This window comes from Rhodococcus sp. IEGM 27, from assembly GCF_033142305.1.
In the GTDB taxonomy this organism is placed as follows: Bacteria; Actinomycetota; Actinomycetes; order Mycobacteriales; family Mycobacteriaceae; genus Rhodococcus_F; species Rhodococcus_F oxybenzonivorans.
The window spans coordinates 1-57671 of the sequence record NZ_JAWLSG010000016.1; the positions used below are offsets into that span (position 1 = coordinate 1).

General features: G+C 66.7%; 44 protein-coding genes. 21 read left to right on the plus strand and 23 right to left on the minus strand.

Annotation, left to right across the window (positions count from 1 at the left end; genetic code table 11):
• Nucleotides 1–6: 6 nt before the first annotated feature.
• Complete coding sequence (locus R4P95_RS30540) at nt 7–6171, plus strand: non-ribosomal peptide synthetase (protein WP_317840523.1); 6165 nt, start codon at nt 7–9, stop codon at nt 6169–6171.
• Here the strand turns inward: R4P95_RS30540 and R4P95_RS30545 are convergent.
• The 3 genes from R4P95_RS30545 to R4P95_RS30555 form a co-directional block, all read right to left on the minus strand.
• A complete protein-coding gene (locus tag R4P95_RS30545) occupies nt 6087–9098 on the minus strand; it encodes a non-ribosomal peptide synthetase (RefSeq protein WP_317747647.1) in 3012 nt (1003 codons plus the stop codon). The two genes, R4P95_RS30540 and R4P95_RS30545, sit on opposite strands and share 85 nt — an antisense overlap.
• Before the next feature lie 85 nt (nt 9099–9183).
• The gene (locus tag R4P95_RS30550; protein ID WP_317747646.1) at nt 9184–10014 is read right to left on the minus strand and encodes an SDR family oxidoreductase; all 831 of its coding nucleotides are present in this window, start codon (nt 10012–10014) and stop codon (nt 9184–9186) included.
• Entirely contained in the window at nt 10011–10724 is a 714-nt protein-coding gene (locus R4P95_RS30555; protein ID WP_317747645.1) for a thioesterase II family protein, read from the minus strand. The genes R4P95_RS30550 and R4P95_RS30555 overlap by 4 nt, the downstream gene beginning before the upstream one ends.
• A gap of 261 nt (nt 10725–10985) precedes the next feature.
• Here R4P95_RS30555 and R4P95_RS30560 point away from each other — a divergent pair, with 261 nt between their 5' ends.
• From R4P95_RS30560 to R4P95_RS30570, 3 genes are all read left to right on the plus strand, one after another.
• The gene (locus R4P95_RS30560; RefSeq protein WP_317747644.1) at nt 10986–13289 is read left to right on the plus strand and encodes a carbon starvation CstA family protein; all 2304 of its coding nucleotides are present in this window, start codon (nt 10986–10988) and stop codon (nt 13287–13289) included.
• Nucleotides 13279–13473 carry a YbdD/YjiX family protein gene (locus R4P95_RS30565; protein ID WP_317747643.1) on the plus strand — a complete coding sequence of 65 codons (195 nt, stop codon included), beginning with the start codon at nt 13279–13281 and terminating at the stop codon, nt 13471–13473. The genes R4P95_RS30560 and R4P95_RS30565 overlap by 11 nt, the downstream gene beginning before the upstream one ends.
• Before the next feature lie 133 nt (nt 13474–13606).
• On the plus strand, nt 13607–14848 hold the full coding sequence (locus tag R4P95_RS30570) for an AI-2E family transporter (protein WP_213576973.1): 1242 nt from the start codon (nt 13607–13609) through the stop codon (nt 14846–14848).
• Between the two features lie 7 nt (nt 14849–14855).
• Here R4P95_RS30570 and R4P95_RS30575 read toward each other — a convergent pair whose 3' ends face one another.
• Together R4P95_RS30575 and R4P95_RS30580 are read right to left on the minus strand one after the other, a co-directional pair.
• Nucleotides 14856–17837, minus strand: coding sequence for an SMC family ATPase (locus R4P95_RS30575; protein WP_317747642.1), 2982 nt, complete (start codon nt 17835–17837; stop codon nt 14856–14858).
• Nucleotides 17834–19018, minus strand: coding sequence for an exonuclease SbcCD subunit D (locus tag R4P95_RS30580; protein ID WP_317747641.1), 1185 nt, complete (start codon nt 19016–19018; stop codon nt 17834–17836). The genes R4P95_RS30575 and R4P95_RS30580 overlap by 4 nt, the downstream gene beginning before the upstream one ends.
• 196 nt (nt 19019–19214) lie before the next feature.
• On the opposite strand from R4P95_RS30580, the gene R4P95_RS30585 reads away from it, so the two are divergent.
• Nucleotides 19215–20090, plus strand: a complete 876-nt coding sequence (locus tag R4P95_RS30585) for a DUF6542 domain-containing protein (protein ID WP_213576970.1) — start codon at nt 19215–19217, stop codon at nt 20088–20090.
• A gap of 21 nt (nt 20091–20111) precedes the next feature.
• On the opposite strand, the gene R4P95_RS30590 is transcribed toward R4P95_RS30585, so the two are convergent.
• Nucleotides 20112–21119, minus strand: a complete 1008-nt coding sequence (locus R4P95_RS30590; RefSeq protein WP_109332216.1) for a 4-hydroxy-3-methylbut-2-enyl diphosphate reductase — start codon at nt 21117–21119, stop codon at nt 20112–20114.
• 142 nt (nt 21120–21261) lie between these two features.
• On the opposite strand from R4P95_RS30590, the gene R4P95_RS30595 reads away from it, so the two are divergent.
• From R4P95_RS30595 to R4P95_RS30605, 3 genes are read left to right on the plus strand one after another with little or no spacing between them, the layout of a single operon-like run.
• Nucleotides 21262–21882 carry a lipid droplet-associated protein gene (locus R4P95_RS30595; protein ID WP_213576969.1) on the plus strand — a complete coding sequence of 207 codons (621 nt, stop codon included), beginning with the start codon at nt 21262–21264 and terminating at the stop codon, nt 21880–21882.
• A complete protein-coding gene (gene xseA / locus R4P95_RS30600; protein ID WP_317747640.1) occupies nt 21879–23135 on the plus strand; it encodes an exodeoxyribonuclease VII large subunit in 1257 nt (418 codons plus the stop codon). Before R4P95_RS30595 ends, xseA begins: the two co-directional genes overlap by 4 nt.
• Before the next feature lie 3 nt (nt 23136–23138).
• Nucleotides 23139–23366 carry an exodeoxyribonuclease VII small subunit gene (locus tag R4P95_RS30605; protein ID WP_213576967.1) on the plus strand — a complete coding sequence of 76 codons (228 nt, stop codon included), beginning with the start codon at nt 23139–23141 and terminating at the stop codon, nt 23364–23366.
• Between the two features lie 14 nt (nt 23367–23380).
• On the opposite strand, the gene R4P95_RS30610 is transcribed toward R4P95_RS30605, so the two are convergent.
• Nucleotides 23381–23950, minus strand: coding sequence for a DUF4245 domain-containing protein (locus R4P95_RS30610; RefSeq protein WP_317747639.1), 570 nt, complete (start codon nt 23948–23950; stop codon nt 23381–23383).
• Between the two features lie 192 nt (nt 23951–24142).
• Here R4P95_RS30610 and glpX point away from each other — a divergent pair, with 192 nt between their 5' ends.
• A complete protein-coding gene (gene glpX, locus R4P95_RS30615) occupies nt 24143–25183 on the plus strand; it encodes a class II fructose-bisphosphatase (protein WP_109332220.1) in 1041 nt (346 codons plus the stop codon).
• A 92-nt stretch (nt 25184–25275) separates the two neighbouring features.
• Entirely contained in the window at nt 25276–26679 is a 1404-nt protein-coding gene (locus tag R4P95_RS30620; RefSeq protein ID WP_317747638.1) for a class II fumarate hydratase, read from the plus strand.
• Nucleotides 26680–26743: 64 nt separating this feature from the next.
• On the opposite strand, the gene R4P95_RS30625 is transcribed toward R4P95_RS30620, so the two are convergent.
• Nucleotides 26744–27601, minus strand: coding sequence for an acyl-ACP desaturase (locus R4P95_RS30625; protein ID WP_213576963.1), 858 nt, complete (start codon nt 27599–27601; stop codon nt 26744–26746).
• A gap of 166 nt (nt 27602–27767) precedes the next feature.
• Here R4P95_RS30625 and R4P95_RS30630 point away from each other — a divergent pair, with 166 nt between their 5' ends.
• Nucleotides 27768–29372 carry a serine hydrolase gene (locus R4P95_RS30630; RefSeq protein ID WP_317747637.1) on the plus strand — a complete coding sequence of 535 codons (1605 nt, stop codon included), beginning with the start codon at nt 27768–27770 and terminating at the stop codon, nt 29370–29372.
• A gap of 23 nt (nt 29373–29395) precedes the next feature.
• Complete coding sequence (locus R4P95_RS30635; RefSeq protein ID WP_317747636.1) at nt 29396–29827, plus strand: limonene-1,2-epoxide hydrolase family protein; 432 nt, start codon at nt 29396–29398, stop codon at nt 29825–29827.
• A 91-nt stretch (nt 29828–29918) separates the two neighbouring features.
• On the opposite strand, the gene R4P95_RS30640 is transcribed toward R4P95_RS30635, so the two are convergent.
• The 3 genes from R4P95_RS30640 to R4P95_RS30650 form a co-directional block, all read right to left on the minus strand.
• Entirely contained in the window at nt 29919–31286 is a 1368-nt protein-coding gene (locus R4P95_RS30640) for a PhoH family protein (protein WP_317747635.1), read from the minus strand.
• Nucleotides 31287–31600: 314 nt separating this feature from the next.
• Nucleotides 31601–32896 (minus strand): serine hydroxymethyltransferase, encoded by a 1296-nt coding sequence (gene glyA / locus R4P95_RS30645; RefSeq protein ID WP_213576961.1) that lies wholly within the window; start codon nt 32894–32896, stop codon nt 31601–31603.
• Nucleotides 32897–32976: 80 nt separating this feature from the next.
• Nucleotides 32977–34182, minus strand: a complete 1206-nt coding sequence (locus R4P95_RS30650; RefSeq protein WP_317747634.1) for a DUF885 domain-containing protein — start codon at nt 34180–34182, stop codon at nt 32977–32979.
• 169 nt (nt 34183–34351) lie between these two features.
• On the opposite strand from R4P95_RS30650, the gene coaA reads away from it, so the two are divergent.
• A complete protein-coding gene (coaA, locus tag R4P95_RS30655) occupies nt 34352–35284 on the plus strand; it encodes a type I pantothenate kinase (protein WP_213576959.1) in 933 nt (310 codons plus the stop codon).
• Between the two features lie 12 nt (nt 35285–35296).
• On the opposite strand, the gene R4P95_RS30660 is transcribed toward coaA, so the two are convergent.
• On the minus strand, nt 35297–36064 hold the full coding sequence (locus R4P95_RS30660; RefSeq protein ID WP_159925226.1) for an isoprenyl transferase: 768 nt from the start codon (nt 36062–36064) through the stop codon (nt 35297–35299).
• 161 nt (nt 36065–36225) lie between these two features.
• Here R4P95_RS30660 and trhA point away from each other — a divergent pair, with 161 nt between their 5' ends.
• On the plus strand, nt 36226–36897 hold the full coding sequence (gene trhA / locus R4P95_RS30665) for a PAQR family membrane homeostasis protein TrhA (RefSeq protein ID WP_317747633.1): 672 nt from the start codon (nt 36226–36228) through the stop codon (nt 36895–36897).
• Here trhA and R4P95_RS30670 read toward each other — a convergent pair whose 3' ends face one another.
• From R4P95_RS30670 to mca, 3 genes are read right to left on the minus strand one after another with little or no spacing between them, the layout of a single operon-like run.
• Nucleotides 36898–38913 carry a thioredoxin domain-containing protein gene (locus tag R4P95_RS30670; RefSeq protein ID WP_317747632.1) on the minus strand — a complete coding sequence of 672 codons (2016 nt, stop codon included), beginning with the start codon at nt 38911–38913 and terminating at the stop codon, nt 36898–36900. It lies immediately after the preceding gene.
• Between the two features lie 17 nt (nt 38914–38930).
• Nucleotides 38931–39248 (minus strand): hypothetical protein, encoded by a 318-nt coding sequence (locus tag R4P95_RS30675; protein ID WP_284708783.1) that lies wholly within the window; start codon nt 39246–39248, stop codon nt 38931–38933.
• On the minus strand, nt 39248–40126 hold the full coding sequence (mca, locus tag R4P95_RS30680) for a mycothiol conjugate amidase Mca (protein WP_109335268.1): 879 nt from the start codon (nt 40124–40126) through the stop codon (nt 39248–39250). The genes R4P95_RS30675 and mca overlap by 1 nt, the downstream gene beginning before the upstream one ends.
• 193 nt (nt 40127–40319) lie before the next feature.
• On the opposite strand from mca, the gene R4P95_RS30685 reads away from it, so the two are divergent.
• Together R4P95_RS30685 and greA are read left to right on the plus strand one after the other, a co-directional pair.
• Complete coding sequence (locus R4P95_RS30685; protein WP_109332242.1) at nt 40320–40745, plus strand: DUF4307 domain-containing protein; 426 nt, start codon at nt 40320–40322, stop codon at nt 40743–40745.
• 227 nt (nt 40746–40972) lie between these two features.
• Entirely contained in the window at nt 40973–41467 is a 495-nt protein-coding gene (gene greA, locus R4P95_RS30690; protein WP_005238978.1) for a transcription elongation factor GreA, read from the plus strand.
• Nucleotides 41468–41541: 74 nt separating this feature from the next.
• Here greA and R4P95_RS30695 read toward each other — a convergent pair whose 3' ends face one another.
• Nucleotides 41542–42906: a bifunctional lytic transglycosylase/C40 family peptidase gene (locus tag R4P95_RS30695; RefSeq protein ID WP_317747631.1), complete on the minus strand. Its 1365-nt coding sequence runs from the start codon at nt 42904–42906 to the stop codon at nt 41542–41544.
• A gap of 254 nt (nt 42907–43160) precedes the next feature.
• Between R4P95_RS30695 and R4P95_RS30700 the strand changes: the two genes are divergently transcribed.
• Both R4P95_RS30700 and R4P95_RS30705 read left to right on the plus strand, forming a co-directional pair.
• Entirely contained in the window at nt 43161–43352 is a 192-nt protein-coding gene (locus R4P95_RS30700; protein ID WP_109332244.1) for a hypothetical protein, read from the plus strand.
• A 22-nt stretch (nt 43353–43374) separates the two neighbouring features.
• Nucleotides 43375–44142 (plus strand): FAD:protein FMN transferase, encoded by a 768-nt coding sequence (locus R4P95_RS30705; RefSeq protein ID WP_317747630.1) that lies wholly within the window; start codon nt 43375–43377, stop codon nt 44140–44142.
• 8 nt (nt 44143–44150) lie between these two features.
• Here R4P95_RS30705 and ilvA read toward each other — a convergent pair whose 3' ends face one another.
• The 4 genes from ilvA to R4P95_RS30725 all read right to left on the minus strand — a co-directional run bounded on the left by ilvA (nt 44151) and on the right by R4P95_RS30725 (nt 48625).
• Complete coding sequence (gene ilvA, locus R4P95_RS30710; protein ID WP_317747629.1) at nt 44151–45383, minus strand: threonine ammonia-lyase; 1233 nt, start codon at nt 45381–45383, stop codon at nt 44151–44153.
• Nucleotides 45384–45455: 72 nt separating this feature from the next.
• Nucleotides 45456–46628, minus strand: a complete 1173-nt coding sequence (locus tag R4P95_RS30715) for a cystathionine gamma-synthase (RefSeq protein WP_109332247.1) — start codon at nt 46626–46628, stop codon at nt 45456–45458.
• 21 nt (nt 46629–46649) lie between these two features.
• Nucleotides 46650–47171 carry a hypothetical protein gene (locus R4P95_RS30720; protein ID WP_317747628.1) on the minus strand — a complete coding sequence of 174 codons (522 nt, stop codon included), beginning with the start codon at nt 47169–47171 and terminating at the stop codon, nt 46650–46652.
• Between the two features lie 68 nt (nt 47172–47239).
• On the minus strand, nt 47240–48625 hold the full coding sequence (locus R4P95_RS30725) for a cystathionine beta-synthase (RefSeq protein WP_109332248.1): 1386 nt from the start codon (nt 48623–48625) through the stop codon (nt 47240–47242).
• A 135-nt stretch (nt 48626–48760) separates the two neighbouring features.
• On the opposite strand from R4P95_RS30725, the gene R4P95_RS30730 reads away from it, so the two are divergent.
• Together R4P95_RS30730 and R4P95_RS30735 are read left to right on the plus strand one after the other, a co-directional pair.
• Complete coding sequence (locus tag R4P95_RS30730) at nt 48761–49783, plus strand: SGNH/GDSL hydrolase family protein (protein ID WP_317747627.1); 1023 nt, start codon at nt 48761–48763, stop codon at nt 49781–49783.
• 108 nt (nt 49784–49891) lie between these two features.
• The gene (locus R4P95_RS30735) at nt 49892–51109 is read left to right on the plus strand and encodes an acetyl-CoA C-acetyltransferase (protein ID WP_109332250.1); all 1218 of its coding nucleotides are present in this window, start codon (nt 49892–49894) and stop codon (nt 51107–51109) included.
• A 66-nt stretch (nt 51110–51175) separates the two neighbouring features.
• On the opposite strand, the gene R4P95_RS30740 is transcribed toward R4P95_RS30735, so the two are convergent.
• The 3 genes from R4P95_RS30740 to R4P95_RS30750 all read right to left on the minus strand — a co-directional run bounded on the left by R4P95_RS30740 (nt 51176) and on the right by R4P95_RS30750 (nt 54032).
• Nucleotides 51176–52030: a Bax inhibitor-1/YccA family membrane protein gene (locus R4P95_RS30740; protein WP_317747626.1), complete on the minus strand. Its 855-nt coding sequence runs from the start codon at nt 52028–52030 to the stop codon at nt 51176–51178.
• A 165-nt stretch (nt 52031–52195) separates the two neighbouring features.
• Nucleotides 52196–53323 (minus strand): class I SAM-dependent methyltransferase, encoded by a 1128-nt coding sequence (locus tag R4P95_RS30745; RefSeq protein ID WP_317747625.1) that lies wholly within the window; start codon nt 53321–53323, stop codon nt 52196–52198.
• 1 nt (nt 53324) lies between these two features.
• Complete coding sequence (locus tag R4P95_RS30750) at nt 53325–54032, minus strand: nitroreductase (RefSeq protein ID WP_213576949.1); 708 nt, start codon at nt 54030–54032, stop codon at nt 53325–53327.
• Between the two features lie 99 nt (nt 54033–54131).
• Between R4P95_RS30750 and R4P95_RS30755 the strand changes: the two genes are divergently transcribed.
• Nucleotides 54132–57629 carry a protein kinase domain-containing protein gene (locus R4P95_RS30755; RefSeq protein ID WP_317747650.1) on the plus strand — a complete coding sequence of 1166 codons (3498 nt, stop codon included), beginning with the start codon at nt 54132–54134 and terminating at the stop codon, nt 57627–57629.
• Nucleotides 57630–57671 lie beyond the last annotated feature (42 nt).

A 57671-nucleotide genomic window follows, 5' to 3' on the forward strand; every position in this document is an offset into this window, starting at 1 on the left:
CCCGACATCCACCGCGCCACCGGACCCGCCACCACCTTCGACACCCTCACCGTCTTCGAGTCCTACCCACTCGACACCGCCGCTCTCGACCCGCACGACAGCGACCTCGACATCACAGGTGTCCATACGATGGACACCACCCACTACCCTCTGGCGATCGCCGCCACCGCCGACACTCGCCTGCACCTGCGTGCCACCTACGACAGCGCCGCTTTCGACACCGCAGCGGTCGACACCCTGCTCGAGCGGGTGATCACCGTTCTCGTCGCCATGGCCGACACACCGGCTCTTCCGCTGTCCCGCCTGAGCGTCCTCACCCCCGAAGAGTCGGCAACGCTGGTGCCCGCCCGCGGTGAGGCCACCGAGCGGCCCCGCACCCTCGCCCACCTCATCACGGAAGCCGCTGCCCGTCATGGCAATTCCACCGCGGTGGTCGACGGCGACGTCCAGGTGACCTATCACGAACTCGATGAACGCTCCACCCAGCTCGCCCGCTTGCTCGTCGACCGGGGGGCCGGTCCGGAAACCGTTGTCGCGGTGGCGGTGCCGCGGTCAGTAGAGTCTGTGGTCGCCGTGTGGTCGGTAGTGAAGACCGGCGCCGCTTTCCTTCCCGTGGACCCCACCTACCCCCGCGCCCGCATCGACCACATGGTGTCCGACTCCGGTGTCACACTCGGCCTGACCGTCTCCGAGCACCTCGAAGCACTGCCCGGCACCGTTGCATGGACAAGTGTCGACGACGTACGCACGGACGGCGGCGCGCCTGCCACCGGTTCCGGCGTCGACCTGTCAGGTCCGGGCGTCGACACCCCGGCCTACCTCATTTACACCTCCGGGTCGACCGGTATCCCGAAAGGTGTCGTGCTCAGCCATCGTGGGATCTACGCGCTGGCAGACGAATTGCGCGAGCGCGCCGACGTGACGTCGCGATCGCGCGTCATGCACTTCTCGTCCCCGAGCTTCGACGCATCGATCCTCGAGTACCTGCTGACCTGGTCGGCGGGAGCCACGATGGTTCTGGTCCCCCCCACCGTGTACGGCGGCGAGGAGCTGAAGCGGCGGATGCTCGACGGCGGCGTGACCCATGCCTTCCTCACTCCCACCGCCCTGGCGTCGCTCGATCCGGCCGGATTCGACGGGCTCGAATGCATCCTTACCGGTGGCGAGGAATGCCCGACGGAGCTGGTCGCTCGCTGGGCGCCGAAACACCGCATGCTCAATGCGTACGGCCCGACCGAGGCGACGGTGGCCACCAACCTCACCCACGACCTGGTCCCGGGGGAGACGGTCCCGATCGGCGGCCCTGTTCGCGGCGTCACCGAGCTCGTGCTCGACACCCGGCTGCAACCGGTCCCGGTGGGCGCGCCCGGCGAGCTCTATGTTGCCGGCGGCGGGCTGGCACGTGGCTACTACGGGCGCCGCGGCCTCACCGCGACCCGGTTCGTGGCACACCCCTACGGCGGCGCGGGTGAGCGGCTGTACCGTACCGGTGACATCGTCCGGTGGCGCGACCACGGTCATACGCTGGAGTATCTGGGCCGCAGCGATTTCCAGGTGAAGGTCCGCGGTTTCCGCATCGAACTGGGTGAGATCGATGCGGTGCTGACCCGCCATCCCGCCGTCGCCTTCGCAGCCACGCTCGCTGACCAGTCGGCTTCGGGTGACACAGCCCTCACCGCCTACGTACTGCCCGCCGCCGATCAGGATTTCGAGGCACGGAGCCTCGTCGCGTTCCTTGCTCAGCGACTGCCCTCGCACATGGTTCCCGCAGCGATAGTGCCGATTGCCGAGATACCGCGCACCCCGACCGGCAAACTCGACCGCGACGCACTGCGGGCCTTGCGCGGTACTTCCGGACGGGACGGGCGTGACGGTACCGGGCGGACAGCCCCCACCACTCCGCTCGAAGACACGCTCACCCGGCTGCTCGCTGCGGTACTCGAGATGCCCAGTCTCGGGGTCGACGACAGCTTCTTCGAGTACGGCGGTAACTCCCTCAGTGCCACCCGGGCGGTGGCCCGCATCAACACGGTGCTGCACACCGACATCGGCGTCCGCGCACTGTTCGACGCCCCCACCCCTCGCGCGCTCGCCCGGGTGGTGGCCTCGGCGGAGAGCGGCACCACCGCCCGGCCTGCGCTGACTGCGGGTCCGCGGCCGCGGTGGATCCCCCTCTCCCCCGCCCAGAAACGCATGTGGTTCCTCAACCAATACGACACCACCTCACCCGCCTACAACATCCCCCTCACCCTCCACCTCACCGGACACCTCGACACCACCGCACTCGAACACGCCCTCACCGACCTCACCACCCGCCACGAAACCCTCCGCACCACCTACCCCCTCCACCACGGCCAACCCACCCAACACATCCACCCACCCACACCCCACCACCTCCCCACCACAACCACCACCGAATCCCAACTCCCCCAACACATCACCACCGACACCACCACCGGATTCGACGTCACCACCGACACCCCACTGCGCACCCACCTCTACCAACTCACCCCCCACCACCACATCCTCACCCTCGTCCTGCACCACATCAGCGCCGACGGCCACTCCCTCACCCCACTCCTCCGCGACCTCGTCACCGCCTACACCGCCCACACCCACCACCACACCCCCCACCTCACCCCCCTCACCATCCACTACGCCGACTACACCCTCTGGCAACACCAACTCCTCGGCACCACCGACGACCCCCACAGCCTCATCACCACCCAACTCCACTACTGGAAAAACACCCTCCACGCACTCCCCGACCTCCTCCCCCTCCCCACCGACCACCCACGACCACCACAACGCACCCTCCGCGGGGATCGCCTCGGGTTCCGCATCGATCCCGAACTGCATTCACAGCTGCGTTCGACGGCCCGCGCGAGCAATTCGACGCTCTTCATGACGTTGCACGCCGCCTTCGCCGCCCTGCTTGCCCGATCGACCGGCACCGAGGACATCGTCATCGGTACACCGATCGCGGGCCGCACCGAACCCGCCCTCGACGACCTTGTCGGGATGTTCGTCAATACGCTGGTACTGCGTACTCGGGTGACGGCCGCCGCATCGTTCGCCGAACTCCTCGCCGACGCCCGGGAAGTCGACCTCGGCGCCTTCATCCACGCCGATCTGCCGTTCGAGCAACTGGTCGAGGCCCTGGCTCCCGTCCGCTCCACCGCGCATTCCCCGCTGTTCCAGGTGTCCCTCGAATTCGACAGCAGCGCACCGCACGACCTCGAAATTCCCGGTGTCACTGTCCATCCCGCAGAGAGCACACCGGCGACGGCGAAGGTGGATCTCGAGTTGGTGGTCACCGAGGAACTCGACAGCGCGGGGGAGCCGGCGGGGATCACCGCCGGATTCACCTACGCCACGGACCTGTTCGAGCCGGCGACGATCCGGAATCTCGCGAACCGGTTCCTCCGTGTCCTCGAACAGATCGTCGCCGAACCTGCGGTCGTGGTCGGCGACATCCGACTCGGTGACGAGCAAGCACCCACCGCAGGACCGCGCGGGTGCACTCCTCAACTGTGGCCCGAGATCCTCTCCTCCGCCGCGCGGGCCCGTGGAGACGACGTGGCCGTGTCCTGCGCAGGCCGCCACCTCACCTACCGGGAACTCGACGAACAGTCGAACAGACTGGCGCGGTGGCTGGTGCATCGCGGAGCCGGGCCGGAAAGCTCTGTGATATCGGCCCTTCCGCGCTCGATCGAATCCGTGGTCGCTCTGTGGTCGGTGGCGAAGTCCGGGGCCGCCCTGGTGCCCGTCGACCCCACCTATCCCCCTGCGCGCATCTCCCACATGCTCGACGACTGCGGGGCGCGGCTCGGCATCACAGTGTCGGAGTTCCGGGCAAAGCTCCCCGATGAACTGTCGTGGCTGGTTCTCGACGAACCCGGATTCGACGACCGTCTGCGAGGTTTCCCGGCTGCCGCCGTGACCGACGCCGACCGCGCGGCGACGCTCCGCCTCGACCACCCCGCATATCTCATCTACACCTCCGGATCGACGGGCATCCCGAAGGGCGTCGTGCTCACCCACCGCGGTCTGGCCGATCTCGCCGAACAGGAACGGGCGCGGCTGAAGGTGACCGCCGAAGCGCGGGTGTCGCACCTGGCGTCCCCGAGCTTCGATGCGTCGATCTTCGAGATGATGATGGCGTTCTGCGCCGGTGCCCGCGTCATCATCGCGCCCCCGATGACCTACGGCGGGCCTGCGCTGGCCGAATTCTTCGTTCGGGAAGGGGTCACCCACGCCTTCATCACACCCACCGCGCTGGCCACCCTCGAACCCGGCGGACTCGGCACGGTGCGGGTCCTCACCGTCGCGGGCGAGTCGTGCCCCTCGGCCCTCGTCTCCCGCTGGGCCTCCGGCCGTCGGATGGTCAATGCGTACGGTCCCACCGAAACGACCATCATGTCGCACATGAGTGAGCCGTTGACTCCGGGCGACCCCGTCACCATCGGCCTGCCGACCCGCGGATTTGTTGCTGCTGTGCTGGACGACCGACTCCACCCCGTCCCTGCGGGCACTCCTGGCGAACTGTACCTCGCCGGTCCAGGACTCGCCCGTGGATACAACGCCCGGCCCGCGACGACGGCGCACCACTTCGTGGCCTGTCCCTTCACAGAAACCGGTGGCCGGATGTACCGCACCGGCGACCTGGTGCGTGCACATTCCGACGGCACGCTGGAGCATCTGGGACGCACCGACTTCCAGATCAAGGTCCGAGGCTTCCGGATCGAACCGGGCGAGATCGACACCGCGCTCAGCACTCACCCCGACGTCTCCTTCGCTGCAACTGTCAGCAGACCGGGTCCGGGCGGCACCCCCGTCGTCGTCACCTACATACAGTCCGATACCGGATCGGACGATCCGGAGGCACTGACCTCATACCTGTCCACACTGCTGCCCGCGCACATGATTCCCGCCGCCATCGTTTCGCTCGACCACATTCCGCTCACACCCGCCGGGAAACTGGATCGAAGCGCGCTGCCGGAGCCGGCGTTCCGTCCGGAATCCATCCGGTCCCGCAGTCCTCGAACCGCCACCGAACGCGTCGTTCTCGACGCTTTCGTGGAGGCACTCGCACCGGACAGCGGTGACACCGACGCCGGACGGATCGGTGTGGACGACAACTTCTTTGCTCTGGGCGGCACCTCGTTGACCGCGATCGGCGTGGTCACCTCCTTGGAGAAGCGGCTAGGACGCACGGTGCCTCTGCAGGCGTTGTTCCTCGATCCGACGACGGCAGGGCTGGCCGCGCGGCTCGATGCAGAATCGGAGGCTATCGGCGAGGCCGACACCGTCGACGCGGCACTACGTGTGCTCGTTCCGCTCCGACCGAGCGGATCTCTGCCACCTCTGTTCTGTGTGCATGCCGGGATCGGGCTGGCCTGGGCATACACCTCTCTCGTGCGCCACCTCTCGCCGGACCGTCCCGTATACGGGTTGCAATTGCCCGCCATCAGCGGCGGATCCGAATACGAGTCGATCGACGAATTGGCCCGGCGGTACATCGACGAGATCAAGGCAGTTCAACCGGAGGGCCCCTACCATCTCCTCGGCTGGTCGCTCGGTGGGACAATCGCTCACGCCATGGCCACCGCACTGCACACCGGCGGTGACGAGGTCGCGGCGCTGGTTCTGCTGGACAGCTATCCGGGCAATCCGGACGAGGAACACGCCGCGGCACTGCCGATCCCGGAGTTGCTCGCGGGACTCGGCGTCGACGCCGGCACACGATCACAGGAAGAGGAACTGACGTACGACGAGGCCGCACTCCTGATACAGCGCGCATACGGATCGGCGGTGGCCGGGCTCACCGCCGAACATCTTCGGCGAATCAATGAGGGATACGCCAACTCCACCCGCATGCTGGGCCGGTTCGCGCCCGCATCATTCTCCGGGGATCTGCTGTTCTTCACCGCGAGCGGCACCACACAGAACGGCGCTGCCGTACGCGCCGTCGATGCCTGGCGAACCGCGGTTGACGGCACCATCCACGAGCATGCGGTCGCGTGTAGTCACAACGACATGATGCAACCGGAACCTGCCCGAGAAATCGGGGCCGTCGTCGAACGCTATTTGTCCACCGAGTTCACCGGGTCCGCCGAGTTCACCGGGTCCGCCGGGTCCGCCGGGTCCGCCGGGTCCGCCGAAGGATAGAGTCTGTCCAGCGTCTGGCAGATTCCCCGGATACTCGGCCGAAGATACAGTTCACGCATCGGCAGTACCGGTAGGCCGAGTCTGCGCATCATGCTGTCGGCCTTGATGGCGCACAACGAGTTTCCGCCGAGCTCGAACAGGTTGTCGTCGGCGCCGACGGGAACGCCGAGGACGGACTCCCAGATGTCGGTGAGAGTGGTAGCCAGATCGTTCGTCGATGTCACCTCCGGTGCCCGGGTGGGCGGCGGCGGGAAAAGCCTATCGGGCACCGGAAGTCGGGCAGTGTCCAATTTGCCGTTGATCGTGAGAGGAAGCGCGTCGACGATGGTGATGGTGCGCGGCAGCATGTACTCGGGCAGGAACGTGGCAGCGCGTTGACGTATCGACGCCGGTGTCCCGCCGCGCGCGACCACGTATGCATCGATGCCCGGTCCTGCCGGATCGTCGTCGGCGTCCGTGGCCACCACTGCCGCAGCCGTGACCTGAGGGTCGTCGAGCAGCACACCCCGCACCTCACCGAGTTCCACCCGAAATCCACGAATCTGCACCTGAGTATCCAGCCGGCCCAGGTGCTCGAGAGTGCCGTCGCCGTGAAGGCGTCCCCGGTCGCCCGTGCGGTAGAGCCTTTCGCCGTTTCGCCAGCACACGAACCGTTGCTCGGTCAGCTCGGGCCGGTTGAGGTACCCGAGCGCGACGCCCGCTCCACCGACATAGATTTCACCGGTCACACCTGTGGGCACGGGACGGCCACGATCGTCGAGAAGGCGCACGGACCACCCCGGCAACGGCCTGCCCACCATCTTCGAATTCGACAACGCGTCTCGCCGCGTCACGGTGTGGGCGGTGACGTGCACGGTGGTCTCGGTGGTGCCGTACATGTTGACCAATCGGCATGCCGACTCCGGGTAGCGGTCCATCCACGACACGAGCATGCGCGTGTCGAGCGACTCCCCACCGAAGACGACCAACCGGAGGCGGTTCAAGCTCGGCAGTTCACGGTCGGCCACCATGAGTTGCCCGAAGGCGGAGGGTGTTTGGCTCAGCACGCTCACGCCTTCCTCCTCGAGGAGGGTGTGGAATTCGACGGGTGAGCGGGATATCCAGTACGGCACGATGACCAGCCGGGCGCCTGTGAGCAACGCACCCCAGATCTCCCATACCGAGAAGTCGAACGCCGAAGAATGGAACATCGACCAGGTGTCATCGGGCGCGAGAGCGAATTCTGTGTCGATGGCGGCGAGGAGAGCGAGCACATTGCGGTGGGGAATGAGCACACCCTTGGGACGGCCCGTCGACCCGGATGTGTAGATCACGTACGCCACAGCGGCGGCGTCGCCCACACCGGCCTCCGGCCCGGGTGAGCGGGCCCCGTCGGGGTAAGCAGCACTCGCCGCGGCCTCGAGATCCTGCGGAGACACCGCGCGTATTCCGTCACCCCAGCTGATGTCCGGCCGGTCGGTGACGACCAGGCGAATCCCGGCGTCACCGGCGGTGTACTCGAGGCGGTCCGGTGGGTGCCGGAAGTCCATGGGCACAAACGCCGCACCCACCTGGAGAATCGCCAGCATCGTGACGATGAGCTCGATGGATCGGTCCAGGCACACTCCGACACGATCACCGGGCGAGGCACCACATTCCCGGAGTCCGACTGCGGCCCAGCGTGATTGCTCGTCCAATTCGCCGTAGGTGAGTGTACGGCGGCCCTGCACCAGCGCGACCGAGTACGGCCTCTCACGGGCCCGCTGCCGGAACACGGTGTCGATCCGCTGCGACCGGTCCGGCACGCCATTCGGTGTTTCGGCCACCCCGAGGTGATCCTCTTCGGACACGAACACGTCGTCATGCTCGGAGCCCGAACCTTCGACGCCGAGCCGGCGGAACATCTCGACCACGTGATGTGCGAATTGCCGTGCCGCCTGCTCGTTCACCACATACGGTTGTGCATGCACCTGCAGCGATGCGTCCCCCGACTTTTCGACGACCACGGCGAGAGTGAGCGGAAACGGTGGGGTCTGGCAGGGCAGCCATCGTCGCTCCGAGCCAGGGTATCCGCAGGCGCCGCCCAGGACGCCGACCGGAACACTGCCGGCGCTCTCCCGGGCAGGGTCCGAAGAGTCGGCACTGGGTTCGGTGCCGTCATCCGCCGCCATCGGTGGTTGCGAAACATGTTCAGGTGCGGAACCTTCGGCACAGTCGACCGACAACACACCGAATTCGTGCTGTCCTCGCAACACATCCACGGGTCTGTCGGGAACCGGCGACCACAGACCGACTCGCACCGTGTCGAGGTCTTCGTAGCGCCCCAGGACCCTCCCGGCCGCGAGTGCGACACGGGCCGCGAGCTCACACTGTTGCCGGCCCAGCGATACCTCGACCAGCGGGGGGTGTGGAATCGGTTCCCGACCTGCCATCCAGGCGAACCGGGTGCGTCCCCCCGGGATCGTGGTCGGCGGTGGCAGCAGGGCACGCCCGTCGGGGCGCCGCCGCACAGGTTCCGCGGTGAGGGAGTCGGGATCGCGGTTGCCCAGAAGGACATCCACCACCGTGCTCAGCGACGGTGAATCCAGGTCCCGGCGATCCGCAGTGACGACGAGATCGGCCGCGCCGTCCGAGTACCGCAGCAGCACAGCCCGCATCACCGGCCCGTCGATACTCATCGGCCTGCGTAGTTCGGCATCGAGTTGTCGTCGTGCCACCGAGTCGGTGGAAGCAGCGTCGACGCGTTCGATCCACAGCCGCGGATGCGGCACTTCGTTGCCCCACCACCGGTTACTCGCCGCCTCGAGAGTGCGTGCGAGGGTATCGCCGTTCCACCGCTCTCGATTCAAGCCTTCGTCGGCCGAGGAGCCCAGGGAAATGCGCACCGACAGTGCATGGCCGTACGCCGTGCGCGCCAGCCCAGCCCGACCCCAATGGGATTGGTGCATGGGTCGATTCTACCGAAGAAACGTTCCGAGGCGCCTGCCGAGAAGCGCCCGGGCGCACCGCGGACCTGCCCCTGGATGTTCCGCGTCACCGCGCCGAGAAGCCGCCGTCGACCGTGACGACCGATCCGGTGACCCGCAGTGATTCGTCGGACGCGAGCCACCGGGCAGCCGCAGCAACATCCTCCGGATCGATGAGTGCATTGTTCGGTTGGGACTGCACGAACACCGACTCGTGCTCCTCCACTCGAATGCCGAGCGATCGAGCGATCTCGGCGAGCATCCGGCCTTCGAAGGCGGGACTGTCGCGGACCGATCCGGGGCACAGCGCATTCACGCGGACACCACTGGGCGCATAGTCCAAGGCGGCGGCCTTTGTCAGGCCGACCAATCCGTGTTTGGCGGCAACGTAACCGGCGAAGCGTCTGTACCCGACGATGCCCGCCGTGGAACTGATGTTGATGATGCTGCCGCTGCGCTGCGCCACCATGATCCGGCCCGTGGCGGCGATCGCCCGCCACGCCCCCGAGAGGTCGACGTCGATCATCAATTGCCATTCGTCCTCGTCGATCTCGTGGACGAGCGTTCCCGACGGTGCCGCGATTCCCGCGTTGTTGACCAATACGTCGACGTGGCCGAAACGTTCGTGTGCCGCGTCGACGGCAGCGTCGATCTCGCTGCGCACCCGCACGTCCACCGCGCGCGTCAGCACCGCAACTCCGTGTCCGCGGCACAGGTCGGCGGTGTACTCGAGCTGGCTCGTGGAGCCCAGTGGGTAGGGAACACCCGGAATGTCCCCGCACACGTCGAGCAGCATGACGTCCGCCCCGCCCGCAGCGAAGTCGATCGCACAGGCGCGTCCGATGCCCCGCGCGGCACCGGTGACGACGGCGGTCTTACCTTCCAGAGAGGGGCTCATCGCGGTTCGGTGACCGAGAGGCGGGACGCGACGAGTCGTAGGAGTGCATGGGGATGGTCGGTGAGGTACATGTGACCACCGTCGAGTTCCACGACCGTGCTCTCGCCGGTGGTGACCTCTTTCCACTGCGCTGCCTGTTCGGCGCTGACGAGATGATCCTCGCGTCCACGAAGCGCGGTGACCGGGATGTCCAGCAGCGGATGCGGCGGCGGCCGGTAGTTCTCGTGCATCTCGACGTCGGCGCGGAGGACCGGAAGGAGAAGTTCCCGCAGTTCGGGATTCTCCAACGCCGGGTGCGAGTAACCGGCGAGTTCGTGCACCTGCGCGAGGAAACCCTCGTCATCCAGCAGCGACGCACGTATCTCCCGGACCGTCGCCGGACCGGGCGACCCGCTCACGAACAGATGGGTGAGCGGCACACCGCCTTGACCGGCGAGTCGATGGGCGAGCTCATAGGCAAGGATCGCGCCCAGGCTGTGGCCGAAGATCGCGACCCGCTCCGCACCTTGCCCGATCGGCAGCACCCGGGGCAGCAGGTCGTCGACCGCCTCCGCGACCTCGGTGAGAGGAGGGTCCACGAACCGCTCCTCGCGCCCGGGCAATTGCAACGGCGCGACCTCCAGTCCTCGCGGAGCGAAACTCCGCCACCCTCGGAAGAACGACGCACCGGAACCGGCATACGGCAGGCATACGAGCACGGTCTCACTCATCGCGCGTCTCCGTTCGACGAAGCTCCTCGGGTCCGGCAGTTCCGGCGCTCCGCCGCGCGGATGCGGGCGAGCCGTCGAAGTGCCGGGCTCTTCCTTCAGCCTGCCCGGGTTCGCGCTCAGATAAACGGGCGACATTTCCCGGGTCGGCTCACACTGACAATGTGGGGGCAATAGGGTGACGGAGGCCATAACACCGGAAGCCGCGCCCACACCGTTCCCCTGCCACACAATGACGGCGGGAACGCTGGAAAGGAGATCGAGATGGCTCTGAAAGCCGCCCCCGAACCCGAGGTCGAATATCTGAGGACGGACCCCGATCTGCCACCGGTGGGAGTCGTGGACCGCACCCCGATTTCCCCGACGGCACGGATCGTCTTCATCGTCCTGGGCATTCTCGGCGGCATCGCGTGGGCGATGATCGCGTTCGTCCGCGGCGAGAACATCAGTGCCGTGTGGTTCGTGGTCGCTGCCGTCTGCACCTACCTCATCGCCTACCGTTTCTATGCGCGGCTGATCGAGAGCAGGATCGTCAAACCCCGTGACGACCTGGCGACACCGGCCGAGATTCTGGAGAACGGCAAGGATTACATGCCGACGGATCGGCGGGTGCTCTTCGGGCACCACTTCGCCGCCATCGCCGGTGCGGGACCACTCGTCGGCCCAGTACTCGCCGCGCAGATGGGCTACCTACCCGGCACCCTCTGGATCATCATCGGTGTCGTCTTCGCCGGCGCCGTGCAGGACTTCCTCGTCCTGTGGATTTCGACGAAACGGCGCGGGCGAAGCCTCGGACAGATGGCACGGGACGAACTCGGACTGGTCGGTGGTGTCGCCGCCATGATCGGCGTGTTCGTCATCATGATCATTCTCATCGCCGTCCTGGCCCTGGTGGTCGTCAACGCGCTCGCCGAAAGCCCCTGGGGTGTCTTCTCCATCGCGATGACGATCCCGATCGCTCTCTTCATGGGCGTCTACCTGCGATACCTCCGACCCGGCAAGGTGGCGGAGGTTTCTCTCATCGGCGTGGTCCTCCTGCTCGCCGCCATCGTCGCCGGCGGCTGGGTCGCCGACACCTCCTGGGGCGCCGACTGGTTCACACTGTCCAAGGTCACCATCGCGTGGCTGATGATCGCCTACGGATTCGCGGCGTCGGTCCTGCCCGTGTGGCTTCTACTCGCACCGCGCGACTACCTGTCGACGTTCATGAAGATCGGCACGATCGTTCTTCTGGCAGTCGGAATCCTCGTCGCCCGGCCCACCATCAAGATGCCGGACGTCACCACCTTCGCGATCCAGGGAAACGGCCCCGCGTTCGCCGGATCGCTCTTCCCGTTCCTGTTCATCACGATCGCGTGCGGCGCGCTGTCCGGCTTCCATGCGCTCATCGCGTCCGGCACCACCCCGAAGTTGCTGGAGAAGGAGAAGCAGACCCGCCTCATCGGCTACGGCGGCATGCTCACCGAGTCGTTCGTCGCCATCATGGCGCTCGTCACCGCCTGCATCATCGATCAGCACCTGTACTTCGCCCTCAACGCCCCGTCCACCCTGACCGGTGGAACTCCGGAGACCGCAGCGGATTACGTGAACGGGCTCGGACTGACCAGTCCCGACATCTCCCCCGGCACCCTGTCGGAAGCCGCCGAGAACGTCGGTGAGGAATCGATCATCTCGCGCACCGGCGGTGCACCCACACTTGCCTTCGGCATGTCAGAGGTGCTCAGCCAATTCCTCGGGGGTACTGCACTCAAATCGTTCTGGTACCACTTCGCGATCATGTTCGAAGCGCTGTTCATTCTCACCACGGTGGACGCCGGTACGCGTGTCGCCCGCTTCATGCTCTCCGATTCCCTCGGCAACTTCGGGGGACCGGCCCGCAAGTTCAAGGATCCGTCGTGGCGCGTCGGCGCCTGGGTGTGCTCACTGGCTGTCGTCGGACTCTGGGGTGCCATCCTGCTCATGGGAGTCACCGACCCGCTCGGCGGCATCAACACACTCTTCCCGCTGTTCGGAATCGCCAACCAGCTCCTCGCTGCCATCGCCCTGACCGTGGTCCTCGCCGTCGTCATGAAGAAGGGCCTCTTCAAGTGGGCGTGGATTCCCGGGGTGCCGCTCGTCTGGGACCTGATCGTCACGATGACGGCGTCGTGGCAGAAGATCTTCTCGGGCAACACCTCCATCGGCTACTGGTCCCAGCACGCCGCTTTCAAGGACGCCAAGGAAGCCGGTAAGACGAGCTTCGGTTCGGCGAAGACACCGGACGCCATCGACGCGGTCATCCGCAACACTTTCATCCAGGGAACACTGTCCATCGTCTTCGCCGGACTGGTCCTGGTCGTGGTGGCTGCCGGACTGCTCGTGTGCATCAAGGCGTTCCGGGCGGGCGGTCTACCCACCACCGAATCGCCCGAGCAGCAGTCCAAGATTTTCGCACCCGCCGGTTTCGTGCCGACCACCGCGGAGAAGGGGCTCGAGAAGGAATGGAACGACCTGATCGCCGAGGGCGTCGTGCGCGCGCCCGGTGCGGCCCACACCATTACCGGAAAGGCGCATCACCATGACGAATAGGGTTGTCCGAGCTCTCCGGACGGCCTGGTGGTGGACGGGCTCGTTGATGGGTGATCACGACTATTCCCGGTATGTCGACCACCTCCGCCGATGTCATCCCGGTGCAGCCGTTCCGAGCGAACGCGAGTACTGGCGCGCCCGGTACGCCGACGCCGACGCGAATCCTGGTGCCCGCTGCTGCTGACCGCACACGGCGGCGCTGTCAGTACGATCGGCTGGACGGACAGTCGGCACACGCGGTCAGTGCCGTCACCGGTCCGCCCTCGCGGACCGGGGCGATACGGCGGATATGTCTGCGAGACGAGGGAGGACCAACTGTGGCGGAGCAGGAAGCCCCGGCAGCGCCCGGGCAGGAGATCACCAAACCCGATCGCGGGCATCTCATCGGGCTCGGCGGTATGTGGTTGGCCAAGTGGTCGCTCGTTCTCGTTGCGATCGCGCTCGGAGCGTTGCTGTTCGGGTGGATCATCGAGAAGCTCTGGGTGATCGTCCTCCCAGTGCTCCTCGCGATCGTCGTGTGCACCGTGCTGTGGCCGCCGACGCGGGCAATGACCAAACGAAGCATTCCCCCCGCGGCCGCCGCCGCGACCACACTCGTCCTGTTCATCGCGGTGCTCGCGGGCGTCATCGCCGGCATCGTGCCCTCGGTGGTCAGCCAGGCTCCTGAGCTGGCCAACAAGGCCACCGAGGGCATCAACCAGGTGCAGGACTGGTTGCAGGGTCCGCCGATCAACCTCAAGGACGACCAGATCGACGAGGGTATCCACACCATCATCGCGAAGGTCCAGGAAAGTGGAACGGTCATCGCGTCCGGCGTCTTCACCGGCGTCAGCACCGCGAGCTCACTGCTCCTCACCCTCGGCCTGGTGCTGGTTCTGTCGTTCTTCTTCATCAAGGACGGACCGCGCTTCATCCCCTGGCTCCACTCGGTGAGCGGCGGCCGCGCCGGCCGACACCTCGAAGTCGTGCTCGGCCGGATGTGGGACACCCTCGGCGGATTCATCCGAACGCAGGCGCTGGTGAGCCTCATCGACGCGGTGTTCATCGGCGCCGGACTGCTCATCCTCGGGGTGCCCCTCGCGCCGGTCCTCGCGATCCTGACCTTCATCGGTGGCTTCATCCCGATCGTCGGTGCCTTCGTCGCCGGGGCCCTCGCCGTCCTCGTCGCCTTGGTGGCCAACGGGCTCACCACCGCAGTGATCGTGCTGATCATCATCCTGGTGGTCCAGCAGATCGAAGGCAACGTGCTCCAACCGGTCCTGCAGAGCAAGAGCATGAAACTGCACGCGGTCGTGGTGCTGCTCGCCGTCACCGCGGGCGCGTCGGTATTCGGCATCGTCGGCGCCTTCCTCGCGGTGCCTACCGCCGCCGTGGCCGCCGTCGTGGTGCGCTACATCGGCGAACAGATCGACGAGAAGAGTGCCGAGGCCAATATCCCCGACGACGTCGCCGCCGACGAGGACATCGACGATGCCGAGCGGGAGGGCGTGACGATCGACGAGGCTGCCGTGGCTCCGAAAGGTATCGCTCCCAAAGCGATCACACCGCAGGCCGAGTGATCGGCGCTCAGCCCGCGATCACCTCGAGCGTCGAGCCGGTGCGTCCACGAACCACGTGGAGGCGACTGGGGATTCGCTGACGCATCTCGTCGACGTGGCTGACGATACCGACCACGCGACCACCGTCCCGTAGTTCGTCGAGCACGCCCATCACCGAGTCGAGCGTGTCGGCGTCGAGGGTGCCGAACCCTTCGTCGATGAACATGGTGTCGAGGACGACGCCGCCGGACTCCGCCGCGACCACGTCAGCGAGTCCGAGGGCCAGCGACAGCGAGGCAAGGAACGACTCGCCGCCGGACAGCGTCTTCGCCGACCGCACGACGCCGGTGTAGTCGTCGCGGATATCGAGTCCGAGGCCACCACGACGCCCACGCGGGCCGGCCTCGTCGGTGTGGACGAACGAGTAGCGGCCAGCGGACATCCGGCTCAACCGGGCGGACGCCGACACCGCGACTTCCTCGAGCCGGGCAGCAAGCACATAGGAGCGCAGCGACATCTTGCGTGAGTTCTGACCACGACCGGCGATCACCTCGGCGAGGGCGGCCAGTTCCTCGTGTTCCGCCTGCATCGGGGCGATGGCCGCGGCAGCTCTCTCGAGCTGGCCGACGAAACGCTCGAGGTCGAGTAGTCGTCGTTCGGCCTCCGACGCCACCGCCACCGCGACGTCGACCGCCTCCATTGCGGCGTCGTGTGCCTGCTGGACGGACCCCAGGTCGACCGGCGCTGCATCTGCGACCGCGGCGATCTCCGGTTCGTCGAGTATTCGGCGGGCACCGACCTCGGCATCACGGGCAGCGGTGAGTCGGGCGTCGATTTCGTCCTGTCGGGCAACGGGACGCACCGCCGCCACCGCGTCGCTCGTTCGGTCGAATCCCGCTTCGCGAGCGAGTAGTTCGGCCTTCGCGGCCAGTTCCTGGGCTGAAGACTCGGCGGCTGCTCCCTCGTCCCGGGCGTCGAGCAGTTCGGACGCGGCGTCCGCCAGCACCGCGATGCGGGCGCGGCGGGCCGCGGGACTCTCGTCCTCGCCTGCGGCCTCCCGCACCCGCGCCCGGATCTCCTCGAGCTGCGCGGCACCCGAGGTGATTTTCTCGGCGACGGTGGCAGCCTCGACCGCAAGGTCGTGCGAACGAGTGTGCAGTTGCGTCTCACGGTCGCGGAGCTCACCGAGATGGCGGGCCCGCGACGCGGCCTGCTCGCCGAGGTCGCTCGCATGGCGCAGTGCCGCCTCCGCGGAGGCGAGTTCGGCCCCGAGGTGGTCGGCGTCGCCGTCCCCGCAACGCTGGACCAGAACGTCGATTGTGCGGTCTGCCGTTGCCAGAGCCTCTGCCGCAGTGTTCACCTGCGCCGCGGCCTTCTGTTCCGCTGCGAGGGCCGCATCCTCATCTGCCTTGGTGACCGACAGTTCGGACTCCGCCGCGGGGTCGGGGTGCTCCACCGAACCGCACACCTGGCACGGTTTACCGTCCTCGAGCGTGCCCGCGAGTTCGGCGGCCATCCCCAGAATCCGGCGCTGCAGGAACGTCAGCCAGTGTTCGCGGGCATCCTGGTGTGTTCGCCGGGCGTCGAGCACGGCGCGCTCGAGTGCGTCGCGGCGGTCACGGCACTGCCGAAGCTCTGCGGCGGCCGCGGCGGCGTCGGCCGCGCGAGCACGAACATCCTCGAGCCCCGGTAACGACACACGAGCCTTCTCGGCCTCGTCGAGCGCACGCTCCGCGACCCGAATGGCGCCGGGCAGCTCCTCGCGTTCGCGGGCAAGCTCCGCGCGGGTGTCGGCCAGCCCGACTTCCCGGGCGCGCAGCCGGCCGAGTTCGACGTCGAGCCGGTCCCCCACTTCCGCCTCTGCAAGCACACCGTCGAGGCGGACGACATCGTCGCGCCACGACCGGATGCAGGTTCGAAGATGTTCACGCTCTTCACTGTTCGGCGGCCACGACAATTGCTCGACCACCTCGGCGCCACCTGCCGTCGAACACAGCCGGTCTGCGATGGCGGCAACCCGCCGCGCCGCGGTCGCCGCCTTGTCGCGGGCAGCGTCCGCTTCGCGGACGACGACGGCAACCGGCTCCGCCCGCCGCGCCGCGGCGACCTCGGCGGCGAGAACCGCCCGTTCCGAAGCTCCGGCCTCGTAGGCGGCGAGTTCGGCCTCTGCCCGGGTACGCCGGTTCTGGAGTTCGAGGATGCGGCGCGCCTGCGCCAGAGCATCTCGCGTCAGGGCCGCGTCCGACTTGACCTTCTCGAGCTCATCGACGGCAACATCGCGGGTGGCGCGCGCCTCTTCCTCCAGTTTGTGCGCCCACGTGACAGGATCGGCGTCCGCACCGCCCTCGATACCCGCTGCCGTCGCGACCTTGGCGATCAGCACGTCGATGGAACGCTGATGCTCGTCCAGGTCATGAGCGCTCGCTCGCCGCCTGTTCAGGAACCACTCCTCCACCGTCCCGAACCGCGTGGTGTCGAACAACCGCTCGAGGAGCTGTCCGCGTTCTTCGTTGTCGGCACGCAGAAATCGGGCGAACTCACCCTGCGGGAGAAGCACCACCTGGAAGAACTGGTCGGCACTCATCCCCATCAACCGGCCGATCTCCTCGGCGATGTCGGGGATTCGGGACAGGTGTTCTCCTCGCCCGTCCAGCCAGGTGAGAGTCGCTTTGGCGTTCTCCTTGATCGTTCCCGAACCGCGACGTTTCGGGCGTTCGAATTCGGGACTGCGGACCAGCCGGAGGCGGCGACCGGAAATGGTCACCTCGAGCGTCACCGTCGGCACGGAACCGGCCGGCGCATGGTCGGAGAGGAGCCGCTTCCCGTCCCTGCGCGCACCGGGAACCGTGCCGTACAGCGCGAAGGCCACCGCGTCGAGCACCGTGGTCTTGCCCGCACCGGTTTGCCCGTGCAACAGAAAGAGGCCGTCGGCGCCGAGTCGGTCGAAATCGACCTCGACCGAATTCGCGAACGGTCCGAACGCCTCGACTTCGAGTCGATGCAGTCTCATGCCGACTGTTCCAGCACCACGACCCCGGCCGTGTCCTCCCCGGCACGGTCGGCATGACCGAGCGCGGCCTCCACGAGGCGGACCTCGCGCGGGGACGGCTCGCCGCGCACATCGGTCAGGAAGCTGCGGGTGATCTGCACGTCGCTGCGCCCGTGTACCTTCTCGCGATACCGCAAATCCTCGGTGCCTGCCGGTCGCTGCCATTCCAGGTGGACGGCGAACGGAAATCGGGTCTGCAGAGAGCGCATGGCGTCGACGGGGCGCTGCGGATCGGTGAGGACCGCCGATACGTAGCACTCCTCCGCGTCCCCGAAATGCTCGCCTTCGAGTAATTCTTCCAGGGTGCCGGTGAGCTGTCGTAGCCCTCGGACCACGGGCAGATCCACCCGCTCGACACGGCGGAGCCCATCCGCGGCAAGGTCGATCAGGAAGACGGCCTTGCGGTGACTGCGTTCACCGAAAGAGTACGGCAGTGGCGACCCCGAGTACCGAATGTGCTCGGCCAGCGTCTGCGGTGAGTGCAGGTGGCCCAGCGCGACGTAGTCGACGTCGCCGAACGCCGACGCCGACACGGTCTCGACCCCACCGACCGAGATGGACCGCTCCGACCCTGTGGCCTCGGCCCCCACCACGAAGGCATGAGCCAGCACGACCGACCTCGTACCCGGTGCGTCGGCGGCCCTGGCGTCGAGGTCCGCGCGCACACGATCCATGGCCGCATCGAGAATGTCCGCGTGCGATCGGGCAGCGGGGACGCCGAGCTGAGTGCGGGTGATCTCCGGTTCCAGGTAGGGAATCCCGTAGAACGCGACGGGACCGTGCTCGTCGTCCAGCACGACGGGGGAGGTGATGCCGGCCACCGTGGTCATCAAGTGCAGACCGCCCGCCCGGGAGAAGGCGGCGCCCGCGCCCAGCCTCGCGGCGGAGTCGTGGTTGCCGGATGTCGCGATGATGACGGCACCGGCGTCGCGGATCTCTTCGAAGCCGCGGTTGCACACCGTGACGGCGTCCGCACTGGGAATCGAGCGGTCGTACACGTCGCCGGGAACCACCACGACGTCCACCGAATACTCGCGGACCAGTGCGGCGATCGAGTCGAGCACCCGGGACTGATCGGCGAGCAGATCCACTCCGTGGAACGTGCGTCCGATGTGCCAGTCCGACGTGTGCAGGATCCTCATGTCTCGGACGGTAGAGCACGGTGCCGACAAATCCCGAACACCCCCGCCGCGTGGCGGGAAACCGATCGGCGGCGCCCGGACAGAGGGCGACGTCGTGCCGCCGATTAGTGAGGAACGGCACAATTACCGTGCGAGTCCGGTCTCCGACCGGTCACGCCAACGGCGATAGTCGACATGTTGCCGCTACTGTCGTTGTGTGTCTGCAACCCAACGTGCTCGCTCCGGGGTGCCGCTCGATCGGCAGTCGATTGTCGTGTCGGTTCCCGGTCTTCCCTGGTGGGGTGTCATTCTCCTGGCCGTCGGAGTCACCTGTCTCGGGTTCGTGGCCGATGCGGCGGGCGGGAGCGAACTCACCGCGGCGTTCTCGACGTTCTATTTCCTCGGCTGCGTCCTCGCCGTGGTGGCTGCCGGCAACAGCGCTCTCTTCACCGCCATCGTGCAGCCGCCGCTGATTCTGTTCGTCGGCGTACCGCTGGGCCAGAGCCTGATCGCGGAAGAGAACAGCACAGCACTGCGGGATCTCGCCATCAACGTCGCGTACCCGCTGGTGAACCGGTTCCCGATCATGCTGGCCGCCACAGTCGTCGTCCTGGTGATCGGCGGGCTGCGGCTCTTCCTGCTGCAGCAGCGTCGAACCGGGCCCGCCCGTACGTCGGAACGGCGCCGCACGCCTCGTTCGGTACGCGAGGGCACGCGCACACGTCGAACTTCAGCGGATGCCGACGAGTCGGCCACGAGGCTGCGGCCGAGGCGTTCCGCCCGGGAGCACCCTCGCTCCTCGGCGCGGCGGGCCGACAGCCCGCCTCCGCGTCGGTCGGCGTCTTCGGGACGCCCCACTCCCCCACCGCCGGTATCCGACAGGATCTCGCAGGCACCCCGCTCTACCCAGGTACCGCGCAGCGCACAGCCGTCCCGGTCCACAGAAGCCCCGCGATCGGCACAGACACCGCGATCGACTCCGCAGCGGCCGACGGCCCGCTACCGTTCCACCGACGTGCCTGCTCACCCGATCCCTCAGGTGCGCTACCGGGACCGCTACGAACCACCGTTCGAGACCGAGCAGCCCCGCTGACCCCGGGCGGTCGGCACGGTGTCAGTGCCGGGCGGCGCGAAGCTCCCGGGGGAGCGCGAAGACGAGGGTCTCGTTGGCAGTCGTGACCGGCTGGACGTCGTGGAACCCGTGTTCGGCCAGTAGGTCGATCACACCGCGCACGAGAATTTCCGGCACCGAGGCGCCTGAAGTGATGCCGACCGTGCGAACACCGTCGAGCCACGCCGGATCCACCTCGCGGGCGAAGTCGACGAGGTACGACGCTTTCGCGCCGGCTCCGAGGGCCACCTCGACGAGACGCACCGAGTTGGACGAGTTGCGGGAGCCCACCACGATCACCAGATCGCACTCGGGCGCCATCGCCTTGACCGCCACCTGACGGTTCTGGGTGGCGTAGCAGATGTCGTCGCTGGGGGGATCCTGCAGGTGGGGGAACTTCTCCCGCAGCCGCGCCACGGTCTGCATGGTCTCGTCGACGCTCAGCGTGGTCTGCGACAGCCAGATGACCTTCGACTCGTCGCGGACCGAGACGGCATCCACCGACTCGGGTCCGTCGACCAGTTGCACATGGTCGGGGGCTTCGCCGGCAGTGCCTTCCACTTCCTCGTGGCCCTCGTGGCCGATGAGGAGAATGTCGTAGTCGTCGCGGGCAAACCGTTTCGCTTCCTGGTGCACCTTGGTGACCAGTGGACACGTCGCATCGATGGTGCGGAGATTGCGGGCTGCGGCCGACTCGTGCACGGCCGGCGACACACCGTGCGCAGAGAATACGAGCAACGCACCCTCGGGCACCTCGTCGGTTTCGTCGACGAAGATCACGCCGCGCTCGGTGAGTGTTTCCACCACGTGGCGGTTGTGGACGATTTCTTTGCGGACGTAGATCGGGGCGCCGTGCTTTTCCAGCGCCTTCTCGACCGTCTCGACAGCGCGGTCGACGCCGGCGCAGTACCCGCGGGGTTCAGCGAGCAGCACTCGCTTCTCACCGCTCGCATGCACTCCCGAATCTGCCGAACGTGTGATACCCACATTGAGTGGAACAGCCGAAGACATGGTTCCAGCGTACGGGTCACCCCCCGGCTAGGACACTTTCGCCGGGCCTCGGGAGGGGTACTGTGCGCGTCATCGAGTCGAGTCGTCCACGCTGTGGGCACGTCGGCTACCCAAACGTGCCGATGTCAGGCAGGCTGTGAGCATGATTCGTCCCCCGTTCGTGGCGCGCGTCGCCGCTGGAATCGCCGTGACGGCCGTCGAAGAAGCCAGGAGGCTGCCCACGACGGCGGTCACTCTGCCGATGACTGCGGTCAGCCAGGTGCTGCAGACCACGATGCGTGTCCAGCAGACCATGACGGCGCTGGCCATCAAGGGTGACCAGGCTTTTGCCCTCATCCACTGGACGCACGACGAAGAGCAGCCGTCCTGGGCGGTGTTCGACGAGGACACCGACGGAGAACCCGACATCGAGGACGCGCCGGACGATCGTCCCGCCGGGCCCGGCCGCTTCGCGCTGTACTCCCTCAGCCCTCAGGGTGACGACCTCGACGAGAAGTCCACCGCGGCCGCCGGCCTGAAGGCCTCGAGTACCAACGGTGTGGCGAAGACCACGACCCCGAAGCCCGCCTCCGCAGTCGCCGAACCCGAGATCGCCGCCTACCTCGACTATTCGTCGCTGACCCTTGCCCAGTTGCGGGCCCGCCTGCGCTCGCTGTCCGTCGAGGACCTGACAGCGCTGCTGGACTACGAGACGGCGACCCTTGCCAGGGCACCCTTCCTGACCATGCTGACCAATCGCATCACCACCGCCAAGGCCAAGTGACTTCCGCACAGTCCCGCGCAGCCAGTACAGCACCGAGTACCGCCGACAAACCGTGGCCGGTTCGCACCGTCTCGGCCAAGGTCGCACAGTGGATCGACCGGCTCGGGAGTGTGTGGGTCGAGGGTCAGATCACCCAGATCAATGCCCGTCCCGGTACCCGGACGGCGTTTCTCGTGCTGCGCGATCCGTCCGTCGACATGTCCCTCTCCGTGACGTGCTCACCTCAGCTGCTGCAGAACTCCCCTGTCCCCCTCACCGAGGGCAGTCGGGTGGTGATGTTCGGGAAGTTGTCGTTCTACACCGGCCGCGGATCGGTGTCGCTGCGAGTGACCGAGATCCGCGCGGTCGGAATCGGCGAACTCCTCGCGCGGATAGAGAGGCTGCGCGCGCTTCTGGCCGCGGAGGGCCTGTTCGACCCCCGGCTCAAGCGCCCGCTGCCCTTCCTTCCCGGGACCGTCGGCCTGATCACCGGCCGAGCAAGTGCCGCCGAGCACGATGTCCTCAGCGTGGCGCAGCGCCGCTGGCCGGCCGTCCGGTTCGAGATTCGTAACACCCCGGTGCAGGGCGTCACCGCAGTGCCGCAGATTCTCGACGCGTTGAAGGAACTCGACGCCGATCCGCACGTGGATGTGATCATTCTGGCCCGCGGCGGCGGAAGCGTGGAGGACCTGCTGCCGTTCTCCGACGAGGCCCTCTGCCGGGCGATCGTCGCGTGCACAACCCCGATCGTCAGTGCCATCGGACACGAGCCCGACGGCCCGCTCAGCGATCACGTCGCCGATCTGCGCGCCGCTACCCCCACCGACGCCGCCAAACGGGTGGTCCCGGACGCTGTCGCCGAGCAGGCGCTGGTCAGCGAGCTGCGCTCACGCAGTGCGGCGGCGCTGCGGAACTGGGTACAGCGCGAATCCCACCTGATCTCCCAGCTGCGAAGCCGGCCGGTGCTCGCCGATCCGGTGCGCGCTCTCGACGAGCGGGGCGACGAGGTCGAGCGACTGCGCGAGGCGGGCCGCCGCGACGTCACCCGGGCAATCGCCGCGGAGAGCACCACGATCGAGCACCTGCGGGCACGGTTGACCACCCTCGGACCCGCGGCCACGCTCGCCCGCGGCTATTCCGTCGTTCAGCGGATCGTGCCCGACGGCGATCCCGAGGTATTGCGTTCGGTCGACGACGCCCCGCCGGGCACCCAGATTCGCGTTCGAGTCGCCGACGGCGCAATCCGTGCCGCGGTGATGGGAAAGGACAAGTAGGACATGAGCAACACCGGGAACGACACCGACATCGCGGAGCTCGGTTACGAGGCGGCGCGTGACGAACTCGTCGACGTGGTCAAGGTGCTCGAACAAGGCGGCCTCGACCTCGACGCGTCACTCGCCCTGTGGGAGCGCGGGGAGGCTCTCGCGAAGCGGTGCGAGGAGCACCTCGCGGGAGCCCGCAAACGCGTCGAGACCGCGCTCGCGCACGTCGACGACGAGAGCTGACGAATCGGCTGCGATCAAGCCGGGAGGATCGGGGCTTCGGCCGCGGCCGTGGTGAGCTGCTCGAACGCCTCTTCGGAGGCGCTGCCCGTCACGAGGAGCCGGACGTCGCCGAAGTCGGAGACCCAGATCGATTCGACTCCCTCACCGCCGTACACGATCCACGTGTGACCTGCGATGTCTTCTGTACCGGTGGCCGTCCGCGGTCCACCGGCCACGAAGGGCACCAGCACAGTTTCGAGCGCGTTGCTCTGCGTCAGCTGGATGTACCGACCGGCCGGCGTGATGAAGCCGACGGTGCTGGAGTCGCCGCCGCCGTCACCACTGACGATGCTGCGGCTCCCCGAGTTGGGTGTCCAGCCCTCGGGCGTCTCCGGTTGACGAACCGGGAACGGAAGGTCGTTCGCGTCGTACTTCAGCGCAGCGTCGATGTCGAAGCTGGGAATCGGCCCGGTCGTGGGACCGCCGGGGCTGAACGTGCACTGGCTGGCGATACCGGCGATCAGCACGCAGAACAGGACAAGGGGTACGAGCGACCACACCATGTCGCGGTTGTTGTGCAGGATGCGCGGTTTATCGGATGCCACGCACACCAGTATCCAGGGTCGGCCCCCGAACGACGATTCTCGGTCCCCCGATATGTCGCCCCAGCAACGCACGTCACACAACTTTCTGGGAGAATCAGCCCTGAGATTCACTCGACAGTCGGCGGCCGACAGGCCGACCGGCACAGCGTCGACGTACAACGTCGACCGGAACTGCATCAGGAGGCACTGCCCATGACGGCCAGCACCACATCGAGACGCCGCGAGGCCCCGGACCGAAACCTTGCTCTCGAATTGGTCCGAGTCACCGAGGCTGGTGCAATGGCTGCCGGTCGCTGGGTCGGCCGTGGCGACAAGGAGGGTGGCGACGGCGCCGCCGTCGACGCCATGCGCCAGCTCGTGAGCTCGGTCTCGATGCGCGGTGTCGTAGTCATCGGCGAGGGCGAGAAGGACGAAGCCCCGATGCTGTTCAACGGCGAAGAGGTCGGCAACGGCGACGGCCCCGACTGCGACTTCGCGGTCGACCCGGTCGACGGAACCACCCTGATGGCCAAGGGAATGCCCAATGCGATCGCTGTCCTCGCAGTCGCCGAGCGCGGCGCGATGTTCGACCCGTCCGCCGTGTTCTACATGGAGAAGATCGCCGTCGGTCCCGACGCCGCCGATGTCATTGACATCACCGCGCCCGTCGCCGAGAACATCAAGCGTGTCGCGAAGGTCCGCAAGGCGTCTACCTCCGACGTGACGGTCTGTATCCTCGACCGTCCGCGGCACGCCGGGCTCATCCAGGAAGTCCGGGACACCGGCGCCCGGATCCGTCTCATCTCCGACGGCGACGTCGCGGGTGCGATCGCCGCCGCGCGTCCGGAGTCGGGCACCGACATCTTGATCGGCACCGGTGGCACCCCCGAGGGCATCATCGCCGCCGCCGCCATGCGCTGTATGGGTGGTTCGCTGCAGGGCCGGCTTGCCCCGACCGACGACGCCGAGCGTCAGAAGGCCATCGACGCCGGTCACGACCTCGACCGCGTGCTGACCACCGAAGACCTGGTGTCCGGCGAGAACGTCTTCTTCTGCGCGACCGGTGTCACCGACGGTGACCTGCTGCGTGGTGTCCGCTACTACGGTGGCGGCGCGTCCACCCAGTCCATCGTGATGCGATCCAAGTCGGGAACGGTCCGCATGATCGACGCGTACCACCGCCTCGAGAAGCTTCGTGAGTACTCGTCCGTCGACTTCGACGGTGAGGACGGGGCGGTTCCGCCGTCCTTCTGAGCGCCTTCGCCGCCCGTGCGCCTTTCTGGTAGCTCCTAGCAACCACAACGGCGCACGGGCGCGCAGCGTCCGGAAGTGGCAATGTTTGATTCATGACGGAGAGCAACGAGCAGCAGTACCGGATCGAACACGACACCATGGGTGAGGTGCGGGTCCCCGTGGACGCGCTGTGGCGCGCACAGACGCAGCGCGCCGTCGAGAACTTCCCGATCAGTGGTCGAGGTCTCGAACGCACCCAGATTCGCGCCATGGGCCTTCTGAAGGCAGCGTGCGCGCAGGTCAACAAAGACCTCGGGCTCCTCGATGCCGAGAAGGCCGACGCGATCATCGCAGCGGCAGGTGAGATCGCCGAAGGCAAACACGACGACCAGTTCCCCATCGACGTCTTTCAGACGGGCTCCGGAACCAGCTCCAACATGAACGCCAACGAGGTGATCGCCTCGATCGCCGCCGCAGCGGGTGTCGTCGTCCACCCCAATGACGACGTCAACATGTCGCAGTCGTCGAACGACACCTTCCCCACCGCCACTCATGTTGCCGCGACCGAGGCGGCGGTGAAGAACCTGATCCCGGCCCTCGACCACCTCCGGTTGGCCCTTCTCGACAAGTCCACCGAGTGGAAGACGGTCGTGAAGTCGGGGCGCACCCATCTCATGGATGCGGTCCCGGTGACGCTGGGTCAGGAGTTCGGGGGCTACGCCCGGCAGATGGAAGCCGGCATGGAACGCATCGTGGCGTGTCTCCCACGGCTCGGCGAACTGCCCATCGGCGGCACCGCGGTCGGCACCGGCCTGAACGCCCCGGACGGTTTCGGCCCCAAAGTGGTGGCCGAACTGGTCAAGGCGACGGGCATCGACGCGCTCACGCCGGCGAAGAACAGTTTTGAGGCGCAGGCGGCGCGAGACGGTCTCGTCGAGGCGTCCGGGGCGATGCGCACCATCGCGGTATCCCTCACCAAGATCGCCAACGACATCCGGTGGATGGGTTCGGGTCCGCTCACCGGATTGGGCGAGATTCGGCTTCCCGACCTGCAGCCCGGCAGTTCGATCATGCCCGGCAAGGTCAATCCGGTACTCCCCGAGGCCGCCACCCAGGTGGCTGCGCAGGTAGTCGGCAACGATGCCGCCGTCGCCTGGGGTGGGGCTGCGGGCGCATTCGAGTTGAACGTCTACATTCCGATGATGGCCCGGAACGTTCTCGAATCGTTCACCCTTCTTGCCAACGTCACGCGGCTGTTCGCCGACCGGTGTGTCGCGGGCCTGGTAGCTAATACCGATCACCTCAGGACCCTCGCCGAGTCTTCGCCGTCCATCGTCACGCCCCTGAACTCGGCGATCGGATACGAGGAGGCGGCCGCCGTTGCCAAGCAGGCCTTGAAGGAGAAGAAGACGATCCGAGAGACCGTCGTCGACCGCGGTTTGATCGGTGACAAACTCAGCGAGGAGGAGCTGGACAAGCGTCTCGACGTGCTCGCCATGGCGAAGGTCCAGGACTGACCTCCAGCCAGGCATGACGGTGGCCCGCACTCCTCGGAGTGCGGGCCACCTTCGTTACCGTTCCCTACAGCAGTGCGGACAGTTCCTCGCGGGCCTTCTCGCCCTCGGTCCCGAGGTCGGAACGGCCGGCGATGTTCCACGCCGCGAGAAGCGGTGCGAACACCTTCTCGCGCTGGAGTGCGGGATCGTAGATGCCGGCTTCGGCGAGCACCGCAGTGCTGTTCTTCCCGCCGGGCAACTCCACGCTCGGCACGTCGAATGCGTCGATCCGCGAGGCGATGGCGCGCACCATCTGTTCGGGCGCCACTGCGAACGCGGCTTCGACGACGTTGCGGTAGAACACCGACTGCAGTTCGTCGTCGGCGGCCAGCCGCGTTTCGATCGACGCCACCAGCGGGTCCTCGGCGAGGGCGGCGGTGTTGTGGTGCCGGACGGCCGCGGCCTTCTCTTCGAATGCCGAGTTGGCGAGCATCTCGAGCAGGTGCATCGGCGGCATGGCGTATCCACGCACCATCTCGTCCATCCGAGCGCGCTCGAGTGCGACAGGATCGACCGCGCGGGTCACCATCAGATAGTTCCGGAGCACGATGGAGTGCCGGTTCTCCTCTGCGGTCCAGCGCCCGACCCAACGCCACCACGGGCCCACCATGGCCAGGTGCTTGGCGATCTCCCGGTGGTACGCGGGCACGTTGTCGGCGACGAGAACGCCCACGGTGAGCGCAAGTGCCTCCACCTCGCTCAGGGTGGACTGATCGGCCGACCAGTCCGTGCCACCCATGAATGCGAAGTTCTTACCCTGGTCCCACGGGACCAGGTCGTGCGGCAGCCAGCCGTCGGCCTCGGCGATGTGACGAGCGAGATTCTCCTCGACCACAGGAGACAGTTCGGTGAGAAGGTGCTTGTCCGTGAATTCAGTCGGCATTCGCATACCGTAGCGTCCGCGTGCTCGCGCAGGAATCTCGCGCACGCGGTCACCGGCTCGCCCAGCCCGGACCCGAGCCCGGATCGGCGGAAAAGCCCCAGGTCACCGAGCTTCGTGGTTACGCTGAGAGTTCCCGATTTTCGCCGGCCCGAGCAGAGGACCTCCAATGCGCAGACGTGGGAACTCGATGACACTGTTCTTCGCTGTCCTGCTGGCCGGGTCGCTCGTCACGGGATGCACCGACAATGAGCCGTCCACCGACACCGCCAGTTCTCCCGCGTCGACAACCGCCCCAGACAAGCCGGCCAATCCCGCAACCGTCTCCGGCGTCGACATACCCGACGGCCGAGTCGACGACGCGGTCGGACGCCTGGACGACCTGGTGAAGAATCTCATCGACAGCACACACGTGCCCGGAATGGCGGTCGCGGTGGTGCACGGCGGGCGAACCGTCTATGCGAAGGGATTCGGCGTACGCGAAGAGGGCACCGACGAGATGGTGGACGCCGACACCGTCTTCCAACTGGCATCGCTATCGAAGTCGGTAGGGTCCACGGTGGTCGCGCACGAGGTGGGAACCGGCGTGGTCGGCTGGGACACGACCGTGGTTTCGAAGCTTCCGGGTTTTGCGCTCGCAGACCCTTGGGTCACCGAGCATGTCACGGTCGGCGATCTGTACTCGCACCGCTCTGGTTTGCCGGATCACGCCGGTGACGGACTCGAGGATCTCGGCAACAACCAGCAGCAGGTACTCGACAAGCTACGGCTCGAGCCGCTCAATCCGTTCCGTATCACGTATGAATACACCAACTTCGGGGTCACCGCGGCCGCCGAAGCGGTGGCCGCGGCATCCGGAACGGATTGGGCGACGCTGTCCGAACGGGCGATCTACCAACCACTCGGGATGGACTCGACCAGTTCCCGGTTCGCCGACTTCCAGGCGCGGAGTAACCGTGCCATCGGCCATCAGCTCGTCGACGGCAAGTACGTCGCCGACGCCGTCCGCGACCCCGACGCTCAGTCACCGGCCGGCGGCGTCAGCTCGTCCGTGAACGACATGAGCAAGTGGCTCACCATGCTCCTGGGCGACGGCATGTTCGAGGGCAAGGAAATCGTCGACTCGAAAGCCCTGCTCCCCGCGGTCAGTCCGCAGATCGTGTCGAGCCCCCCGAGCTCACTCGACGCCCGGCCAGGGTTCTACGGATACGGGTTCAACGTGTCGACCACTTCTGCCGGCCGGGTCTCCCTCAGCCACTCGGGTGCCTTCCAACTCGGGGCTGCCACCAACTTCGTGGCGATCCCCTCGGCCGACGTCGCGATCGTCGCCCTGACCAACGGCTCCCCCACCGGAATTCCCGAAACCCTGACAGCAGAATTCGCCGATCTCGTCCAGTACGGCGAGATCCGCGAAGAGTGGAGAGATCTGTATTACCAGGCCATCTCCCCGATGCTCGACCCCGAGGGCAGTCTCGTCGGCAAGGACGCGCCCACCAACCCCGCTCCCGCACAGCCACTTCCCACGTATACGGGAACGTACAATAATGCCTACTGGGGTCCGGCCGTCGTCAGCGAGAAAGACGGTCAACTCACCCTGCAACTCGGACCCGCGGGGCAGACCTTCCCACTCGAGCATTGGGACGGAAGTATTTTCACGTTCAGGCCCAGCGGCGAGAACGCCCCGCCCGGCACGGTGTCGGAGGCAACGTTCGCGGGTAACAGTCTGATTCTGGAGTACTACAACACAGATGGTCAGGGAACGTTCGTTCGCTGAACTCACTTCGAGCAGGAAGTACCATGGAACCCACTTCACAGTCTATCGATACGGTTTCGCCGTCCGGCACCGCCAATATTCGCGTGGTTCGCGAATTCCTCGATGCCCTCGTTGCCGGCGACCCGGATACCGCCCGCCAGTATCTGCACCCGGACATCGTGTGGCACAACGTTTCTCTGCCCAAGATTCGCGGGATCGAGTCGGTGATGCGGATTCTGGGGGGCATGAGCAGGCCCGGTGTCGGATTCGATGTCCGGTTGCACCACATCGCCGACGAGGGAACAGCAGTGCTCACCGAACGCACCGACATCCTCATCTGGAATCGGCTGCGCAGCGAATTCTGGGTGTGCGGCACCTTCGAGATCGAGGACGGCAAAATCCTCGTCTGGCGCGACTACTTCAGCAACCGGGCATTCCTGTGGGGCACGCTGAAGGGACTGGTTCGAATGTTCTGATCCGGCCCGAAGGCGTCCGCCCAATGTCCCATTCGGTCCAGTTCTTCTGTTCCGATGTGACATTGGGCGGAGCTCGAGCTTCAGCCAGGAGCTACGGCGTGGGCCCGAATTCCTCCAGCATCTCCGTCACGAGTGCGGCGATCGGCGAACGCTCACTGCGAGTCAGCGTGATGTGGGCGAACAACGGGTGGCCCTTCAGCTTCTCGATCACCGCCGCGACACCGTCATGGCGCCCGACCCGCAGGTTGTCGCGTTGAGCCACGTCGTGCGTCAGCACCACGCGCGATCCTGTTCCCAGCCGGGACAGCACCGTGAGCAGAACGTTGCGCTCGAGGGACTGCGCCTCGTCGACGATCACAAACGAATCGTGCAGTGACCGCCCCCGAATATGGGTGAGGGGAAGAACTTCCAGCATCCCGCGACTGATAACTTCTTCCATCACCTCGGGGCTCGCCAGGCCGTCCAGGGTGTCGAACACGGCCTGGGCCCACGGGCCCATCTTCTCACTCTCACTGCCCGGCAGGTACCCGAGTTCCTGACCGCCCACCGCGTACAACGGCCGGAATACCACGACCTTCCGCTGAGTCCGACGCTCGAGCACCGCTTCGAGTCCCGCGGTCAACGCCAGCGCCGACTTGCCGGTGCCGGCCTTGCCGCCCAGCGACACGATGCCCACGCTGTCGTCCATGAGAAGGTCGAGGGCAATGCGCTGCTCGGCCGAGCGTCCGTGCAAGCCGAACGCTTCCCGTTCGCCTCGCACCAACTGCACCCGCTTGTCGGCGTTCACCCTGCCGAGGGCGCTCGACGAACCACCCAGAAGCCGAATTCCCGTGTGACACGGCAGCTCCCGTGCCTCTTCCAGGTCGACGACACCCTCGGAGAAGAGTTCGTCGATCGACGACGACGCCACGTCGAGCTCCGCCATACCCGTCCAGCCGGAGGGGACGACATCGTGAGCGTGGTACTCGTCGGCGGGTAAGCCCACCGCGCCTGCCTTGACGCGGAGCGGGATGTCCTTGCTGACCAGGACGACGTCGCTGCCCTCGGCTTCGAAACTCAGGGCACAGGCGAGGATGCGGGAATCGTTACTGTCCGTGCGGAATCCGACCGGAAGCACTGACGGGTCGGTGTGGTTGAGCTCGACCTGCAGGGTGCCACCTTCCGTGCCGATCGGCACGGGCTGGTCGAGACGGCCGTACTCCAGGCGAAGGTCGTCGAGCATACGCAGCGATTCGCGTGCGAACCATCCCAGCTCATGATGGTGCCGTTTCCCCTCGAGTTCACTGATGACGACGAGAGGAAGCACGACACGGTGCTCGCCGAACCTGGCGACGGCCCAGGGGTCGGACAGCAATACGGAGGTGTCCAATACGAACGTACGAACTCCCGAAGCCGAGTTCTTGCCGGAGGCTGCGGACGTACGTCCTGATCGGGCTGAGACGGAGCGTGATGCAGTCACGTGAGGCTCCTAGGTCTGCGCGGCACCCACGCAAACTCGGTTCGCTGGACCGGTCCGTCCCTGGTGTGTCAAACCACACGAGGGCCGGGCGCCGGCCCCCTCGTACTGAATGTTCCAGTCACGATCAGGACCTCCCGTACAAGCAACTTCCCCGCTGCCTGTTACTTCCGACGGTACTGCCAAACACGCCGGACGGCCGTGCGAGCGGCGGGCGTGTCGGTGAACATCGGGTTACGCGGAGAAGGCGCCTGCGGCGCCCGTGAGTGGTTGACGAGTCCCTGCACTCGCAGACCACGCACGGGCGGCAGAGCCGCCTAGATGAGGCGCCAGTCCTCGAGGCCCTCGTACAGCGGGAAGTCGGCGGCCAGCTTGGTCACGCGGTCGCGCAGTGACTCGACGTCGGACGAACCGGCCAGAGCGGTACCGATGATGTCGGCGACCTCGGTGAACTGCTCGTCACCGAACCCGCGGGACGCGAGCGCGGCGGTGCCGATGCGCAGCCCGGAGGTGACCATCGGCGGGCGGGGATCGAACGGCACTGCGTTGCGGTTGACGGTGATGCCCACCTCGTGGAGAAGGTCCTCACCCTGCTGGCCGTCGAGCTGCGAATTGCGGAGGTCGACCAGCACGAGATGCACGTCGGTGCCGCCGGTGAGGACGCTGACACCCTTGCCGGACACGTCGGAGGCCGTCAGGCGCTCGGCGAGGATCTTCGCGCCGGTCAGTGTGCGCTGCTGACGGTCCTTGAACTCGTCGGTGCCGGCGATCTTCAGCGACACGGCCTTGGCGGCGATGGCGTGCATGAGCGGTCCACCCTGTTGTCCGGGGAAGACGGCCGAGTTGAGCTTCTTCGCCCATTCCTGCTTGGCGAGAATCAGGCCGGAGCGGGGACCACCGAGGGTCTTGTGGACGGTGCTCGACACGACGTCGGCATAGGGGACGGGCGACGGGTGCAATCCGGCCGCCACCAGGCCGGCGAAGTGCGCCATGTCGACCCACAGGTATGCACCGACCTCGTCGGCGATGGACCGGAATGCCGCGAAGTCCTGGTGACGCGGGTAGGCGGACCAGCCGGCGACGATCACCTTCGGCTGCGCGGCGACAGCGACCTTGCGGACCTCGTCCATGTCGATACGGTGGTCTTCCTTGCTGACCCCGTACGACTCGACCTCGTAGAGCTTGCCGGAGAAGTTCAGCTTCATGCCGTGCGTGAGGTGGCCGCCGTGTGCCAGGTCGAGGCCGAGGAGCTTCTCACCCGGGTTCATCAGCGCCATCAGAACGGCGGCGTTGGCCTGCGCGCCCGAGTGCGGCTGGACGTTCGCGAAGTCGGCGCCGAACAGTTCCTTGGCACGAGTGCGCGCGAGGTCCTCGATGACGTCGACGTGCTCGCAGCCACCGTAGTAACGGCGACCCGGGTATCCCTCGGCATACTTGTTGGTCAGCACGCTGCCCTGGGCCTGCAGCACCGCGCGGGGGACGAAGTTCTCCGAGGCGATCATTTCCAGGGTGTCGCGCTGACGGGCGAGCTCACCAGCCATGGCCTGGGCGACTTCGGGGTCGAGTTCGGCGAGGGGGGCCGTGTTGACGTCGGTACCGGGCACAGCGGTCATCGAGGAATCTCCAAGCTGGATGCGGAAACGAATGCCCCCAGTCTACGAAGAACCTGTGCGTACTTGATAACCGCCCAGTGTTAAGAAGTACTCACGGGGCGGAGGGCACTGGGAACGAGAGGTTCGTCGAGGAGCCGACGAAAGCGTTCGGACCGCTCCGCGCCCACCGGGACCTCCGCCAGCCAGCCGCCGAGTAGGCGGTATCCCTCGACGTAGGTGCTGGTGTAGGCCCGCCACAGGGGCGAGGACAGGAAGCGCAGTGACTGCCGCGCCCGCTCGGGGGTCGACAGGCTCCACCGTTGCAGGAACAGGGCGACGTCGTCCGCGCTGCGACGCTCGTCGTGCAGCATCAGCGCAGCGTCCTGGCGGACACCGAGCAGCTGACCGGACGCCGCCGACAGGCGCTGCGCCTGCTCACCGTCGAATCGGAGTCCGAGGTCGGCGTAGATTTCCTGCGCCCACAGACCCCAGTTCTCACCGACGATGGATTCGAGCGCGAGGTCGGCAAGACCCTCGGCCATGAGGCATTGCGGGGTGTTGACGAGAAACAGCGTCTGTTCCAGCTGCCCCGCGCCGACGAGCCCGGCTTCCTTACGGCAGTGCTCGGTGTGATGACCCGGGTACGACTCGTGCGCGATGAGCCGGGGCAGATTTGCCATGTGCTGTTTCAGGTCGGAGTTGATGGCGACCGTGGAGCGGTAGTTTCCGAGGTAGTAGTTGAACCCCGACCACGGCTTGTCCCCGACCACCTCGTACTCGACGACCTCGGCGTCGGGCAGGGCGTAGTGCTCGCGCACCAGGTCGCGCAGGGCGCTCGAGAAGGCGTCGACGCAGTCCTTCAACCGGTCGGCCGGTATCTCGTCGGCGGCGCGGTGGGCATGGACCCGCTCGGTGAGTGTGCCGGTTCCGGGCAGCACGGCGTCCATCTTGCGGTGCGCCTCCCGGTACTGCTCCTCGTCGCCGCGTGCGATGCGAACGTCGAAATAGGCTTCCACCTCGTCGATGAATCCGACGTCGTCTCCGGCGAACTTCCGTCCCGAGCATTCGAGTGCCCGCAAATGGACGTCGAGGAACCGCGTCCGCTCCTCCGACAGACCCGCGGACGGCAATTCCGCACGCAGCGTTGCCGCTGTGCGTGCCAGATCCCGCGGGTCCGGCCGCGGCGCGTTCTCGACCTTCCGGCGCAGCGCCGGGTCGCCGGTGTACGCATCGACGAATCCCTCTTCGAGCCGATCGAATCCCAGCCCGAGCAGCAGATATTCGCGAACCAACGAATCCGATTCCATGTCGATCGACCTTAGTCGGACAACCGTGTGCGTGACCCGCCGACAGCTCAGCCTGTGGCACCAAGCACAATCCGACTATGCAACCGCTACTCGCCAGCGCGACGACGACGGCCGAGATTCCGGGCGTGGACGGCTCACTCCCCCAGCCGCTCGAGTGTGAGCGGAACTGATGGCCCGGGCAAGCGAATCAAGCCCGTACGTCGAATTCGACCGGAAGCAGTGGCGCACGCTGCGTAAGTCGACTCCGCTGGTGTTGACCGAGGAGGAGCTGTACGGGCTCCGTGGCCTCGGCGAGCAGATCGACCTCGAAGAGGTCGCGGAGGTGTATCTTCCGCTTTCCCGTCTGATCCACCTGCAGGTGGCCGCACGACAGCGGTTGTTCGCGGCGACCGCGACGTTCCTCGGTGAGAAGCATCCGGATCAGCAGGTGCCGTTCGTCATCGGCGTCGCGGGAAGTGTCGCGGTCGGCAAGTCGACCACGGCGCGTGTCCTGCAAGCACTGCTCGCCCGCTGGGAACATCACCCCCGCGTCGACCTGGTGACGACGGACGGCTTCTTGTACTCCACCGACGAGCTGAACCGGCGCGGGATCATGCACCGCAAGGGTTTTCCGGAGAGTTACGACCGGCGCAAGCTGCTGCGGTTCGTCACCGAAGTGAAGTCGGGCGCCGAGGAAGTAGCCGCACCGGTCTATTCGCACATCTCGTACGACATCATCCCCGGCCAGTACCACCTGGTGCGCCAGCCGGACATCCTCATCATCGAGGGATTGAACGTCCTGCAGACCGGTCCGCGCCTCATGGTCTCGGATCTGTTCGACTTCTCCATCTACGTCGATGCCCGCATCGAGGACATCGAGGCGTGGTACATCCAGCGCTTCCTGGCCCTGCGCCAGACGTCGTTCGCTGATCCGAACGCCCACTTCCACCACTACGCGAACCTGTCGGACCGCGACGCCACCTCTGCCGCTCAGGAAATCTGGCACAACATCAACCGACCGAACCTGGTGGAGAACATTCTGCCGACGCGCCCCCGCGCCACCCTCGTGCTGCGCAAGGACGCCAATCACTCGATCAACCGGCTGCGTCTGCGCAAGCTGTAACCGGGTGGTCGCTCAGACGCCGAATCTGCGATGCCGGGCTGCGTAGTCGCGCAGCGCGCGCAGGAAGTCGACCCGACGGAACTCGGGCCAGTACGCCTCGGTGAACCAGATCTCGGAGTAGGCGCTCTGCCACAACAGGAATCCCGACAGCCGCTGTTCTCCTGAGGTACGAATCACGAGGTCGGGGTCCGGTTGACCCGACGTATAGAGATGCCCGCCGATGCCGTCGACTGTGATCGACTTCACCAACTCGTCGCCCGACAACCCGGCGAGGAGCTTCTCGCAGAGCAGCGACTGCACGGCGTCGGCGATCTCCTGCCGGCCGCCGTAGCCGACGGCGACGTTCACATGGGTGCCGGTTCGGCCTTCGGTCCGCTCCGCCGCCTCCCGTAAGCGGCGCGACTGCTCGGCGGGCAGCAGATCCAGCGCACCGACGATCTTCACACTCCAGTTCTTGTCCGGTCCGGAGATCTCTTCGACGACATCGGTGATGATCTCGAGAAGAGTGTCCAGTTCCTCCGCGTCCCGGCGCAGATTCTCGGTCGAGAGGAGATAGATGGTGGCCATCTCGATCCCGGCCGCATCACACCACCCCAGCATCTCCGAGATTTTGAGGGCACCCATCCGGTGTCCGTGGCTGACGTCGGTGAAGCCGTTCTCCCGGGCCCACCGCCGGTTCCCGTCGCACATCACCGCTATGTGCCGAGGGTGCTGCAAACCTTCGAGCCGCGCGAGCAACCGTCGCTCGTAGATGCTGTACAGCAGTCCTCGCACACTCACCGGGAGATCACCATGACAGCCAAGAGTACGCCGCTGCCGATCGCGATTCGCGATGGCGGTCACACGTAGTGCACCGTGGTCCTACCGACGGGTACGCTCTCCCCACAAGCGAACCTACGGTTCCGTAGGTTCGAGTCGCGAACAGCGAGAAGGGGTGTCCTGTGACAGCTTTCGGACTCGACGAGCTCCCGGTCAAGCCGCGTCTGCGGGGGTGGATTCACCTGTGGGCGTTCGGTATCTCGGTCATCGCCGGGCTGGTCCTCGTGCTCGTGTCCGGACTCCGAGTGTCAGCAGAAGCGGCCGTCGCCACCGCGGTCTACAGCGTCACCGTGTGCGGCGTATTCGGGGTCAGCGCCACGTATCACCGCGTGCACTGGAAGACCACGTCCGCCCGCATGTGGATGAAGCGGGCGGATCACTCGATGATCTTCCTGTTCATCGCCGGCAGTTATACACCGTTCGGGCTGCTGGGCCTGCCCTCGACCACCGGGCGCACACTGCTGATCGTCGTCTGGGCCGGTGCCTTCGCCGGCGTCGCCCTGAAAATGCTGTGGCCGACGGCGCCGCGGTGGGTCGGTGTGCCGCTCTACCTGCTCCTCGGCTGGGCGATCGTTCCGGTGGCGCCGGAGCTGACCTCCAAGGTCGGGGTCCTGCCCATGGTGTTGCTACTCATCGGCGGCATCCTCTATTCGGTGGGCGCCGTGTTGTATGCCACGAAGTGGCCGAATCCCTGGCCGGCCACCTTCGGACATCACGAGTTCTTCCATGCCGCCACGGTGATCGCGGCGTTGTGCCACTACATCGCCGTCTGGCTGGTCGTGTTCGGACAGTAATTACCGGCTCAGCGCCTCGGCCAGGTCGCCGATGGTCGACACCGGACGATCACAGACGAATCCGCGGCACACATACGCCGCCGAATCGCCCCCCACCAGCGGCCGGTCCGCAAGCAGCGGCGACGAACCCGGCTCGCCTCCGACCACCACCGCACCACCCGGAGCGAGTCGGCGAGCGGCGTCGAGCAGCCCGGTCTCGCCGTTCGTTGCCACCGCCACCTGGATCGGCCCACGCACCGACGCCTCGGCCACGGCAAGCCAGTGTCCCGCCGACCTGGGTGCCCGTTCGAGGAGCAGGGCCACCCGGTCGAGTGACGCGGCGGCCGCGGCGGCGTACCGGGCCGAGGTGCCCGCCTCCGCCACTGCCGCTGCGGTGAGCAGGGCCTCGGCCAGGCACGAGGCACCGGACGGGGTGGCGCCGTCGACCGGGTCGCGCGGACGGGTCACCAGGACTTCCGCATCATCCGCCGTGTCGAACCAGCTGCCGGGCTGCTCGGCGTCCGCGAAGTGTCGCAAGGCGCGCTCCAGCAGGGCCTCGGCGGGTTCGAGCCATTCGGCGTCGCCGGTCGCCTGGAACAACGCGAGGAGTCCGGTGGCGAGGCACGCATAGTCCTCCAGAATTCCCACGGGTTCGCCCACCACCGACCCCAGGGAGGCGCGGCGCAGGCGACCGTCGACAAGGTGCAGGCCCAGCACCGTCCGGGCACACTCGGCGGCCGCGGAGATCCACTCCGGCCTGCCGAGTCCGGCACCGGCCTCGGCCAGCGCCGTGATGGTCATCCCATTCCAGGCGGTGACCACTTTGTCGTCCCGGCCGGGCTGCGGCCGGGTCGCACGGTGAGCGAAGAGAGCGTTCCGCACGCGACCCCACCGCTCCCAGTCGTCCGGATCCTCGAGGAGTTGCAGCACCGACGCGCCTTTTTCGAAGGTTCCCTCCGGCGTCACGGTCAGCAGGTGCGACGCCCACTCGCCGTCCTCGGCGCCCAGCACGTCGACGAGCTGTGCAGGTGTCCACACATAGGTCAGGCCCTCGACGCCGGCCGTGTCGGCGTCGAGCGCAGACGCGAACGAGCCGTTCTCCGTACGCAGGTCGCGAAGCAGGAACTGCGCGGTTTCCTCGGTGACGCGGACCGCCAGCTCCGAACCCGTTCGCCGACCGAGATGGGCGTACACGCGCAGAAGCTGGGCGTTGTCGTAGAGCATCTTCTCGAAGTGCGGCACGACCCACTCGGCGTCGACCGAGTAGCGGGCAAAACCGCCGCCCAGCTGGTCGTAGATCCCGCCCCGCGCCATCGCGGACGCCGTGCGCTCCACCGTCTCGAGCACCTTCGCGTTCCCGGAACGCTCGTAGGTGCGCAGCAGACCCTCCAGCAACGCAGACGGCGGAAACTTGGGCGCACCTCCGAACCCGCCCCGTGGAATGTCCTCGTCCTTCAACACGGCAGCAGCAGCCGCGTCGAGAAGCGCAGCATTCACCGCGACATCCGCAGTAGGTATGCCGTCGGCTCCGCGGCGCAGTTCCGCCGCCACCGACTCCGCGGCATTGTCGACGTCGCTGCGCCGGTCCCGCCACGTGTCGGCGATGGCGCCGAGCAGCTGGGTGAAGGACGGCATTCCGCCGCGTGGCGCGGGCGGGTAGTAGGTCCCGCAGTAGAACGGTGCACCGTCGGGAGCGAGGAAGCACGTCATCGGCCAACCGCCCTGGCCCGTCATCGCCACGGTGGCGTTCATGTACACGGCGTCGAGGTCGGGACGCTCTTCCCGGTCGACCTTGATGCACACGAAGTGCTCGTTCATCAGCGACGCGACCGCGTCGTCCTCGAACGACTCGTGCGCCATCACATGACACCAGTGGCACGCGGAGTACCCGATCGACAACAGAATCGGCACATCACGTTCACGCGCCCACTCGATGGCCTCCGGCCCCCACTGCTGCCAATGGACCGGGTTGTCGGCGTGCTGCCGCAGATAGGGACTGGTGGACCCGCCGAGTGTGTTGCGTGCGCGTGGGTCCATGTCCAGCTCCTCTTCGACTACTGCTGCAGCTTCGGTGGATTGTCGGTGGGACCGGAGGGTCCGCTCGTGGTCCCGTTGTCCCCGTGCAGTGCGCCGCGGTCGGTGCCCTCGTCGGCTTCCTGGTCGGGTTCGGGATGGTCCGGTTCGAAGGTCTCGGGCAGATTCTTCAGCTGCTTGTTCATCGAGCGCACCAGTAGCACCACTCCCGCGAGCAGAGCGAGAATGACCACCAGTCCGATAGGCGAGGCCTTACCGAACTCGGGACCGGAGGGCGTGCTGGGCGTCTGCGCCAGCAGTTCCACCGTCCCGGCGACGACACCGAGCGTCAATGACATCACTGCGACTCGTCCGGGTGAACGCCGGCGAACAGGTCGTTCTCCGGAATGGAGGTGGTGACCCGGGTCTTGGCGAGTTCGAATTCCTCGGTGGGCCAGATCTTCTGCTGGATTTCCAGCGGAACAGCGAAGAACGAACCGTTGGGGTCGATCTGGGTGGCGTGGGCGCGCAGGGCGTCGTCGCGCTGCGGGAAGTAGTCGCCGCAGGTGATCTGCGTGGTGACCCGCGCCATCAGATCACCCTGCTCGGTCTTCCACTTCTTGAGCCACTCCGCCATCGGGAATTCTTCACCGCGGCGTTCGTACTCCTCCTGGAACTGCAGGAGACGTTTACGGATGAACCCGTGCGAGTAGTAGACCTTCTGCACCTTCCACGGCTCGCCCGCGTCGGGGAACTGCTGCGGATCCGCGGCCGCCTCGTAGGCGGCCATCGACACCTCGTGGCAGCGGATGTGATCGGGATGCGGATAACCGCCGTTCTCGTCGTACGTCGTCATGACGTGGGGACGGAATTCACGGATGGCCCGGACCAGAGCTTCGGTGGCCACCTCGAGCGGCACCAGCGCAAAGCACCCCTCCGGCAGCGGCGGCAGCGGGTCACCCTCGGGCAGTCCCGAGTCGACGAATCCCAGCCACTGGTGCTGGACACCGAGGATGCGGGCGGCCTCGGCCATCTCCTCGATGCGGACCTCGTGGATGCGGTCTCGCACGCCGGGCACGTCCATCGCCGGATTGAGGATGTCGCCGCGTTCACCCCCGGTCAACGTCACCACCCGCACTTCGTTGCCCTCGGCGGCGTAACGGGCCGTCGTCGCCGCACCCTTGCTCGACTCGTCGTCGGGATGGGCATGGACGGCCATGAGACGGAATCCGCTCACGTATTCGTTCACCTCAACTTCGCCAGTAGCCGTTGCCGGCTTGTTCGTGTCGTACGCTCTTCGTCCTCCGCCATCGCTTGACGGCGCACCGACGCACATCCTCTATAGTTCCACCCGATAGTTCCGCTTGCAGCCGTGACCCCGCTCGAGTGCTGGAAGCAGTGAGGAACTGGAGCGGTGTGAGAGCAGAGTGATGACGAGAACGCTTCCCCCCGGCCGATACACAGGTGCAGCGAAGCCTGCACGGCCGAGGCGCTGGATCGCGTGGGCGCTCGGCGCGGTCGTCGTGGTGCTCGGGGTGATCGTGGCATTCTCGGCCTACGACAGGTTCACGATTTCCGACATCGACAGCGAAGCCACATCATTCGATCTTGTCGACGACTCGCGGCTCGATATCACCTTCACCGTCACCCGTGACGACCCTTCACGCCCGGGGGTGTGCATCGTGCGTGCACGCTCCAAGGACGGGTCCGAGACGGGACGGCGCGAGGTCTACATCGCCGGAGGGCCGCATCAGACGGTGAAGATCACGGCCCCTGTCTACACGTCCGAGCCGCCGGCCATGGGCGATGTGTACGGGTGCAGCCTGGACGTTCCGGCGTATCTCACCGGCGGCTGACCAGCCGCTCCCCGAGCGACCGTTCGGGTTCTCCGCGGGTTCCGACCGCCGATCGTGCTAGAATCGGCTGATACACGGTTCCGGTTTGGAACCGTGTATTGCTGCATTGGCGGCAAGGTGGATCTGCGTTCGGCCCCGGCCGGCTGATCCGCCGAGCCGTTGATCACTGCTGTTGCAGTGGTCTGTCGAGGGAGCCCGGGGGCTCCAACTACGAGGGAGTGATCGAGATGACCGAGACCCAGGTGACCTGGCTGACCCAGGAGTCACATGACAGGCTCAAGAGCGAACTCGACCAACTCATTGCCAATCGACCCGTCATCGCCGCCGAGATCAACGAGCGACGCGAAGAGGGCGATCTCAAGGAGAACGGTGGCTACCACGCGGCCCGCGAAGAGCAGGGCCAGCAGGAGGCTCGTATCCGCCAGCTCCAGGAGTTGTTGAACAGCGCGAAGGTCGGCGAGGCACCCACCCAGTCCGGCGTGGCGTTGCCCGGCTCGGTGGTGAAGGTCTACTACGACGGCGACGAGAAGGACACCGAGACGTTCCTCATCGCCACCCGCGAAGAGGGCGCACGCGACAACAAGCTCGAGGTCTACTCCCCCAACTCACCGTTGGGTGGGGCACTGCTCGAGGCGAAGGTCGGCGAGACGCGCGAGTACACGCTGCCCAACGGCAGCAGCATGAAGGTGACGCTCGTCAGCGCTGAGCCTTACCACAGCTGATATCGGCTCTGCTTTACAGAACTCCGGTCCGGGCGATGCGCCCGAACCGGAGTTTTTTGTGGTGCAGTTCGCACTCAGATGATTCTGCGGGCCTTCATGCCGGAGAACACCGCACCGATGCGCACTACGTCACCCGTGGTGGGTGCGTGGAGCATCTGGCCGTTTCCGACATAGATCGCCACGTGCCCGGGACCACCCGACTGCCAGTTTCCGAAGAGCAGGTCGCCCGGTTTCGCCTCCGAGAGCGGGATCTCGACGCCGACGCGCCACTGAGTCTCCGAGGTCCGGGGCAGTTTGATGCCGGTAGCGGCGTAGACGGCGAACGAGGTGAGGCCGGAGCAGTCGAATCCCCCGCCGGACGGTCCGTTGATGTTGCCGCCGCCCCACACATACGGCAGGCCGATGAACCTCATCGCCATCTCGACCACCCGGCTCGGCTCCCCGGCGCCGACGCCGTAGAAGAACGGCGACAACATCCGGGCGAACGATTCTTCGAGCGACCGGATCCGTGCCACATACGGCTGGGTTTCGTGGACGTAGTCCGGTTTTCCGGCGGGCATCCCGCCCGACGTGCGCACCGCACCCGCACCGGCGTTGTAGGCCGCAAGGGTGAGGTCGAGGGTGTCACCCTTGACCACGCCTTGCTTCTTCCAGGCGTCGATCTGCGCGTGGAGGTCGCACAGCATCTGGCCGGAGGCCATCATCGGGTCGGCGACGCCGTTGATGTCCACCTTGCCGTCGCCGTCCGCGTCCTTGCCGTATTTGGCCCAGGTGCCGGGCAGAAATTGACCGGGTCCGCGGGCACCCGCCCTCGACACCGGCGAGGCCGCCCCATATCTGAAGCCGTTCTCGACCGAGTACAGAGCGGCCAGGGTCGGCGGTTTGATTCCTTCACACAACGAGCCGGCCTTGCGGATCCAGGGGGCGAACACGGCGATGGCCCCGATCGGGGCCAGTGAGACCCCGGGAAATCCGGCAGGCACCGAGGGAATCAAGGATCCGAGGCCGCTGATGATGGCGGGGACGCCGGGGACGGCGGCCAGCCCACCGATCATGGTTTGTGCACCCGAGGCCATCGGCGCCGGGGGCTGGTCGAGCGGACTGTCGGGGAGGACGAGTGCCTGCTCGGGTCCAGGGACCTGCGGGGGCGGCGCCGGCGGTGCGTCTGCAGCAGGCGGCGCCGGAATATAGGGATCGGTCGCCTGCTTCACCACCTCGGATGCGTCGGTGACCATTTGCTCGGCTTGCAGTCGTGCTGGTTCCGGGAGAGCCGAAATGGCGTCGTTCACCTGTTTCTGAACGTCGGGAGAAGCTTGCTCTACAACTTGGATTGCGTCCGCCGCTTGGTCTTTCACTGGCTGCGGTATGTCTGCTCCTTGAACCATTGCCCCCGCTGCTGTGGTGATCGCCACGATGATCGCCGCTGCATCAACTGACATACGTGCGCTCCTCCTCCTCGGTATGCCGAACCGAGTAGGTTCACGTTACGACGGGGTACAGCGGGCGCGGGCCGAATTCGGCAGCTTGGGCAGCAGCCATTTCGTGCGGTGAGCAGGCTTCGGGCCGTCGCACACGACCGTGCGTGCGTGTTTCCACCCGGCCCGACTGCACTCCACCCCTCTGAGCCGGCCTCGCATCGCTCTCCGAACTGATTCCCAGGTTGCTCACAGGTTCGTCGTGGAAGGTGGTGGACATGAGTGAAGATCGACGGAATGCCCGCCTGCTTCCCGTTCGGCGTGCGCTCGCCGCAGCCGGGATCGCCGGGTTGGTCGCCGGTGGCGGCATCGCGGCTGCCGCGGACGCCTCTTCACCCGACGCGGCCGTCGCCGCTCCCCTCGTCTCGGCAGGCTCCGGAACACCGGATGCGGTGTCGAGCGGATTCTGAAGACGCGGGGAGTAACCACAGCATGACCGGTGCGCGTAGCGCGACCGAATGGTCGACGTGGGGTGGGCACGTACGTGTCGTCGTCACCGACCCGGCCGCTCTCGATTCGGCTGCCAACCTGGTGCGCGGCTATCTCGCGGCAGCAGACGCCGCGGTCAATCGCGAGCGATCCGACGCCGAGATCCACTCTCTCCGGCACGGGAAGAACACCGTGACCCCACTGTTCGCCCGATTCATCGCCGATGCACTGTCTGCGGCACGGATCACGGACGGAAAGCTCGACCCCACGTCGGGATCCACCACCCACTCCTGGCGCACGGTCGGGGTCGACGGAACCGAGGTGACGCTGCCCGAGGGAGCGCAGCTCGATCTCACGGCCACCGCTCGCGCGAGCTCGGCAGACCACTGCGCCTCGACCACCGCCGAACTCCTCGGCTGCGGCGTGCTGGTGGCCCTGGGCGGCGACATCGCCACCGCCGGACCCACGCCGCCGGGTGGGTGGCAGATACAGGTGCAGGACCTGCCGGGCGACCCCACCTGCCAGGTGTCGATTCCGTCGGATGCAGGCGTGGCGACCGCCAGCACCGTGAAACCCCTGCGTCCCGACCCGATGGCGTTGTGGCGCACAGTGTCCGTGGTGGCCGACTGCTGCACCACCGCCCACGCAACCAGTACGGCGGCGGTCGCGATGGGCGGCGGCGCCGTCAGCTGGCTCGCCGAACTGAAGCTACCCGCGCGGTTGGTGGATCAGGAGTTCCGGGTGAGCACCCTCAATGGATGGCCACACTAGCGGGGCGCTCAGTGCTGCAGCCGAACGGCGTATCCGGCGGCGTCGAGCGCGTCGAGCAGATCCTGGCGATGTCCCGGGCCACGGGTCTCTACGGTGAGGAAGACCTCCACCTCGTCCAGTGCGAGTGAGCCACCGGTCCGGGAGTGAACAACGTCGACCACGCTGGCCCCGTTCCCGCTGACCACTTCGAGGAGGCCGACCAAACCACCCGGTCGGTCCGGAATGGTCACGTGCACACCAAGATAGCGTCCCGACGCGCGCAACCCGTGGTTGACCACATGGGTCAGCAGTAACGGGTCGACGTTGCCACCCGACAGCACGGCGCAGACCTTTCCGGTGAGGCCGAGCTCGGCCTGGGCGCAACTGATCAGAGCCGCCACCGCCGCGGCGCCGGCGGGTTCGACGATGAGTTTCGCTCGCTCGAGGCACAACAGCAGGGCGCGGGACAACGCGTCCTCGCTCACCGTGACGATGGCATCTACCTGAGTGCCGACGTGCGCGAACGGGACGTCGCCCGGTCGGCCGACCGCAATGCCGTCGGCCATGGTGGACATGTTCGCCAACGGCACGGGACGGCCTTCGGCTAGCGAAGCGGGCCACGCGGCTGCTTGCTCGGCCTGGACGCCGATGATGCGCACGTCGGGACGCAACTCCGACACCGCGGCGGCGATCCCCGCGATGAGGCCACCACCGCCCGTCGGAACGACGATGGTGCCGACGTCCGGCTCCTGCTCTAGAATTTCGAGGCCCACAGTCCCTTGACCTGCCACGATGTCGACGTGGTCGAAGGGGTGAATCAGCACCGCCCCGGTCTCCGCAGCGAATTCCTTCGCCGCCACCAGGGCATCGTCCACGGTGTCACCGGTCAGATGCACGGTCGCGCCATACGCCTTGGTTGCGACGAGTTTCGGTAGGGGTGCGCCCGTCGGCATGAAGACGGTCGACGCGATGCCCAGGTCGGTGGCCGCCCAGGCCACACCCTGGGCGTGATTACCGGCACTCGCGGCGACGACACCAGACGCGCGTTCCTCCTCGGCGAGGTTCGCGATCCGGTAATACGCACCACGCGGCTTGAAAGACCCCGTGCGCTGGAGGTTTTCGCACTTGAGCGACACCTCGTGCCCGCATCGCTCGGACAATGCCCTCGATGCAATCACCGGCGTCCGGCGCATCACGGGGGCAAGCAGCCTACGGGCTGCCCTGATCTGTTCGAGCGTGACGGATTCCACGCGGGCCAGCATAGGGCGCTCCGCGCCCCGTGAGTGGTTAAGGAGTCCAGAGACTCGTCAACCACTCACGGGCGGCGAAGCCGCCTACTTCAGCGCCTGCTCGATGTCGCCCACGAGGTCGGCCGCGTCTTCGACGCCGACGGACAGCCGCACGAGGTCGTCCGGGACCTCGAGCAGCGAACCCGCGGTGGAGGCGTGCGTCATCGCACCGGGATGTTCGATGAGCGATTCGACACCACCGAGCGACTCGGCGAGGGTGAAGATCTCGGTTCGCGAGCAGAAGTCCAGCGCCGCCTGCTTACCGCCGGCGAGCCGGACGGAGATCATGCCGCCGAAACGACGCATCTGCTTCTCGGCGATCTTGTGGCCGCTGTGCGATTCGAGGCCGGGGTAGATGACCTTGGAGACGGCCGGGTGCCCGGTGAGCAACTCCACGACCTTTTCGGCGTTGTCACTGTGCCGCTCCATGCGCAGGGCGAGGGTCTTGATGCCGCGCAGCGTGAGGAAGGCATCGAAGGGACCGGGTACGGCGCCGGCGCCGTTCTGGAGGAACGCGAATGCCGCGTCGAGTTCTTCGTCGTTGGTGACCAGTGCGCCGCCGACGACGTCGGAGTGGCCGCCGATGTATTTAGTGGTCGAGTGCAGGGCGATGTCGGCGCCGAGCTGCAGCGGCTGCTGCAGGTAAGGCGACGCGAACGTGTTGTCGACGACGATCTTCGCGTCGGCCGCGTGCGCCACCTCGGTGAGCGCTTCGATGTCACCGATGGTGAGCAACGGGTTGGTGGGGGTCTCGACCCACACCAGTTTGGTGTTCGGCCGGATCGCCTCGCGCACGGCATCCACATCGGACACCGGCACGGGGGTGTATTCGATACCCCACTGGGAGAAGACCTTGTCGATCAGGCGGAACGTGCCACCGTAGGCGTCGTTGGGGATGACGAGGTGGTCGCCCGGACGGAGAACGGCACGCAGGACACAGTCGGTGGCGGCCATGCCCGAGCCGAAGGCCCGGCCGTACGTGCCCGACTCCAGCGCTGCGAGGTTGGCCTCGAGCGGTCGGCGGGTGGGGTTGCCCGTGCGGGCGTACTCGAACCCGTTACGCATGCCGCCGACGCCGTCCTGTGCGAACGTCGAGCTCGCGTAGATCGGGACGTTGACGGCGCCGGTCTGCGGGTCGGGGTCGAATCCGGCGTGCACGGCCTTCGTGGAGAAACCCTGCCAGCTGATGTTGTCCGCTTTGCTGCGCTGCTCACTCATGTAGGCCAGCGTAGTAGGGACCTAATCTTGCAGATACTTCGCAATCGCGAATGCGACGTCCAGCTTGGTCTCGTCGCTCACGGAGGGGTCGATCGCGTTGACGATGATGCTGTGCGTCGGCGTGAGGAGTGCCATGGCGACGACGTCGAGGACCACCCCGTTCACTGCCGTGGACCGCGGATCGGGAATCACATTCGTCCCGTTCCTCATCTCCACGATGACCACCGGGTCCGTCGCCTGCGGCTTGACGGACGCAGTGAGGGTGCTCAGCACGTTGGCCGGCCCCTTCGACCACGAGCAGGTGGGATCGGCGGAGCCCGGCAGGACTGCCTCGGTGAGATACGGCCGGTCCGATACCAACGACCCCAGCACCTCCGTCAGGTGGTCGCAGTCGGTCGACCCGGCCACCACCGCCGAGCTGGGTTTCGCTGTCGCCACCGATGCCGGCTGTGCGACGCCGTCGACCGCTTGCCCGCACCCGGCAACCGTCAGTCCGAGGGCGATGATCGGAATTCCCACGACACGACGCAGACGAGCACCCACTGATTTCCCCCCTCGGATGTGGAACGGGCCGCCCGCGTCCGGCGAGCAGCCCGTCCCGATGTCTCGCCCTAGGACCCGGCGCTGAGGAACCCGAGCAGGTCGTGGCGAGTGATGACGCCGGCCGGCTTACCGTCGTCCACCACCATCAGCGCGTCGGTATCCCCCAGTGCCTTCGTCGCGGCCGACACCGGCTCACCCGAACCGATGAGCGGAAAAGGCTTGCTCATGTGCTTCTCGACGGGGTCGGCGAGGTGGGCACGGCCCTCGAACACGGCGCTGAGAAGGTCGCGCTCCGTCACACTTCCCGCGACCTCACCGGCCATGACGGGCGGCTCGGCCCCGACTACGGGCATCTGGGACACCCCGTACTCGCGGAGGATTTCGATGGCGTCGCGCAGCGTCTCGGACGGGTGCGTGTGGACAAGGTCCGGGAGCTCGCCGGACTTGCCGCGCAGCACGTCGCCGACCGTCTTCTCGTCCGGCTTGCCGTCGAGCGGGGTGCGGAGGAAGCCGTAGGAGGCCATCCACTTGTCGTTGAAGATCTTGGACAGGTAGCCGCGTCCGCCGTCGGGAAGGAGAACGACGATCACCGCGTCGGGACCCTCACGCTTGGCGACCTCGAGTGCGGCGACGACGGCCATTCCGCACGATCCGCCGACCAGCAGGCCTTCTTCACGCGCGAGTCGGCGTGTCATCTCAAAGGAGTCGGCATCGGAGACGGCGATGATTTCGTCGGGGATGGACGGGTCGTAGGCGCTCGGCCAGAAGTCCTCGCCGACACCTTCGACCAGGTAGGGACGGCCGGTGCCGCCGGAGTACACGGAGCCCTCGGGGTCGGCGCCGATGATCTTGACCTTTCCGCCCGACACCTCCTTGAGGTAGCGGCCGGTGCCGGTGATGGTGCCGCCGGTGCCGACGCCCGCGACGAAGTGGGTGATCTTTCCGTCGGTGTCGGCCCAGATCTCGGGCCCGGTGGTCTCGTAATGGCTCTGCGGACCGCCCGGGTTGGCGTACTGGTTCGGCTTCCACGCGCCGGGGATGTCGCGGGCGAGGCGGTCGGACACGCTGTAGTAGCTGTCGGGGTGTTCCGGCGCGACCGCGGTCGGGCACACCACTACCTCGGCGCCGTAGGCCTTGAGGACGTTGCGCTTGTCTTCGCCGACCTTGTCGGGGCACACGAACACGCACTTGTACCCACGTTTCTGTGCCACCAGGGCCAGCCCGACGCCGGTGTTGCCGGACGTGGGTTCGACGATGGTTCCGCCCGGCTTCAGCTCGCCCGACGCCTCGGCGGCGTCGATCATCTTGACCGCGATGCGGTCCTTCGAGCTTCCGCCGGGGTTCAGGTACTCGAGCTTGGCTGCAACGGTCCCGTGCTCGCCGCCGATAACCGAAGTGAGCTTGACGAGAGGGGTGTTGCCGATCAGGTCGACGACATGTTCCGCGATGCGCATGACTCCATGGTCCCAGATGCGCAGATCGGATGCTCACAGACGTCCGGCACGAGGCATCGGACGCGGCTAGATTGGTACAGACGCAGTCCGCCGGAACCCGTGAGAAACACACCAGGTAGCGGAAAGGTGAGTGCAGTGCCGAAGAGCACCTGGCAGACCGGAGTGAAGGCCGGCGCCACGGCGGTAGTAGCGGGATCGAGCGCAGGAACACTGTCATGGGTTGCGTACTCGTACCTAATGTCGCAGGCGACGGCGGCGAGAGGCGTCATCGGACGCAATGTCGCGAAACCGCCGGAGGCCGACGGCGTGTACGCCCCTGGCAGCGCGGACGTGGAACGCTGGCGTCGCGGCACACCGTTCGACCTGCACCTGATGATCTTCGGCGACTCGACCGCTGCAGGCGTGGGCTGCCTGACGGCGGAGGAAGTGCCCGGCGTGCAGATCGCCCGCCGCCTCGCCGACGAGACGGGTAAGCGGGTTCGGCTGAGCACCAAGGCAATCGGCGGTGCCACCTCGCGGGGACTCAGCGGCCAGGTTGACGCGATGTTCGTGGCGGGGCCGCCGCCGGACGCTGCCGTCATTCTCGTCGGAGCCAACGACGTCACAGCGAAGAACTCGATTCGCGCCTCGGCCCGCAGGCTGGGTGAGGCCGTCGCCCGATTGAGGGAGCACGACTGCGCCGTTGTCGTCGGGACGTGCCCCGACCTGGGAGTCGTCACAGCCATACCGCAGCCCCTGCGCACCGTCGTCCGCACGTGGGGCCTGCGTCTGGCGAGGGCGCAGGCGGTCGCGGTCACCGCGGCGGGGGGACATCCGGTTGCGCTGGCCGATTTGCTGGCGCGCGAATTCCTGGCTGCCCCCGACCGAATGTTCTCGGCCGACCACTTCCATCCTTCTGCTGCGGGATACGAACTGGCGGCAATGCAGATCGTGCCCGTCCTCGCCACGGCACTGGGCATGTGGCACGGCGGCCCTCTCCCGGACCTGCCCGAGGTCTCGGAAGCAGCCGAGGCACGCAAGTTCTCGACGCGAACACTCGCCTCGCTCAATCGCTTTCTGTGGCGACGTGCCGCGCGACGCCGTACGACGGGTCGCCTCGACGACCTTCTCGGAATCGAGGAGGCGTCGGCGTCGCGAGTCCGGAAGGCCGCCCAGTGAGACGGAGATATCCGCGCACGGACGCGACGACGTAGGTTGTCTGAACAGCCATGAAATCGGTGGCCTGCAACACAGTGCAGACCTCCGCAGCCGACAAAGGAGTTATTGATGCCCGAGGCAGTAATCGTCTCTGCAGTACGTTCACCGATCGGTCGGGCCATGAAGGGCTCACTGAAGTCGATCCGCCCGGATGATCTGACGACGCAGATGGTTGCCGCGGCGCTCGCGAAGGTCCCCGAACTCGATCCCACCGAGATCGACGACCTGCTCCTCGGGTGCGGTCAGCCGGCCGGGCAGTCCGGGTTCAACATCGCCCGCGTCGTCGCCGTGCAGTTGGGCTACGACTTCCTGCCCGGTGTGACCGTCAACCGGTACTGTTCTTCCTCGCTGCAGACCACCCGCATGGCGCTGCACGCGATCAAGGCCGGCGAGGGCGACGTCTTCATCTCGGGCGGTGTCGAGTCGGTGTCGAGCTTCGTCACCGGCAACGCCGACGGCCTGCCCAACACCAAGAACCCCAAGTTCGCCGACGCCGAGGCCCGGACCGGCAAGCTCGCCGAGGGCGGCGTCGCCTGGACCGACCCGCGTGAGGACGACCTGCTGCCCGACGTCTACATCGCGATGGGCCAGACCGCCGAGAACGTGGCGTCCGCCACCGGCATCAGCCGTGAGGAGCAGGACCGCTGGGGTGTCCGGTCGCAGAACCGTGCGGAGGAGGCCATCAAGAACGGGTTCTTCGAGCGGGAGATCACCCCGGTCACCCTCCCCGACGGCACCGTCGTCAGCACCGACGACGGCCCGCGCGCCGGCACCACCTACGAGGCCGTCAGTCAGCTGAAGCCGGTGTTCCGGCCGGACGGCACCGTCACCGCCGGCAACGCCTGCCCGCTCAACGACGGCGCCGCCGCGCTGGTCATCATGTCCGACACCAAGGCGAAGGCCCTCGGCCTGACACCGCTGGCCCGCATCGTGTCGACCGGTGTATCGGGTCTGTCGCCCGAGATCATGGGTCTCGGCCCGATCGAGGCCGTCAAGAAGGCGCTCGCACTGGCCGGGAAGAGTGTCTCGGACATCGACCTGTTCGAGATCAACGAGGCCTTCGCGGTCCAGGTCCTCGGTTCGGCCCGCGAGCTGAAGATCGACGAGGACAAGCTGAACATCTCCGGTGGCGCCATCGCCCTGGGCCACCCGTTCGGCATGACCGGTGCCCGCATCACCAACACCCTGCTCAACAACCTGCGTGAACAGGACAAGACGTTCGGCGTCGAGACCATGTGCGTCGGCGGCGGGCAGGGCATGGCCATGGTCCTCGAACGCCTGAGCTGAGCTGGCTCCGCCCGTGAGTGGTTGACGAGTGCAGAGACTCGTTAACCACTCACGGGCGCGAAGCGCCTAGTCGTTGTTGAAGTAACTCAGCAGGCGCAGGATCTCGACGTACAGCCACACCAGGGTGACCGTGAGTCCGAAGGCGACTCCCCAGGCGGCCTTCTCCGGCGCCTGAGCGCGGATCAGCTGGTCAGCGGCGTCGAAGTCCAGCAGGAAGCTGAAGGCGGCGATTCCGATGCAGACGAGGCTGAAGATGATGGCCATCGTGCCGCCGTCACGCAGTCCGAGACCGCCTTCGACGAAGAAGCTGGCGATCACGTTGCCCAGAGCGAGGACGACGACACCGATGAGAGCGCCGATGATCATTCGCGTCAGGCGGGGCGTGACTCGGATCGCACCCGTCTTGTAGACGACGAGCATGCCGAAGAACACACCGAACGTACCGAGGACTGCCTGGCCGATCAGCGCGGAGCCGCCGACTCCACCGAACGTGATGTCGGTGAACATGAACGACAGCGCACCGAGGAACAGACCTTCCGCGACGGCGTAGGCGAGCACGATCGCCGGGTTGTCCATCTTGCGGCCGAAGGTGGCGATCAGCACGAGGACGAGACCGACCAGGCCGCCACCGATGACGAACGGAACAGCCAGGTCCGCATCGTTGCTGACCAGAAAGTAGGAGATGATCGCCGTCACCGAGAGCACACCGAGTGTGATTCCGGTCTTCGTGACGACGTCGTCGATGGTCATCGAACGGTAGTCGGGGCCCGTGCGGTAGGGCTCGGCCTGGGTGTACTGAGGCTGACCGAACTGCTGCGTGACCTGCGCGGCGCCGGCCGTCGTAGATCCGAACGAGGCGTATCCGCCGTTGCCCTCTTGTTTGGGCAGGTTACGGAACACCGGGTTACTGGTGGTGCGCACCGTGCACATCCCTTCTCGTGGCTCGCCGGGTGGATCCGGGTTCTCTCATATGACGAACGTCCGGCACCCCACCGCGAGTTCCCGTTCTTCGCTTCGGGTCGGACAATTCGGACTCTACCGGTGCCGCAGTGGCAGCCGCCAGACGAGTGCCCGGCGGCGCGGCGATCAGGCGATCGACCGGGTCACGGTGAATTTCGCGTTGCGGCCGACCACGTCGGTGCGCCCGACCAGCCGTTGCAGCCGACCTCGATAACCGAGATGAGAGTTGTACACGGTCCACATTTCGCCGCCGGAACGGAGTACCCGCCCCGCTTCGGCGAACATCTTCAGGGCGACACCGGTGTGTACGGCCGCGCCGACGTGGAACGGCGGATTACAGAGGATGACGTCGCAGCTTCCGGTAGGCAGTGTCGACATCACATCGTCGCGCAGTGTGCTCACCCGGTCGGCGACTCCGTTGGCACGGGCCGTGGCCGAGGCGGATGCGACTGCGGCTGCCGACTGGTCGGTGGCGATGACCGAGATGCCGGGCCGCAGCCGAGCGAGGCTGACAGCGAGGATGCCGGTGCCGCAGCCGAGGTCGACGGCGGTCTGCGCGGCGGGGTTCACGCGCGGGAGGAAGTCGAGGAGGCACCGGGTCCCGATGTCCAAGGTGGAACCGGCGAACGCGGCTCCGTAGGAGACGACGTCGAGGCCGAGCTCGTCGATATGTTCGGTGACCGGGAAACTCGACCGAGCGGACGCCACCGGACCGCTCGCGATCAGCACCCGCGACTTCTGCCGCCCGAGCGTTGCCCGCACGGACGCGAACGAGCGGAGGAGCACCTCGTTCATCCCGGTGGAAATGTGCTTGTTCCGGCCGCCGGCGAAAACCACCACACCGGGGTCGGCGTGGCGCGCGATCGCCTCGGCGATCTCGGCGAGTTCGCTCAGGCTCCGCGGCAATTGCAGCAGGACCACGCGCGCACCCTCGAGTAGGTCCTGTCCGAGGGTGCACTGCCGATAGCACGACGTCATACCTGCCGCCTCGGCATTGCGGGCAAGCGCCTGCTCCCCCGTCAGCGGATCCTGGAACACCCGGATGCCGATGGAGTCGTGCGTCACCGCGGCGCCGAGTGTGAGCGCACCGTAGTGGTCCCCGATCACGGCGACGGTTCCCGTGGGCGCGCCCGAAAGAGCGGTCGCGGCCTCGTCGAGGATCAGACGGTCTGCGGCGTCGACGGCCACCAGGTTCGGTGCCTCGACATCGGGTCGGCGCCGCAACAGAGCGAACAGTGAATCACGGTCGAGCACGTTACTGCGACACCCACTCGACCACGTTGTCGACGCTTTCGCGGTGGGTACGGAATTGGTTGACCGGGTTCTCGGTGTCGGCGTAGCCGAAGGAGACACCGCAGACGACTTTGCGCTCCTCCGACAGCGAGAAGAAGTCGCGGATATAGGGCGAACTTCCCGCGAGTGCCGCCTGGGGAATGGTGGCGACCCCGAGGCTCTGTGCCGCAAGGAGAAAGCTGTCGACGTACAGGCCGCAGTCGACGGCGCCGTACGTTCCGAGAGCTTCGTGGGTGGTGACGATCGCGACGTGCGGTGCCCCGAAGAGGTCGAAATTCTTCATGGTCTGTTCGGCCGAGGCCGCCCTGTCCCCAGGCGCTATCCCCACACTCGAATACAGCTGCATGGCACATTCCCGGCGACGCAGCTTGTGCTCACCCCGGTACTCGCGGGGAAAGTCGAAATCCGATTCTTGTGGATGGCTGCGCACGTACTCTGCGAGTCCGGTACGAAACCGTTCGGTTCCTTCGCCCTCCGTGATCGCCACCTGCCACGGCTGCGTGTTGCACCACGACGGCGTCTGCTGCGCCAACTCGAGGATCCGCTCGATCACCTGACGCGGCACCTGACGGGGCAGAAAGGCCCGGCAACTGATCCGCTCGTCGAGAAGCGTCGCGAAAATGCCTGCGGCCGGGTTCGTGTCGGGTGCCGCAATTCCGGTGTCGGTCACGTAGAAACTCCTCAGGTTCGCTCGCTCTCGAACACGCTCTCGGGAATGTGCGACCGCGATATGCTGGCGTCAGTGCACCGAGAAGGTGATGTCATGAGTGTGCCACGAGGCCCGGAAGGAGAAGCCGGGCCGACCGACTCGGATCCGCGAACAACTGCGCGGGTCGCCGTCACCGACATCGTCGCAGAACTGTCGGCAGAAGGGTTCGACGATGCACGGGAGATCGGCCGGGGCGGGTTCGGGGTCGTCTACCGCTGCCTCCAGAGCGCCCTCGATCGCACAGTGGCCATCAAGGTCCTCTCGTCCGATCTGAGAGACGAGGATCGCGCGCGGTTCCTGCGCGAGCAGCGCGCGATGGGCAAGCTGTCCGGGCATCCCCACGTCGTCGACATCCTGCAATCCGGGGTCACCCCGAGCGGCAGGCCGTACATCGTGATGCCGTACCACCCGCGCGATTCACTCGAGGCCTGGGTACGCCACGAAGGACCCCTGCCCTGGGCGGAGGTGCTTCGGGTCGGGATCAAGTTGGCGGGGGCGCTCGAGACGGCGCATCGCGCGGGGACCCTGCACCGGGACGTCAAGCCGGCCAACATCCTGCTCACCGGCTACGGCGAACCCCAACTCACCGACTTCGGCATCGCCCGCGTGGCGGGCGGATTCGAAACCACGTCGAGCATGATCACCGGTTCGCCCGCGTACACCGCGCCCGAGGTGCTCCGGGGTGAGCCCCCTTCCGTGGCGTCGGACGTGTACAGCCTCGGCGCCGCACTGTTCTGTCTCCTCACGGGACATGCTGCGTTCGAGCGCCGCAGCGGCGAGAGGCTCGTCGCGCAATTCCTGCGGATCGCCACCCAACCTGTTCCGGATCTTCGGGGGGAAGACGTCCCGGACGACGTGTGCTCCGCGATCGAACATGCCATGGCCGACGATCCGTCCGATCGTCCCGCAGGCGCAGCGGATTTCGGCCGAGAATTACAGGAGGCGCAACGCAGGCACAATCTCGGCGTCGACGAGATGGCACTGCCCTCCACGGTCGGCGAATTCCCGCGTGTGGAACAGTCGGCAACCCCGACCACTCAGTCGGCCGTGTCCGGACGCGGACACAGTTATCGCCGACGCTCGGGCGCCACACCCCCCAGCGCCGCGGCTCGCTTCCGTCCGCCGACGCCGATGCGGTTGCTGGTTCCGCGGACCCGGCCGCTCGAAATGCTTCGACGAGGTCACCGCCGTCGTCTGGCGTTGATCCACGCGCCCGCCGGGTTCGGGAAGAGCACGGTCGCCGCGCAGTGGCGTGACGAACTCGTCCGCGAGGGCGCCGTCGTCGCCTGGCTGACTGTGGACAACGACGACAACAACGTCGTGTGGTTCCTGTCCCACCTCGTCGAGGCGATCCGCCGGGCCGATCCGTCGCTCGCCGACGAACTGGGGCAGGCACTCGAGGAGAACGGCGAGGATGCCGAGCGGTACGTGCTGACTTCGCTCGTCGACCAGGTCCACGAAGGCCGGCGACATGTGGTGGTGATCATCGACGACTGGCACCGGGTGTCCGACCCGAAAACGATCGCGGCCATGGATTTTGTCCTCGAGAATGGTTGCCACCACCTTCAGATCGTGGTGACGAGCCGCACCCAGGTGGGCCTTCCGCTGGCGAAGCTCCGCGTCCGGGACGAACTCGTGGAAATCGACAGCCGGGCGTTACGTTTCGATCTCGGTGAGTCACAGCGATTCCTCGTCGACATCGGCGGACTCGAACTCGCCGACGCCGACGTCGAGGCGCTCGAAGAGACGACGGACGGATGGGTCGCGGCACTGCAACTGGTCTCCCTGTCGCTGCGGGACCGATCCGATCCCGGCGACCTCATCCGGCACATGTCGGGGCGGCATCACGCCATCGGTGAGTACCTGGCCGAAAACGTCCTGAGCACCCTCGAACCCGCGCTACTCGACTTCATGCTTGCGACGTCGATCACCGAGCGTGTCTGTGGCGACCTCGCGTCGGTGCTGGCGAATGTGCCGCGGGGGCAGGCTCTGCTCGAACAGGTCGAGTCACGGGACCTGTTCCTGAGGAGCCTCGACGACGACCGGGAGTGGTTCGAATACCATCACCTGTTTGCCGAGTATCTTCGCCGGCGCCTCGAACGTGATCAGCCCGAACGAGTTTCGGAATTGCACCGCGCCGCCGCGCAATGGTTCGCCGACCACCACTACGTGAGCGACGCCGTCAATCACGCCCTGGCGACGGACGACCTCGACACGGCGGTGACCGTCGTCGAAACGCAGGGAATGCGCCTGGTCGAACACTCCCGGATGGTGGCCTTGCTGGGTTTGGTGGAGAAGCTGCCACCCACTGTCGTGGAGTCCAGCCCTCGCATCCAGATCGCCGTCGCGTGGGCGAGCATCCTGCTCCAACGGGCGCCGGAAACCCTGCGCGCGCTCTCCCGCGTTGCTGCCGCCCTCGAGCATTCCCCGCTGAGCGAGTCCGAGCGCGTGGACATCCGGTTGGAGGGCGACGTCATCAGGGCCGTCATCGAGGTGTCGGCGGATCGCGTCGCCAAGGTCCCCGAGCTCATCGCCGAGGTGTTCGCACGGCCGGAGACCCTGCGCTCGTGGATCGTATCCGTCGCCGCCAATTTGGCGTCGGCCGTCGCCATCGCCAGATTCGAATACGGGGAGGCCCGTCGCCTGCAGCAGTGGGCAATCCCCTACCACCGGCAAACCGTCGGCGCGTTCAACCAAATGTACGGCTACAGCTTTGCGGGCCTCGCCGCCATGGAGCAACTCGACATCGCTGCAGCCGAAGACGATTTCCGGCTGGCCGTGCAGGTGGCGACGAAAGCGAGCGGTGAGCACTCGCACGCCGCACGACTCGCCGGGACGTTGCTCGGCGAATTGCTGTACGAGCAGGGTCATCTCGACGAGGCCGAGCGGCTGCTGGACGAAAGCTACGAGCTCGGCCGGGAGGGTGGGCTGGTCGACTTCATGATCGCCCGCTTCGTGACATCAGCCCGGTTGAAGGCCGGGCGCGGGGATTTCGCTTCGGCGGCCCGGCACCTGGACGAAGGAGCCACGGTGGCCACTACGCTGGGGCTTCCTCGACTCTTGGCCAGGGTTCAGAACGAGCGGGCTCGTCTCGGACTTCCACCGTCTCCGCCAGAGTCGCAACCGCCTGCGACGCCCATGCGCCCACCCGATTTCGGTTATGCCGAGATAGTCGCGCAGCTCGACGATGCGACCGCGATCCGCGGGCAAATGACGGATCAGCCCGGTATCGCATGCGAACGCGCCGAAGCATGGGTGCGCCGAGTCGAAGCGCAGAACAGGCCGAGGGCGACTTTGCAGGCCAAGCGCCTTCTGGTGGCGTGCCTGGTTGCGGCAGACCGCGTCGACGAAGCCAAGCCGATTCTGGCCGAGGTGGTCGCGACCTGCGCTCGAATCGGGTTCGTGCGCTACGTCGTCGACGGGGGTCCCCGAATGGTTCCTCCGCTTGCCGCCCTGCTGGCTGACAAGCAGGGCGGACGCTGGCCAGCCGACTGGCCGGAGGTTTCCGCCGACTTCCTCGCCGCCGCGTTGGCAGGCCACACACCTCTGGAAAATTAGCGTTCACTTTATTGACTACGTCAAGAAACGGTGATGCAGTGT

Excerpts from the sequence above, each read along its gene's own strand:
- R4P95_RS30545 (WP_317747647.1), bottom strand. The coding sequence starts at position 9,098 with ATGCACCAATCCCATTGGGGTCGGGCTGGGCTGGCGCGCACGGCGTAC.
- R4P95_RS30550 (WP_317747646.1), bottom strand. The coding sequence starts at position 10,014 with ATGAGCCCCTCTCTGGAAGGTAAGACCGCCGTCGTCACCGGTGCCGCG.
- R4P95_RS30555 (WP_317747645.1), bottom strand. The coding sequence starts at position 10,724 with ATGAGTGAGACCGTGCTCGTATGCCTGCCGTATGCCGGTTCCGGTGCG.
- R4P95_RS30560 (WP_317747644.1), top strand. The coding sequence starts at position 10,986 with ATGGCTCTGAAAGCCGCCCCCGAACCCGAGGTCGAATATCTGAGGACG.
- R4P95_RS30565 (WP_317747643.1), top strand. The coding sequence starts at position 13,279 with ATGACGAATAGGGTTGTCCGAGCTCTCCGGACGGCCTGGTGGTGGACG.
- R4P95_RS30575 (WP_317747642.1), bottom strand. The coding sequence starts at position 17,837 with ATGAGACTGCATCGACTCGAAGTCGAGGCGTTCGGACCGTTCGCGAAT.
- R4P95_RS30580 (WP_317747641.1), bottom strand. The coding sequence starts at position 19,018 with ATGAGGATCCTGCACACGTCGGACTGGCACATCGGACGCACGTTCCAC.
- R4P95_RS30590 (WP_109332216.1), bottom strand. The coding sequence starts at position 21,119 with ATGTCTTCGGCTGTTCCACTCAATGTGGGTATCACACGTTCGGCAGAT.
- R4P95_RS30595 (WP_213576969.1), top strand. The coding sequence starts at position 21,262 with ATGATTCGTCCCCCGTTCGTGGCGCGCGTCGCCGCTGGAATCGCCGTG.
- R4P95_RS30605 (WP_213576967.1), top strand. The coding sequence starts at position 23,139 with ATGAGCAACACCGGGAACGACACCGACATCGCGGAGCTCGGTTACGAG.
- glpX (WP_109332220.1), top strand. The coding sequence starts at position 24,143 with ATGACGGCCAGCACCACATCGAGACGCCGCGAGGCCCCGGACCGAAAC.
- R4P95_RS30620 (WP_317747638.1), top strand. The coding sequence starts at position 25,276 with ATGACGGAGAGCAACGAGCAGCAGTACCGGATCGAACACGACACCATG.
- R4P95_RS30625 (WP_213576963.1), bottom strand. The coding sequence starts at position 27,601 with ATGCCGACTGAATTCACGGACAAGCACCTTCTCACCGAACTGTCTCCT.
- R4P95_RS30630 (WP_317747637.1), top strand. The coding sequence starts at position 27,768 with ATGCGCAGACGTGGGAACTCGATGACACTGTTCTTCGCTGTCCTGCTG.
- R4P95_RS30635 (WP_317747636.1), top strand. The coding sequence starts at position 29,396 with ATGGAACCCACTTCACAGTCTATCGATACGGTTTCGCCGTCCGGCACC.
- glyA (WP_213576961.1), bottom strand. The coding sequence starts at position 32,896 with ATGACCGCTGTGCCCGGTACCGACGTCAACACGGCCCCCCTCGCCGAA.
- R4P95_RS30650 (WP_317747634.1), bottom strand. The coding sequence starts at position 34,182 with ATGGAATCGGATTCGTTGGTTCGCGAATATCTGCTGCTCGGGCTGGGA.
- coaA (WP_213576959.1), top strand. The coding sequence starts at position 34,352 with ATGGCCCGGGCAAGCGAATCAAGCCCGTACGTCGAATTCGACCGGAAG.
- R4P95_RS30670 (WP_317747632.1), bottom strand. The coding sequence starts at position 38,913 with ATGGACCCACGCGCACGCAACACACTCGGCGGGTCCACCAGTCCCTAT.
- R4P95_RS30675 (WP_284708783.1), bottom strand. The coding sequence starts at position 39,248 with ATGTCATTGACGCTCGGTGTCGTCGCCGGGACGGTGGAACTGCTGGCG.
- R4P95_RS30685 (WP_109332242.1), top strand. The coding sequence starts at position 40,320 with ATGACGAGAACGCTTCCCCCCGGCCGATACACAGGTGCAGCGAAGCCT.
- greA (WP_005238978.1), top strand. The coding sequence starts at position 40,973 with ATGACCGAGACCCAGGTGACCTGGCTGACCCAGGAGTCACATGACAGG.
- R4P95_RS30695 (WP_317747631.1), bottom strand. The coding sequence starts at position 42,906 with ATGTCAGTTGATGCAGCGGCGATCATCGTGGCGATCACCACAGCAGCG.
- R4P95_RS30700 (WP_109332244.1), top strand. The coding sequence starts at position 43,161 with ATGAGTGAAGATCGACGGAATGCCCGCCTGCTTCCCGTTCGGCGTGCG.
- R4P95_RS30705 (WP_317747630.1), top strand. The coding sequence starts at position 43,375 with ATGACCGGTGCGCGTAGCGCGACCGAATGGTCGACGTGGGGTGGGCAC.
- ilvA (WP_317747629.1), bottom strand. The coding sequence starts at position 45,383 with ATGCTGGCCCGCGTGGAATCCGTCACGCTCGAACAGATCAGGGCAGCC.
- R4P95_RS30715 (WP_109332247.1), bottom strand. The coding sequence starts at position 46,628 with ATGAGTGAGCAGCGCAGCAAAGCGGACAACATCAGCTGGCAGGGTTTC.
- R4P95_RS30725 (WP_109332248.1), bottom strand. The coding sequence starts at position 48,625 with ATGCGCATCGCGGAACATGTCGTCGACCTGATCGGCAACACCCCTCTC.
- R4P95_RS30735 (WP_109332250.1), top strand. The coding sequence starts at position 49,892 with ATGCCCGAGGCAGTAATCGTCTCTGCAGTACGTTCACCGATCGGTCGG.